Origin of the sequence: Nocardia sp. NPDC020380 (assembly GCF_044386975.1) — a bacterium.
GTDB lineage: Bacteria > Actinomycetota > Actinomycetes > Mycobacteriales > Mycobacteriaceae > Nocardia.
On sequence record NZ_JBIRVQ010000024.1, the window covers coordinates 1 to 57,671 of the forward strand.

Annotated in this window: 50 protein-coding genes and 3 pseudogenes (1 of these 53 running past the window's edge); 31 read left to right on the forward strand and 22 right to left on the reverse strand. The window is 66.3% G+C overall.

Annotation, left to right across the window (positions count from 1 at the left end; translation table 11 throughout):
- The 4 genes from ACH438_RS42385 to ACH438_RS42400 form a co-directional block, all read left to right on the forward strand.
- Nucleotides 1–962, forward strand: a 962-nt coding sequence (locus ACH438_RS42385) for a helix-turn-helix domain-containing protein (protein WP_397016216.1), incomplete at its 5' end; no start/stop codon positions are given.
- Nucleotides 959–1,153, forward strand: coding sequence for a DUF397 domain-containing protein (locus ACH438_RS42390; RefSeq protein ID WP_397016218.1), 195 nt, complete (start codon nucleotides 959–961; stop codon nucleotides 1,151–1,153). The genes ACH438_RS42385 and ACH438_RS42390, both read left to right, overlap by 4 nt.
- A 203-nt stretch (nucleotides 1,154–1,356) precedes the next feature.
- A complete protein-coding gene (locus tag ACH438_RS42395) occupies nucleotides 1,357–1,848 on the forward strand; it encodes a TIGR03086 family metal-binding protein (RefSeq protein WP_397016220.1) in 492 nt (163 codons plus the stop codon).
- 262 nt (nucleotides 1,849–2,110) lie between these two features.
- Nucleotides 2,111–2,629 carry an ATP-binding cassette domain-containing protein gene (locus ACH438_RS42400; protein WP_397016222.1) on the forward strand — a complete coding sequence of 173 codons (519 nt, stop codon included), beginning with the start codon at nucleotides 2,111–2,113 and terminating at the stop codon, nucleotides 2,627–2,629.
- Between the two features lie 49 nt (nucleotides 2,630–2,678).
- Here the strand turns inward: ACH438_RS42400 and ACH438_RS42405 are convergent, their stop codons facing one another.
- The 3 genes from ACH438_RS42405 to ACH438_RS42415 all read right to left on the reverse strand — a co-directional run bounded on the left by ACH438_RS42405 (nucleotide 2,679) and on the right by ACH438_RS42415 (nucleotide 5,078).
- On the reverse strand, nucleotides 2,679–3,191 hold the full coding sequence (locus ACH438_RS42405; protein WP_397016224.1) for a CD225/dispanin family protein: 513 nt from the start codon (nucleotides 3,189–3,191) through the stop codon (nucleotides 2,679–2,681).
- Nucleotides 3,192–3,392: 201 nt separating this feature from the next.
- Nucleotides 3,393–4,076, reverse strand: coding sequence for an HAD family hydrolase (locus ACH438_RS42410; protein WP_397016226.1), 684 nt, complete (start codon nucleotides 4,074–4,076; stop codon nucleotides 3,393–3,395).
- Between the two features lie 123 nt (nucleotides 4,077–4,199).
- Nucleotides 4,200–5,078, reverse strand: coding sequence for a YdcF family protein (locus ACH438_RS42415; protein WP_397016228.1), 879 nt, complete (start codon nucleotides 5,076–5,078; stop codon nucleotides 4,200–4,202).
- A gap of 332 nt (nucleotides 5,079–5,410) precedes the next feature.
- Between ACH438_RS42415 and ACH438_RS42420 the strand changes: the two genes are divergently transcribed.
- The 3 genes from ACH438_RS42420 (at nucleotide 5,411) to ACH438_RS42430 (ending at nucleotide 7,889) form a co-directional block, all read left to right on the forward strand.
- Nucleotides 5,411–6,772 carry a TIGR01777 family oxidoreductase gene (locus tag ACH438_RS42420; protein ID WP_397016230.1) on the forward strand — a complete coding sequence of 454 codons (1,362 nt, stop codon included), beginning with the start codon at nucleotides 5,411–5,413 and terminating at the stop codon, nucleotides 6,770–6,772.
- Nucleotides 6,773–6,806: 34 nt separating this feature from the next.
- Nucleotides 6,807–7,220 (forward strand): VOC family protein, encoded by a 414-nt coding sequence (locus ACH438_RS42425; RefSeq protein WP_397016232.1) that lies wholly within the window; start codon nucleotides 6,807–6,809, stop codon nucleotides 7,218–7,220.
- 177 nt (nucleotides 7,221–7,397) lie between these two features.
- The gene (locus tag ACH438_RS42430) at nucleotides 7,398–7,889 is read left to right on the forward strand and encodes a hypothetical protein (protein ID WP_397016234.1); all 492 of its coding nucleotides are present in this window, start codon (nucleotides 7,398–7,400) and stop codon (nucleotides 7,887–7,889) included.
- 146 nt (nucleotides 7,890–8,035) lie between these two features.
- On the opposite strand, the gene ACH438_RS42435 is transcribed toward ACH438_RS42430, so the two are convergent.
- A complete protein-coding gene (locus tag ACH438_RS42435; RefSeq protein WP_397016236.1) occupies nucleotides 8,036–8,788 on the reverse strand; it encodes a TetR/AcrR family transcriptional regulator in 753 nt (250 codons plus the stop codon).
- Between the two features lie 92 nt (nucleotides 8,789–8,880).
- On the opposite strand from ACH438_RS42435, the gene ACH438_RS42440 reads away from it, so the two are divergent.
- Nucleotides 8,881–9,465: a flavodoxin family protein gene (locus ACH438_RS42440; protein ID WP_397016238.1), complete on the forward strand. Its 585-nt coding sequence runs from the start codon at nucleotides 8,881–8,883 to the stop codon at nucleotides 9,463–9,465.
- Between the two features lie 273 nt (nucleotides 9,466–9,738).
- Here ACH438_RS42440 and ACH438_RS42445 read toward each other — a convergent pair whose 3' ends face one another.
- Entirely contained in the window at nucleotides 9,739–9,993 is a 255-nt protein-coding gene (locus ACH438_RS42445; RefSeq protein ID WP_397016240.1) for a hypothetical protein, read from the reverse strand.
- A gap of 858 nt (nucleotides 9,994–10,851) precedes the next feature.
- A complete protein-coding gene (locus tag ACH438_RS42450; RefSeq protein WP_397016429.1) occupies nucleotides 10,852–11,262 on the reverse strand; it encodes a sigma-70 family RNA polymerase sigma factor in 411 nt (136 codons plus the stop codon).
- Here ACH438_RS42450 and ACH438_RS42455 point away from each other — a divergent pair.
- The 4 genes and pseudogenes from ACH438_RS42455 to ACH438_RS42470 all read left to right on the forward strand — a co-directional run bounded on the left by ACH438_RS42455 (nucleotide 11,209) and on the right by ACH438_RS42470 (nucleotide 13,772).
- Nucleotides 11,209–11,355, forward strand: coding sequence for a hypothetical protein (locus ACH438_RS42455; RefSeq protein WP_397016439.1), 147 nt, complete (start codon nucleotides 11,209–11,211; stop codon nucleotides 11,353–11,355). The genes ACH438_RS42450 and ACH438_RS42455 overlap by 54 nt on opposite strands.
- 194 nt (nucleotides 11,356–11,549) lie before the next feature.
- Nucleotides 11,550–12,763: pseudogene (locus tag ACH438_RS42460) on the forward strand (acyl-CoA dehydrogenase family protein); the annotation flags it as partial.
- A 182-nt stretch (nucleotides 12,764–12,945) separates the two neighbouring features.
- A complete protein-coding gene (locus ACH438_RS42465) occupies nucleotides 12,946–13,509 on the forward strand; it encodes an ANTAR domain-containing protein (protein ID WP_397016242.1) in 564 nt (187 codons plus the stop codon).
- A gap of 89 nt (nucleotides 13,510–13,598) precedes the next feature.
- Complete coding sequence (locus tag ACH438_RS42470) at nucleotides 13,599–13,772, forward strand: CsbD family protein (protein WP_397016244.1); 174 nt, start codon at nucleotides 13,599–13,601, stop codon at nucleotides 13,770–13,772.
- Nucleotides 13,773–13,839: 67 nt separating this feature from the next.
- Here the strand turns inward: ACH438_RS42470 and ACH438_RS42475 are convergent, their stop codons facing one another.
- Nucleotides 13,840–14,070: a hypothetical protein gene (locus ACH438_RS42475; RefSeq protein ID WP_397016246.1), complete on the reverse strand. Its 231-nt coding sequence runs from the start codon at nucleotides 14,068–14,070 to the stop codon at nucleotides 13,840–13,842.
- 161 nt (nucleotides 14,071–14,231) lie between these two features.
- Here ACH438_RS42475 and ACH438_RS42480 point away from each other — a divergent pair, with 161 nt between their 5' ends.
- Complete coding sequence (locus tag ACH438_RS42480) at nucleotides 14,232–14,486, forward strand: CsbD family protein (protein WP_397016248.1); 255 nt, start codon at nucleotides 14,232–14,234, stop codon at nucleotides 14,484–14,486.
- 233 nt (nucleotides 14,487–14,719) lie between these two features.
- Here ACH438_RS42480 and ACH438_RS42485 read toward each other — a convergent pair.
- The 3 genes and pseudogenes from ACH438_RS42485 to ACH438_RS42495 form a co-directional block, all read right to left on the reverse strand.
- Nucleotides 14,720–15,267, reverse strand: a pseudogene (locus ACH438_RS42485) (TerD family protein).
- Between the two features lie 34 nt (nucleotides 15,268–15,301).
- Complete coding sequence (locus ACH438_RS42490) at nucleotides 15,302–16,066, reverse strand: GAF and ANTAR domain-containing protein (RefSeq protein ID WP_397016250.1); 765 nt, start codon at nucleotides 16,064–16,066, stop codon at nucleotides 15,302–15,304.
- A complete protein-coding gene (locus tag ACH438_RS42495) occupies nucleotides 15,981–16,256 on the reverse strand; it encodes a hypothetical protein (protein WP_397016252.1) in 276 nt (91 codons plus the stop codon). Before ACH438_RS42495 ends, ACH438_RS42490 begins: the two co-directional genes overlap by 86 nt.
- A gap of 252 nt (nucleotides 16,257–16,508) precedes the next feature.
- Between ACH438_RS42495 and ACH438_RS42500 the strand changes: the two genes are divergently transcribed.
- The gene (locus tag ACH438_RS42500; RefSeq protein ID WP_397016254.1) at nucleotides 16,509–16,826 is read left to right on the forward strand and encodes a sigma factor; all 318 of its coding nucleotides are present in this window, start codon (nucleotides 16,509–16,511) and stop codon (nucleotides 16,824–16,826) included.
- 190 nt (nucleotides 16,827–17,016) lie between these two features.
- Here ACH438_RS42500 and ACH438_RS42505 read toward each other — a convergent pair whose 3' ends face one another.
- On the reverse strand, nucleotides 17,017–17,172 hold the full coding sequence (locus ACH438_RS42505) for a hypothetical protein (protein WP_397016256.1): 156 nt from the start codon (nucleotides 17,170–17,172) through the stop codon (nucleotides 17,017–17,019).
- Between the two features lie 80 nt (nucleotides 17,173–17,252).
- Entirely contained in the window at nucleotides 17,253–17,582 is a 330-nt protein-coding gene (locus tag ACH438_RS42510) for a plasmid stabilization protein (protein WP_397016258.1), read from the reverse strand.
- A 165-nt stretch (nucleotides 17,583–17,747) separates the two neighbouring features.
- Between ACH438_RS42510 and ACH438_RS42515 the strand changes: the two genes are divergently transcribed.
- Nucleotides 17,748–18,284 (forward strand): DUF6328 family protein, encoded by a 537-nt coding sequence (locus tag ACH438_RS42515; RefSeq protein WP_397016260.1) that lies wholly within the window; start codon nucleotides 17,748–17,750, stop codon nucleotides 18,282–18,284.
- Between the two features lie 229 nt (nucleotides 18,285–18,513).
- Here ACH438_RS42515 and ACH438_RS42520 read toward each other — a convergent pair.
- From ACH438_RS42520 to ACH438_RS42530, 3 genes and pseudogenes are all read right to left on the reverse strand, one after another.
- Nucleotides 18,514–19,103 (reverse strand): annotated as a pseudogene (locus tag ACH438_RS42520) (DUF4291 domain-containing protein).
- A 57-nt stretch (nucleotides 19,104–19,160) separates the two neighbouring features.
- Nucleotides 19,161–19,619 carry a hypothetical protein gene (locus tag ACH438_RS42525; RefSeq protein WP_397016262.1) on the reverse strand — a complete coding sequence of 153 codons (459 nt, stop codon included), beginning with the start codon at nucleotides 19,617–19,619 and terminating at the stop codon, nucleotides 19,161–19,163.
- 152 nt (nucleotides 19,620–19,771) lie between these two features.
- Nucleotides 19,772–20,038: a cold-shock protein gene (locus ACH438_RS42530; protein WP_397016264.1), complete on the reverse strand. Its 267-nt coding sequence runs from the start codon at nucleotides 20,036–20,038 to the stop codon at nucleotides 19,772–19,774.
- 173 nt (nucleotides 20,039–20,211) lie between these two features.
- On the opposite strand from ACH438_RS42530, the gene ACH438_RS42535 reads away from it, so the two are divergent.
- Nucleotides 20,212–22,008: a thiamine pyrophosphate-requiring protein gene (locus tag ACH438_RS42535; RefSeq protein ID WP_397016266.1), complete on the forward strand. Its 1,797-nt coding sequence runs from the start codon at nucleotides 20,212–20,214 to the stop codon at nucleotides 22,006–22,008.
- Nucleotides 22,009–22,033: 25 nt separating this feature from the next.
- Here ACH438_RS42535 and ACH438_RS42540 read toward each other — a convergent pair whose 3' ends face one another.
- Nucleotides 22,034–22,540 carry a flavin reductase family protein gene (locus tag ACH438_RS42540; protein ID WP_397016268.1) on the reverse strand — a complete coding sequence of 169 codons (507 nt, stop codon included), beginning with the start codon at nucleotides 22,538–22,540 and terminating at the stop codon, nucleotides 22,034–22,036.
- 160 nt (nucleotides 22,541–22,700) lie between these two features.
- Here ACH438_RS42540 and ACH438_RS42545 point away from each other — a divergent pair, with 160 nt between their 5' ends.
- Nucleotides 22,701–23,027, forward strand: a complete 327-nt coding sequence (locus tag ACH438_RS42545) for a hypothetical protein (protein ID WP_397016270.1) — start codon at nucleotides 22,701–22,703, stop codon at nucleotides 23,025–23,027.
- A 14-nt stretch (nucleotides 23,028–23,041) separates the two neighbouring features.
- On the opposite strand, the gene ACH438_RS42550 is transcribed toward ACH438_RS42545, so the two are convergent.
- A complete protein-coding gene (locus tag ACH438_RS42550) occupies nucleotides 23,042–23,443 on the reverse strand; it encodes a hypothetical protein (protein ID WP_397016272.1) in 402 nt (133 codons plus the stop codon).
- A 155-nt stretch (nucleotides 23,444–23,598) separates the two neighbouring features.
- On the opposite strand from ACH438_RS42550, the gene ACH438_RS42555 reads away from it, so the two are divergent.
- The 4 genes from ACH438_RS42555 (at nucleotide 23,599) to ACH438_RS42570 (ending at nucleotide 25,479) form a co-directional block, all read left to right on the forward strand.
- Nucleotides 23,599–24,162, forward strand: coding sequence for a type 1 glutamine amidotransferase domain-containing protein (locus tag ACH438_RS42555; RefSeq protein WP_397016274.1), 564 nt, complete (start codon nucleotides 23,599–23,601; stop codon nucleotides 24,160–24,162).
- Between the two features lie 77 nt (nucleotides 24,163–24,239).
- The gene (locus ACH438_RS42560) at nucleotides 24,240–24,410 is read left to right on the forward strand and encodes a hypothetical protein (RefSeq protein WP_397016276.1); all 171 of its coding nucleotides are present in this window, start codon (nucleotides 24,240–24,242) and stop codon (nucleotides 24,408–24,410) included.
- Between the two features lie 287 nt (nucleotides 24,411–24,697).
- Nucleotides 24,698–24,907 (forward strand): hypothetical protein, encoded by a 210-nt coding sequence (locus ACH438_RS42565; RefSeq protein ID WP_397016278.1) that lies wholly within the window; start codon nucleotides 24,698–24,700, stop codon nucleotides 24,905–24,907.
- A 77-nt stretch (nucleotides 24,908–24,984) separates the two neighbouring features.
- Nucleotides 24,985–25,479 (forward strand): hypothetical protein, encoded by a 495-nt coding sequence (locus ACH438_RS42570; protein ID WP_397016280.1) that lies wholly within the window; start codon nucleotides 24,985–24,987, stop codon nucleotides 25,477–25,479.
- 42 nt (nucleotides 25,480–25,521) lie between these two features.
- Here the strand turns inward: ACH438_RS42570 and ACH438_RS42575 are convergent, their stop codons facing one another.
- On the reverse strand, nucleotides 25,522–25,887 hold the full coding sequence (locus tag ACH438_RS42575; RefSeq protein WP_397016282.1) for an E3 binding domain-containing protein: 366 nt from the start codon (nucleotides 25,885–25,887) through the stop codon (nucleotides 25,522–25,524).
- 28 nt (nucleotides 25,888–25,915) lie between these two features.
- Nucleotides 25,916–26,245, reverse strand: coding sequence for a protein kinase (locus tag ACH438_RS42580; RefSeq protein WP_397016284.1), 330 nt, complete (start codon nucleotides 26,243–26,245; stop codon nucleotides 25,916–25,918).
- Nucleotides 26,246–26,572: 327 nt separating this feature from the next.
- Between ACH438_RS42580 and ACH438_RS42585 the strand changes: the two genes are divergently transcribed.
- From ACH438_RS42585 to ACH438_RS42625, 9 genes are read left to right on the forward strand one after another with little or no spacing between them, the layout of a single operon-like run.
- Nucleotides 26,573–26,854 carry an acyl carrier protein gene (locus ACH438_RS42585; RefSeq protein WP_397016286.1) on the forward strand — a complete coding sequence of 94 codons (282 nt, stop codon included), beginning with the start codon at nucleotides 26,573–26,575 and terminating at the stop codon, nucleotides 26,852–26,854.
- Nucleotides 26,848–27,945, forward strand: coding sequence for an acyl-CoA dehydrogenase family protein (locus ACH438_RS42590; protein ID WP_397016288.1), 1,098 nt, complete (start codon nucleotides 26,848–26,850; stop codon nucleotides 27,943–27,945). The genes ACH438_RS42585 and ACH438_RS42590 overlap by 7 nt, the downstream gene beginning before the upstream one ends.
- Nucleotides 27,942–28,922: a 3-oxoacyl-ACP synthase gene (locus ACH438_RS42595; protein WP_397016290.1), complete on the forward strand. Its 981-nt coding sequence runs from the start codon at nucleotides 27,942–27,944 to the stop codon at nucleotides 28,920–28,922. Before ACH438_RS42590 ends, ACH438_RS42595 begins: the two co-directional genes overlap by 4 nt.
- Nucleotides 28,922–29,947: an HAD-IIIC family phosphatase gene (locus tag ACH438_RS42600; protein ID WP_397016292.1), complete on the forward strand. Its 1,026-nt coding sequence runs from the start codon at nucleotides 28,922–28,924 to the stop codon at nucleotides 29,945–29,947. The genes ACH438_RS42595 and ACH438_RS42600 overlap by 1 nt, the downstream gene beginning before the upstream one ends.
- Nucleotides 29,944–31,791, forward strand: coding sequence for an amino acid adenylation domain-containing protein (locus ACH438_RS42605; RefSeq protein ID WP_397016294.1), 1,848 nt, complete (start codon nucleotides 29,944–29,946; stop codon nucleotides 31,789–31,791). Before ACH438_RS42600 ends, ACH438_RS42605 begins: the two co-directional genes overlap by 4 nt.
- A gap of 8 nt (nucleotides 31,792–31,799) precedes the next feature.
- The gene (locus ACH438_RS42610; protein WP_397016296.1) at nucleotides 31,800–36,185 is read left to right on the forward strand and encodes a condensation domain-containing protein; all 4,386 of its coding nucleotides are present in this window, start codon (nucleotides 31,800–31,802) and stop codon (nucleotides 36,183–36,185) included.
- On the forward strand, nucleotides 36,182–37,027 hold the full coding sequence (locus ACH438_RS42615) for a 3-hydroxyacyl-CoA dehydrogenase family protein (RefSeq protein ID WP_397016298.1): 846 nt from the start codon (nucleotides 36,182–36,184) through the stop codon (nucleotides 37,025–37,027). The genes ACH438_RS42610 and ACH438_RS42615 overlap by 4 nt, the downstream gene beginning before the upstream one ends.
- On the forward strand, nucleotides 37,014–47,444 hold the full coding sequence (locus ACH438_RS42620) for an amino acid adenylation domain-containing protein (RefSeq protein ID WP_397016300.1): 10,431 nt from the start codon (nucleotides 37,014–37,016) through the stop codon (nucleotides 47,442–47,444). The genes ACH438_RS42615 and ACH438_RS42620 overlap by 14 nt, the downstream gene beginning before the upstream one ends.
- A complete protein-coding gene (locus ACH438_RS42625; protein WP_397016302.1) occupies nucleotides 47,441–54,952 on the forward strand; it encodes an amino acid adenylation domain-containing protein in 7,512 nt (2,503 codons plus the stop codon). Before ACH438_RS42620 ends, ACH438_RS42625 begins: the two co-directional genes overlap by 4 nt.
- On the opposite strand, the gene ACH438_RS42630 is transcribed toward ACH438_RS42625, so the two are convergent.
- Nucleotides 54,936–55,976 (reverse strand): epoxide hydrolase family protein, encoded by a 1,041-nt coding sequence (locus tag ACH438_RS42630; protein WP_397016304.1) that lies wholly within the window; start codon nucleotides 55,974–55,976, stop codon nucleotides 54,936–54,938. The genes ACH438_RS42625 and ACH438_RS42630 overlap by 17 nt on opposite strands.
- 37 nt (nucleotides 55,977–56,013) lie before the next feature.
- On the opposite strand from ACH438_RS42630, the gene ACH438_RS42635 reads away from it, so the two are divergent.
- Nucleotides 56,014–56,574 carry a TetR/AcrR family transcriptional regulator gene (locus ACH438_RS42635; RefSeq protein WP_397016306.1) on the forward strand — a complete coding sequence of 187 codons (561 nt, stop codon included), beginning with the start codon at nucleotides 56,014–56,016 and terminating at the stop codon, nucleotides 56,572–56,574.
- A 115-nt stretch (nucleotides 56,575–56,689) separates the two neighbouring features.
- Here the strand turns inward: ACH438_RS42635 and ACH438_RS42640 are convergent, their stop codons facing one another.
- Both ACH438_RS42640 and ACH438_RS42645 read right to left on the reverse strand, forming a co-directional pair.
- Entirely contained in the window at nucleotides 56,690–56,971 is a 282-nt protein-coding gene (locus tag ACH438_RS42640; RefSeq protein ID WP_397016308.1) for a hypothetical protein, read from the reverse strand.
- A gap of 46 nt (nucleotides 56,972–57,017) precedes the next feature.
- On the reverse strand, nucleotides 57,018–57,671 hold the 3' portion of the coding sequence (locus ACH438_RS42645; RefSeq protein WP_397016431.1) for an adenosine deaminase. Its footprint extends 387 nt past the window's final position; only the last 654 of its 1,041 coding nucleotides appear in the window; the start codon falls outside the window, past its right edge; its stop codon occupies nucleotides 57,018–57,020.

The following is a 57,671-nucleotide window of genomic DNA, read 5'->3' on the forward strand; positions in this document are numbered from 1 at the left end:
CACAGCCTTGGCCTTGGTCGCTTCGTCGTACTTCGCTGGCATCTCGTGCCCATCCTCTCAAGAAAGAGGGTGTGCACAAAACCCGGGGCGGTTCAAGCTCGGGTTCCACAGTTCCTCGTCGCATGCTGGGACGTCAGCTGCGGCTGTTGCGTGAGAAGGCCGGCGTCACCGTCGCGCAGGCTTGCCGGACCATCGAAGTATCACCACAGACGATGTGGCGACTGGAAGGCGGCCAAGGGGTCAAGCTCAAGGACATCTACGTCAAAGCACTGTGTGAGCTGTATCGAAGCGATGATGACGAGATAGCTGCGCTGATGGGCCTGGTCCAGGAGACCAAGCGAACCGGCTGGTGGCATGCCTACGGTGATGCTGTACCGACCTACTTCGATTTGTACCTGGGGCTCGAGGAAGCGGCCCAGAGACTGACCACCTACCATCTGACCTTGTTGCCGGGCATGCTCCAGACCGCGGCGTATCGGCGCGCGGTCATCTGGGGCGCGTACCCCGGAATGCCCACGGTTGACGTCGAACGCCGCATCGAGATCGCCGCCCAGCGCCAGAAACGGTTGCAGGAACCGCGGGACCGCTTCGGTATGAACATGTTTCTCGGTGAGGCGGCATTGCGCTATGGGGTCGGCGGGCCGGCGGTGATCGCCGAACAGCTGCGCCACATCATCGCCGTATCGCGGTTGCCAACCGCAACGGTGCGTGTGGTTCCGTTCGGTACAGAGGCCGTATTGCCCCTGATCACAGGCTCATTCACGCTTCTCGAGTTCGCGCCGCACGCAAACTTCACCGAGCCACCTGTGCTGTACGTCGAGGGCTACACGGGGGCTCTCTACTTGGACAAGCCCGGTGAGATCGACCAATACAGACTGGCGCTCAAGGCTATTCGAGCCGCAGCATTGAACGAGCACGAAACCAGGGAACTGGTGCTGAATATTGCTAAGGAGTTCGAGTGAACACTGACTTGTCCGAGGCGGTCTGGTTCAAGAGCAGCCGCAGTGGGCCCAATCAGGATTGCGTCGAGGTGGCACACCTCGACGGAGGCAACGTCGCGGTGCGTGATTCCAAGAATCCGACTGGCGATGCACTGGTCTTCACGCCAAGAGACTGGGATGTGTTCATCACCAGCGGAATCTGGAAGCACTGACGTATACCCGGTCCGTATTTGCGGTGTGAGGTCCGATATCCGCCGGTGCCGGACCTCGCTGACGGACAGGCTGTGTTGTGTGAGTGAGGTTTTCGACGGGATCATCGACCGGTTCGTGCTGGCGAGCGGCCAGTTCGAGCAGCGACTGCGGATGGCTCGACCCGGTCAATGGGATTGGGCGACGCCTTCGCACCGAGTGGAATGTGCGACAGCTGGTCAACCACATGGTTCGGGGGAACTTCAACTATCTGCTGCTGCTCGCGGGTGGCAGCCGTGATGAATTCCTGCGCCTGCGGGATGTCGATGCGATGGGCGACGATCCGACCCTCGCCTACACCGAGTCCGTGCAGGGCTGCCGTGTCGCGTTCGGCGCGCCCGGAGTCCTGCATCAGGATTTCGACTACCCCATGGGTCAGGTTCTCGGACAACAAGCTCTCGCGGTACGCACCACCGATACCGTGATTCACACCTGGGATCTGGCTCGGGCCTTGGGTGTTGACGAGGAGCTCGATACCGACCTCATCGCCTGGATCGACGACAATCTCTATGAGATCTACGACGGGCTGGACGAAATGCCTACATCCGTGGATACAACCCACCGGTTCTTTGCCCCACCCAGCAATGTGAACACCGCCGCCGGGACGCGGCAGGATCGGCTGCTACGGCAGATGGGCAGAAACCCCGACCGCCGTTGAGATGGTGAAAGTGGATCAAACAGGCCTGCTTTGACTGCCGACGTGCTGTTCAGCCTGCGCGTCCGTGAGTGAGTCGTTGCCGCAATGTCATTCGTGGCGGCTACCTGGGCTGACGCTGGGCGGTCAGGTTTCTGTCACTCGACAGAAACGGGCGGCAATCCAGAAGTTACCGGCGGCAGCGCAAGTGATACGTGTGCGTCATCGGAAAGCGTGACGGAGCCCGAAAAACTATCGGTTGACAGGTTGATCGGTAGGAGCGTTCATGGGCACTGCATTACTGGATACGACGGTGACCGACGTGGCTGCCGTGCACGACCTGCGGGTTACCTTCCGGCGCGACGGTCGCGAGCTGTACGCACTGCGCGGGGTTTCGCTCGCGGTGCGGCGGGGTGAGATTCTCGGGCTGGTTGGTGAATCCGGTTCGGGGAAGAGTGTTCTCGGGTTCTCGCTGCTGGGTCTGCTGCCGGCCAGCGCGCGGGTGGACGGGACGGTGACCGTTGCCGGGACCGATATGGCGCGCGGGGCCGAGCGGGATCGGGCGCGGGCGCGGCGGCTGGATCTCGGTGCGGTGTTCCAGGATCCGATGACGTCGCTGAATCCGACGATGCGGATCGGGCGGGTCTGGGTCAGAGGGCGGCGACGCGCGGATCAGCGGCTGCTTGGTCGCGGCAAGGTCGGCGCGCAGCTGCGCAGACGACTGGAATCCGGCGAACTCGAACTCCCCGACGGTTCCCTGCCAATCGGATCGTTCGGTCAGGAGGCCCGCCAGGCAGCCACCTGACCAGTGACGCCGGGTCCCTGCCGCCCCGCCGGCAGGGACACGGATTCCGTCAGTGCGTCGGAGTCGGAGCGGGAGTGGTGGTCGGGGCGGGGACCGTGGTGGTCGGGCTGCCGCCGTTGCCCATCATCGGGTGATGGCCTTGGCCCATACCGCGATTGCCGCCGCCGTGGCCGTAGCCGCCGCCGTGGTGGCCACCGTTGTTCCAGCCGCCATGGTGGCCGTGATGGCCATGATGCACGAGCAGGAACATCATCAGGATGTAGGCGATCACGAAGAGCGCGAACAGGATTCCGCCGATGATCAGCGACAGGATGCCGAGATAGCGGGCACGGTGGGACGCGTACCGGGCACCTTCGGTGTCACCCTCGCTCCACAACGGGAAGACGTTGAGAGAGTGGGTGAATGCCGAGAACGAGAGCGGCCAGAAGAACAACAGCGAGGTCACCGCCCAGCCGATATTGTTTGCTGGGCGAACCGCCTGGGTGGCGGGCACCGGCTCGACCGGGACGGTGTGGGGTTCTTCGGGAATGGAGGCCGTGGCCTCCGGGTCGGGGGTGGTCATGGGCGGGGTCCTTTTCGAATTACCTGGTCCGCGAGGTTTCGCGACCTGTGATGAGGTCGATTACGCGCTCGGTGCCTGGTAATTCACGGTGAGCCGCCGGTGAGCTTGCTACAGGATGAGTCCGAATCCGCGGACCCGGCCCGCGACCGGCCCGCTAACCTCGGCGCCAATCCTCGAGTAGTCGGGCGATGGTCGAGGGGATCAGGCCGGAATCGATGCCAGGAGTTCGCTCAGGTGGAGAAGATCCGGAACGACGGTATCGGCGCCGGCCGCGCGGAGGTCGGCGGCGGTGTAGTTGCCGGTGCTGACGGCTATCGAGTGGACGTTGTTTTTCGAGGCTGCGGCGATATCGAGTGGGGTGTCGCCGATGACGACTACACATCGGTCCTCGAACTTGACGCCGAAACGCGTTTCGGCGCGGTCGCGTGCCAAAGCGACCAGGTCCGCGCGCTCGATGTGGTTGTCGCCGAAGGCCCCGATCGACAGGTCGAGGTGTCGGTCGAGGCCGAGCTCGCTCAGCTTGATGCGGCCGATGCCCTCGAGGTTGCCCGTCACCACCGACTGCAGGACATCGCCACGAGAGTTCAGAGCATCCAGGGCATCGGTGGCGCCGGGAAGCGGATGACCGCCGCCACTGCGGAACGTGCTGCGCTGTTGCTCGGCAATCTCGACTGCGCGTGTCTGTACGTCGATTCCACGATGCGAGAGTTCGGGGTCGGTGTGCCGGATGAGGTCGGCGATGATGGCCTTGTCGGTGCGCCCGGCGACCGGAACGGCACTGGTAGGTGGCACGTGCAGCAACTGCTCGAATGCAGAGCGGATCGCAAATTGACCGAATTCCGCAGCGGAGAGCAGTGTTTGATCGAGATCCCAGAGAACCAGCACACGATAATCCGTGCCGGCGGAGGCCGAGTTTGCAGTGCCCATCGGTAGCGAGACCCTTTCCGCGGCTGGTGGTCTGTCGATCTTCTCAGCCGCCGGGCTCGAGCGCTCGCCTCGGACCCGGCTTTATCTCGGCGGCAGTGCGGCGTTGGCAATGACGGCGGTCAAAGCGGCCACCGTGATCGTCACCGCGGCCAGATGGGCGCGCCGGTAATGAGTGGCCAGCACGGCGAAGAACTCGCGCAGGAATGCCGCGGGGATGAAGTATCCGGCAGTGCGAGCGCCGACGACCTGGGCGTCGATTCCCAACCGACGGGTGAGTGCGGCTGCGCGCAGGACGTGGAAATTGCTGGTGACAACGGTGATTCGGACCTTATTGGCCGGGATGCCGCGCAGTGCGAGTTCGCGTATGCAGTTTTCGAGGTTTTCTGCGGTGTTGTGTGAATGGCGTTCTCGGACGACGACGTTCATGGGAAGACCTCTGGCGGCCAGGTAGCGGGCCATGGCGTCGGCTTCGGAGGTCGCCTCGTCGTCGCCCTGACCGCCGCAGGTGACGATCACGGGAAGAGCTCCTGCTGCTTCGGCCACGCGGTAGGCGCGGATGCCTCTGTCGAGGCGCGCACCGAGCAGGGGAGTGACCGACCTGCGATTGGGGCCGCAGCCGAGTATCACAATCGCGTCGGCTTCAGCGCGATCAGGGAGGTTGGTGTAGAGCAGCGCGTATCCAGCGAATGCGATCAGATGCACCACCAGGTAGCCGCCGAGCACACAGCACACGGCAATCAGCTGGGTAGTCCATGTCGGCACTCGAGGGTTTGCGGCGACCACGGTGAGTCCGGCGGCCAACACCACCAGTCCCGCCCCGACCACCAGGGGAGTGCATGTCGTCGGCGAGCGGCCTTCATGGCGGATGACCGCGAACCCGTTGGCCACCAACGCCATGCCCGCGACACCGGCACCGAATGCGGCGACGGCAATCCACTCCGACCGTGACGGCACACCCATGTCAGGTCCTGCGAGGAAGAGACCGGCACCGGTCCCGAGCATGCCACGGCCACTAGCAGGATGAGCCCTGTCGACAACCGTCGTGGTTCGTGCGCTACGGGAAATCCCGCGACGATCATCAGAAGTGAACCGGTCGACAGCAACACTGCAGTCTCCACGTGTCCGCCCGCCCTTCGCAGTCAGTAGAACCGACAGCATGAGCATTTGTGCACAGTCGATTCCCCGTCCGTACCGAACCAAACGGCCTTTCATCTGCCTGGGCGACAATCGGGCAAGCGCACACCGAGGCACATTCGCTTCGAGGAGACCGTGCAGCGACTACCGTGGGGTCGGTGGGCATCGAATGCTCGACCATCGTCGCGGCTCCCCGAGCCGAAGTGTTCGACTGGTTCGGCAGGCCGGGCGCGTTCACGCGACTGGCACCCCCGTGGCAGCCGGCCGCCATCGAGTCCGAGGCAGCATCCCTCGCCGACGGCCGAGCCGTGTTGCGATTGCCGGGTGGCTTGCGGTGGGTGGCACAGCACAGTGCCGCGGATTTCGACCCACCACGGCGATTCGTCGATCGGATCGCTATCGACGGGTACCGGTCGATGCCGTTGGGGCGGGTATTGCCGTGGCAGCACATCCACGAATTCGAGGTCGTCGACGACGGGCACACCCGCCTCGTGGACCGGGTCGATACCCCGATTCCCGCTGCTCTGCTGCGGCCTATGTTCGACTATCGCTACCGCCAGATCTCCGATGACCTGGCGGCCCATCGCAGGGCTGCCGCACAGGGATTCGAGAAATCTACGATCGCGCTCACCGGTGCCTCCGGCCTGGTGGGGTCGGCGCTGTCTGCGTTCCTGATCACCGGCGGTCACCGCGTCATCAGCCTGGTCCGCCGCCCGCCGATCAATGCCGATGAGCGGCAGTGGGATCCGGAGTCGCCGTCAGCGGATCTGCTGCAGGGTGCCGATGCCGTAATTCATCTGGCGGGTGCGTCCATCGCCGGTCGATTCACTGCCACGCACAAGCGCGCCATCGCAGACAGCCGTATAGAGCCGACTCGCAGGCTCGCCGAGCTGGCCGGAGCAACCGGCGTCCCTACCTTCGTGAGCGCCTCGGCGATCGGTTACTACGGCGCCGACCGCGGCGATGAGCTGCTCGACGAAACCGCCTCACGCGGGACAGGATTCCTCGCCGACGTGGTCGCGGACTGGGAAGCCGCCGCCCTTGCCGCCGAAACCACAGGCACCCGGGTCGTTCGCGTCCGCACCGGCATCGTGCAATCACCGCGCGGCGGCACACTGCGCCTGCTGCGCCCATTGTTCACGGCCGGGCTGGGCGGGCCCCTCGGCGACGGTCGCCAATGGCTGTCCTGGATAGGCATCGACGACCTGATCGACATCTACCACCGCGCATTATGGGACTCCGACCTGTCGGGTGCCATCAATGCCGTTGCACCACAGCCAGTTCGAAACATCGACTACACCCACGCCCTGGCACGAGCAGTGCATCGGCCGGCGATCCTGCCGATCCCGCGATTCGGCCCCGCCCTGTTGCTCGGCCGAGAAGGAGTCGACCAGCTCACCGCGGCCAGCCAACGCGTCCTACCCGATCGCCTGACCGCCGCCGGACACCACTTCCGTAGCCAGGACATCGAATCCACCCTCGGCCACCTCCTGGGCCGCAGCACCAGCGAAGCCGGGTGAGGGCCGAACGCGCACAGGTATCGGAGGGATTGTCATGGATATCGCGTTCATCGGCAGTGTCGCGGTAATCAGTCCGGACGCGTCGGCGAGCAAGGGCTTGTACGTCGATGCGCTCGGACTGCCGCTCAACGGCGAACCGGACGGCTATCGCCACAGCGAAGATATCGAGGGCAGCAAGAGCTTCGGCATCTGGCCACTGGACCAGGCTGCGCAGTCATGTTTCGGCACTACCGAATGGCCGGCGGACAGGCCGGTCCCGCAGGCGAGCATCGAATTCGAGGTCGCGAACGCCGAGGGAGTGCAGGACGCCGCGGATGAATTGGTGCAAAAGGGATTTACCATCCTGCACGGTGCCCGAATGGAGCCATGGGGACAGACGGTGGCTCGCCTGCAATCACCCGAAGGGCTGATCATCGGCCTTTCCTACGCACCCGCCCTACAGCCGTAGCGATTGAATCGCGCCGCCGATCGTGCACGTTACGCGATTGCGGGCCCCCAGAATTCGCAGCTGTTGGTCGGGACGGGTTACTTCTAGAGTGCTATGCGGCATAATCCTCGAACGGAGTGCGATGAAATCGCCTCTGCGACAGTAATTTCCGCAAGCACTTTGAAGAAGGAGCACGATTTGAAGCGTCAAAGCCTTACCCGTCTGGGCTCGTGCGCCGCCGGCATCGCGGTGCTGGCCGCGACTTCGGTGTCGATGGCCGCGACGGCCGCCGCCGACGACTGGATCCAGGTCTCGGGCACCGTGCAGTGCGTCAACCAGACGTACACGCTCACCGTGCCGGCCCTGAGGATCCAGACGGGCATCTCGTCCTACTACTTCCTGGACGGCCCGAACCTGAACAGCGCCACCATGATCGGCAGCGAGCAGCCCATCTCGCACGGCCAGGACGCCACGGCCTCGTGGACTCCCACCTACAGTGGCGCCCACACGCTGTGGTGGCGCGGCATTCAGCCCGGCGGCGGGGGCGTCATCGGCCCGCAGACGGTCAATGTGGTCGACCAGGCACCCGCGGGTCAGAGCTGCAGTCCGACCACGGGCGGCGGCACCGGGACGGGCAGCGCTGATTCCCTGCCGATCATCGGCCCGCTGCTGAGCCAGCTGGGTCTCTGACATCCACGGCGCCATGCGCTCCACCGCCTGGTGGAGCGCGCTTGAAAGTCAAGTCGAAATAGGTTGCCGCGGCGGCGAATCCGACTACGTCCACGCAGGCCCGGCCTGTGCAGCGCTTGCCGCGGCAATCGGGACGCCGGTTGCCGCTACCGGGGGGATCGGTGGGTCCGGTCGAGCCGGGTGAGCCATTCACGCAGCAGACCGGCTTCGAAGATGCTGAAGCCCGCGTCGGTTACGGGGTCGATATTGCCGGCGGGGGTGATGATTCCGAGCAGTGATTGCGCACGGTCGGCGATGGGGGAGTGGTCGCCGGTGCGGGGTGTGGCCTGCTCGGTGAGGGCGTCGAGCACGATGTCACGTAGCGGCCGGATCAACTGGGCGTCGCGCGCCTGTTCGGGCTGGGCCAGCAGGTGCAGAACCGCGCCGGTCGTGGACGCCTCGATGGCTGTCATGGCCGCCTCGACGGGTACCCGAAGCAGCCCTTGTTCATTGGCGCGATCAAGCATGCCGCGCAGGATGGCGCGGTTTTCCATAACGGCCGCGGGGTGGCGGTCCGGTCGCAGATTCGCGTACATCAGCGTGTAGATGGCGGGGTTGGCCAGCCCGAATTCGACGTGTGTCTCCCATCCGCGGCGCAGATCCTCGACCGGGTCCTGGCTGGGCACGAACGCGCGCTTCTCGGCGAGGTAGCTCTCGAAACCGAAACTGGCCACCGCGTCGAGCAATGCGTCCTTGTCGCCGAACAACCGATACAGCGTCGGTGTCTGCACTCCGGCCGCGGTCGCGACCGCCCGAGTGGACAGCCCGGCCGGCCCGACTTCGGCGAGCAGGTTCACCGCTGCGCTCAGGACGCGCTCGCGTTGATCATCCGAGCCGCCGCGTCGATCATCTGATGGCATGTATCGATGATAGCGGAAACTTGTTGACGTTGACAATGACACTGTCACCGTCATAGCGTTATCAACGTCAACAACGAAGAGAAGGATCCAACATGCCATCCGTTCACATCGCCATCGCCTACTACTCCGGCTACGGGCACACCCTCGAGCTCGCCAAAGCCGTCCGCGACGGCATCGAGTCGGTGCCCGGCGCCCGCGCCGACATGGTCGACGTAGCCGACATGACCGACGTCAAATGGGAGACCCTCGATGCCAGTGACGCGATCATCTTCGGGACACCGACCTACATGGGATCGGCCTCCGGGGCGTTCCACGCCTTCGCCGAAGCAACCTCCAAGCGCTGGATGACCCAGCAATGGCTCGACAAACTCGCCTCCGGGTTCACCAACTCCGGCTCGATGAGCGGCGACAAACTACACACGCTGCAATACCTGGCCCTGCTGGCCGCCCAACACGGCATGCACTGGGTCAGCCTGGGCCTGCTGCCGGGTTGGAACACCACCACCAGCAGCGAACACGACGACAACCGGCTGGGCTTCTACCTCGGCGCAGGCGCTCAAACCTGGAACGACCAAGGCCCGGACGCCGTCCACGCCGCCGACATGACCACCGCCCGCCACCTCGGTGCCCGGGTTGCAACCCAGGCATTGCGTTACCAACATCCAGTCGCGTCGTAAAGCCGTGCCCGCACTTGCCAAGACGGCCGGAGTCGCTGCTGCACACGGGATCTGGAGTGTCTCCGACTCGCGCGTTCTGATTCCTCTGATTCACCACGAGGACACCGCCGGAGACCTCCGATCTTCTTAAGTTCGAGCGGCGACGACAGCCACACGCTGGTCTCGGTTGTTGTTACCCCACAACACGTCCGGTTGTTTGGGACGCGACGCCCATTTTCGACACCGCGCCGGGCATAACGCCCGGCGCGGGTGTAGCCCAACCTCGGAGTCGAATCAGTCGTCGAAATCCGGGCGCATATCATCATCGGCCCCGGAATCGCCGGTCACGACGAGCGTGGCGGTGCCAGTCTCGCCGGGATCGTCGTAGGTCACGACACTTCCCTGCCCCACAGCTTCGAGTTCCTTGGCTGCGGATTTGACTAGAACAGCGGGCCCTTGTGTGTACAGATACCCTTCCGCGTTGGTCCCGGTTGTCAAACCCAGGCCCTCGAGGATGAGCTGGGACTGCAGGTTGGAATCCGTTGACACAATTGCCTCCTGAAGCTGAATCGTGACTGGTCGCCCGGGTGGGGCGTGTCTCGGGACCAGAGCCGACCTCCGGCGGGGTGACTGCGCAGTGTGCCCGCAGCACCAGCCCCTGCTTGCGATTTTACCGTCGATCTCGAAGGGGCCGCGGCGACTTACTCTCCAATTCCGTTGACCGGCTTGCACTCTCAACCCCGGCCGAACGTCGACAATCAGGTCGTACTCGCCAAGCGTCCAGCTGGCGATGCACCCAGCGCAGGGCGGCACGTGGGCTTGGTCGAACAGCCTGGCCGCTGCCGAAAGAATGGTTCGGCCGCAGCGCTCGCCGCCTTACCTGAGGGCTCCTCAACGCCCATGGACTGCCCGGGGAGTCACCACGGCCGAACCCGAACAATCAAGCCGGACGGTCCGCCACCATGCCTCCCGCGAGACCTTCGAGGCCATGCTCGGTGGGGATGTCCGGACCGGTCGAATCTCTACTGTTCAGAGATAAGTTAGGGCTCGGTGTCAGCCGTTTCCTCACCGGCCTCACACGGAACCTGGTGGATTCGCCGTATTCCAGCCCACCATTCTCGACGTCCACGGCGATTCCGACCCCGACTACAGCGGCCTGCTACGGGCATTCCAGACCGGCGTCGGCTCCCATCCGACGGCCGCTCCCGTCTGGAATGCCCACCGGCGTAACGAATCTGGATAGCAGCCGTAGACGGGGTGCCCCTACAAGAGGGCTGGGACGGGGTCGGCGAGGTCGAGGACGGTGTCGTGTCGGGTGACAGCAGCTTCCGCGATCCTGCAGTAATCCGCAGGCGCCCGGTATAGCTCACCAGGAAGTCTTGTGCGCAACCAATGATCGGGCACCCATCACACGACGGCTGTTACGCCTTGTGCCCTGCAGGCAGCGCGAAATGCCCGTAATGCATAGTGCAGACGGGATTTGACCGTGCCGCGTGGGATGGCGAGTTTGTCGGCGATGACTGTGGTGTTCGCGCCCGCGTAGTAGGCGTACCAGATTACGAGTCGGTGCTCGTGGCTGAGCGTGGAGAGTGCGCGTTCGACGACCACGGTATCGGCCAGGCCCGCACAGGGATCGGGTGTGGCATGGTCGGGCACGCCGTCATCGTCGGTGAGGAATTCGTGTCGCCTCCGGGCGCAACGCAGTTCGTCATAGGCCAGGTTCCGTGCCACGGCGAACAGCCAGGGACGCAGGGTCGGGGCCGGTTGATCGAGGAGCTGCGGATGTTGCCACAGCCTGAGCAGGACTTCTTGGGCGATGTCGTCGGCGCGGCAGAAGTCGCCGACGAGCCGAGCAGCGAAGCGGGACAATATGAGCCTCTACAGCCGGTCGACCTCATCGAGGCGATCTGATCGGTGGCGATATTCGAAGTGGTCGACGCTTGCTGGATCGATCACGCGGCTACTCCCCGTCAAGCAGTTTGCTTGAGGCGATACCCCCGAACGGCTCACCGAACCGACCGGTCAGAGCCGGGCAGTCACATCGCCGATGACCTGCCGGGCAAGTACGCCCGTGTGCAGCGACGGTGAGTGGGTATCGCCCGGTAGTGACCTTCGATCTGACACCGACGGCGGCCCAGCACGACTTGGCGCGACGGGCGCACGAATTCGCGCGGGACTGTATTCGGCCGGTGGCGGCGCACTACGACCGGGCGCAGGAGTTTCCGTGGCCGGTGCTGGAAGAGGCTGCGGTGCGGGGGTTCTACAGTCCGCTGTTCTACCGTGACCTCATCGGTGATCCGACTGGTTTGTCGTTGCCGATGTTCATGGAGGAACTTTTCTGGGGCTGCGCGGGCATCGGGTTGGCGATCGTGATGCCCGCGCCTGCCCTGTCCGCGATCGGCAAGGCCGCCACGCCCGAGCAGATGCTGCGGTGGGCGCCTGAATGCTTCGGCACACCTGGGGATTTGAAGCTGGCGGCGTTGGCGATCTCGGAACCGCAGGGTGGGAGTGACGTGCGCAATCTGCAGACGCGGGCGGTGCGCGACGGGGACGAGTGGGTGATCGACGGGCACAAGATGTGGATCGGCAACGGGGGTATCGCCGATGTGCACGTGGTGAATGCGGTGGTGGATGAGGAGCTCGGGCATCGGGGCAGGCGTTGTTCGTCGTGCCTGGTGGTACTCCGGGATTGAAGTTGGTGCGCAAGCTGGACAAGCTGGGATGCCGGGCCTCGCATACCGCGGAGCTGATGTTCACGGATGTGCGTGTGCCGCTGGACAATCTGCTCGGGGGAGTCGAGAAGCTCGAACGCTCACTGGCTGCGAAGCGCAGTGCAACGCGCGGCGACGGGCAGGGCTCGGTAACCCTGGGGACCTTTGATCAGACGCGCCCGATGGTCGCCGCACAGGCGCTCGGGATCGCCAGGGCCGCCATGGAATACATGACCGCCTACGCGACACAGCGCGAGGCCTTCGGGGCACCGATCATCGACAATCAAGGAATCGCCTTCCCGATCGCGGATCTAGCGGTGCGGCTCGACGCGGCGCGGCTACTGACCTGGCGGGCGTCGTGGATGGCCGCCAACGGTGTGCCATTCGAGCGAGGCGAGGGATCGATGGCGAAGCTGGCGGCCAGTGAGGTCGCGGTGGATGCGACCGAGCGCGCGATCCAGACCCTGGGCGGCTGGGGTTACATCACCGATCATCCGGTAGAGAAGTGGTATCGAGATGCCAAGCTGTACACCATCTTCGAAGGCACCAGCGAAATCCAGCGCCTGGTCATCTCGCACGCGCTGGGCGCTGTCGCAGGCCACGTACCTGGCGCTATCATCGGGTCAGCCGAATCGAAACCGTTGCCTGCCAGCGTGTTCGGTTCGTCCTTATCCACCCCAGTCCCCGGTGGAACCGACTGATACCCATCATTTGGAAGGAGCATCGTCGCGATGCGCACACCGGACATCATCATTCGCCCTGTGAACCTCAGGCCCTGAGCATCGAGCCCATGGCCATGTCACAGCATCCATCACCCAATTGCCGTCCCGACCGTATCCCGCTGTCGGCCATCCAAGTTCGATGGTCGGACACCGCGGGTGCCTTCGTCGCCTGGTCCGATCGCTGTCCGGGCCTGACCCACGCCGACCCGTGGTCCTCGCTGGCTGCATTGGACGGGCTCATCGAGCGCGGCGCGGAACACACGGTCATGGTCGTGGCCGACCGCATCTACGATGACGACGGCGAGCCGGTCGGCACCGCGGGCTTCTATATCGACCTGTCGAGCACCCTCGCCGAGGCCGAGCGGGATCTGGTCAGCCAGCGGCTGCCGGAGATGGTCGAAGCCAGGGCCGTGATCGAACAGGCCAAAGGCGTACTCATGCGCATGTACCGCATCAATGCCGAACAAGCATTCAAGGTGCTGATCTGGCGATCCCAGGAAACGAACACCAAACTGCGCGCACTGGCCACTCAACTTCTCATCGACCTCGTGGACGTGCCACCGACGCCGGCCGCGACCATCGCCGCGTTCGACCACATCCTGCTCACCGCACACGAGCGCATACCGCACTGACAGAACGTGTTTGGAACCGGCGGATCCGGCTATGGCGGGAACGGCGCGGTGGATAAAGACGGCGCGTCACCTGTTGAAAGGAATCCCTTATGAGCGCCACCGACAAGGCGAAGAACAAGTTCGACGACGTTGCCGGGCAGGCCAAGGAAAAGGCCGGCCAGGTGACCGGCGACAAGAGCAAGGAACACGAGGGCAAGCTCGATCAGGCCAAGGCGAACATCAAGGACGCCGGCGAGAAGGTCAAGGACGCCTTCCGCGACTGAGTACCTTGCCATTTCGTGTCAGGGCCGGGAGCACCCATGCTGGGGGCTCCCGGCCCGCTCGTATGGATCACGCGACGCTATCGGTGGCCCGTACGTTCTCCACGGACTCGACGAACGAGAAGGCTGCGACTCGGGCGGCGGCATCCTCGGTGATGCCGATCACCACTGCTCCCGGATAAGTGCCGTAGACGACCATTCCGCCCAGCTCCCTGAGCTGTGCATAGAACGCCTGGGCTGCCTTCTCGTCGTCGGGACACAGGGCAGAGAACCGAACCCGATAAACACCTTCGTCATCCATGACGCCTCCTCGCTGATTCGGACAGTCTTGCGAGCTCGGTTTGCCCGTTTTCCGGCGATGTACACGTGGGTGGAGGCAAGGCTCACAGTCCGATTGAACAAGATCCTTGCGGGCATATCGAAAACGTCCCAGTGACATCGTGAATTCGGAGGTTGGGCATCGTGTCTGAGCACAAGAGTGGTCCCCGCGAAGGTCTGGAAGGCGTCGTCGAGGGCATCAAGGGAAAGGCCAAGGAGGTCGCCGGAGTCATCGTCGGAGACGACGACCTGCAAGGCGAAGGGCGGGCTCAGCAGGACAAGGCGGACGCGCAGCGTGAAGCAGCGCTGAAGGAAGCGGCCGCTGAGAAGGAACGCGCGAAGGCTGCCGTCGACGAGCAGCTGCAGCGCGGCTATCAGCAGGAGCAGCAGGATCGCTAGCTGAATCTCTCTCCACGGCGAAATGGTGAAGGGGTTGCCGGACAATGAGGTCCGGCAACCCCTTCACCGTTTCGGAACGCCTCCCGCGGCCACAGCGTAGGGAGGCGTTCGGCAAACCAGGAGTGGGGCTCGCATCCACTGCCGCAGTAGACCGGCACCCGCACGCTCGCCGTTGAGTACGTGTCATTGTACCGAAGTCCGTGCGACACTTGATATTTTACTCCCGTAATGCGTTACGGAAGATACGGCGTCAAATACGGTACTGCCTCTGTGACATGAGTTGCCGGGATCCCGGCTCCGATGCCGAGGAATTCCCAGCACACAGGGGTCCGTGCCAGCCTTCCGACCACGAGTGCCGTATGCAGGCCTCCGCTCGAGGAGAAGCGGGCGATCTGAATGAGGGATCCGGCATCGGGGATACGGCAATAAGCCTTGTCGATGCCTTCGAAAGACATTGCGGTATAGCTTGTTACGACGATGATGACCGATGTCACCGCGGGGATATCCGGCTCAGAGCCGCGACGATCGCTTCATTGTCGCCACGACCCTCGCCGGTCAGGTTGTCGTCGGTATGGCGGATGGACCCATCCGCGGACGCCAGATGCTCGTGGTAGACGACATCGAACAGTCGATCGCGACCGAACAGGAACGCGGCGATCTGGATTCGAGCGCCAAGCGTTCGCTCTGTAGTGGTACCGACACCGGTATATCCTTCTGAATCGAGATGTCCAGCCTTCACCCGGTGCGTGCCTGCCGCAGCGTCGTCGAAACCATCTGCCACTCAGGGAATATGATGTTCGGGATACGGCCCTGGGCTACTGGTCCGAATCGCTGTAATGGATTTCGCTGAGAATGGTGTCCGGCCATATCGCTCCGCTGGTCAGTTGATAAGCGACTTCGGAGAGACGGGTGCTGCGCCGGCGTCCGTAGGAGCGCAGGGCTTGGAAGGCCTGGTCCATGTCGAGGTTGCCGGCCTGCGCGAGAATCCCTTTGGCTTGCTCGATGGTCACCCGGTTGATCAGTGCGTGCTGAAGTTGCTCGGTCAGCACCTCGCTGCGGCGGATGGCCCGTTCCTGCAGGATGCCGATCGTCGCGATATCGGCGAGCGCCCTCGCGGCTTGAATGTCTTGCTTGGACATTGCTTTCGGTTCCTGGCCGAACAGATTCAGTGCGCCGATGGTGTCCTTGCGCAGCCGCATGGGGATGGTGTGCACCGCAGTGAATCCTGCCTTCAGTGCACGGGGCACGAAGACCGGCCAGCGGGTTGCCGCGGTGGTGAGGTCGGCCACGTAGACCGACTCGCCGGTGTGCACGGTATCCCAGCACGGTCCCTCGCTGGTCTGGAGCTGGTAGAGCTCGATTATCTTCGCCTGTTCGGTCGAAGACGCCAGCACCTGAAGGCCGCCGCGCTGGTCGGACATGAGGATGCCGGCCGCCGAAGTCTCGAGCAGCAGCACGCACTGCGAGACGAGCGTGTGCAGGACATCGACGGTGTCATATGTCGGCGGCCTCGAAGCACGGCCCTTCGCCCAGGGTGAACTGCAGCGCCTCGATCCACGCGACGATTTCATCACTGGCATAAAGGGTTTCACGGCGCCCTGTGCCGATCATCAAGGAGATGGACGCGCCGTCGACCGGCAGCAGTTCCACACATGTGCGGCCCACCCGTGCGACTGCGTCCAGACGGTCATCGCTGTGGTGCAAGGCGAACCACAGGGCCTCCCGGGCCATACCGATCTTCTCGGCGTCGGGTGCACGAGCGACATTCATTGATTTACCGCGATTCTCACCGAGCGGGTGGGCGCGACCGAGATGCGACCGTTCGAGGCGGTCCGGCAGTCGACCGTCTCGCTTGCGCGATTACCCCGAAGGTTCAGCCTCAACCCCGCTCGCACGGTGTGCGGCATCTGCTAGCCTGGTCGGGAGATAACAATTCGCGATCAACATCGTGTATTTCACATAATCCGCTGTCCTTGACCCCGGCAGTCGAACCGCTTCAGCGCGTCGACGGAGGGCGTCATCGTGAGCACCGGGAGCACTCACACGCAGGGCCGCCATGATGACGTGCCTCGTTCAGCGCCTGCGGTCAAGAGCAGAAACACCTACGAAGACATCGATCCGCTGCTGGCCCGCCTGGCCGCCATGGACGCGAGCGATCCACGTCGAAAAGGCTTGCGCGAGGACGTGATCGGGCAATGTATGCCACTGGCGGAACATATCGCCCGCAAGTACGCCGGACGCGGCGAGGCGTATGAAGACCTGCTGCAGATCGCTTGCCTCGGGCTCCTGGCGGCGATCGACCGTTTCGACCCCGCATACGGGGCGACCTTCGAATTCTGACCAGAACCCTGAACACGTTGCGCGAGCAGGCGTTACGCGACTGAACGATCGGCCCCGTCGGAGTCCTTCTCCGGTCTCCGGCATCGACCAACGTGCCGCGGATGCCGTCGTCGAGACGACGGCATCCGCGGCACAGCGTTGCACGGAATCACGAAGACAGCTGTTGTGTCTGCGGATCCGGCAGGCCCGGTCAGAAGTAGTGGGCTCGCCCGCCGACCGGCCGCCCCACCGCACCGAGCACCGCGAGTATCGCGCCGACGACGAGCAGGATGATGCCGATGGTGGTCAGGATCGGAATACCGATCAGGATCCCCACGATGAGTAGGATGAGTCCGAGGACGATCATGAGAATTCCTTCGCTGGAGGGGCTTTGACGCTCACGCAATGCCCGGCCTGGCGACTGTCAAACCCGGAGACGGGGTCTCCTCAGTTCTTGCCGAGCGCTTCGGCCAGTTCGGATTTGGACATCCGGGAGCGGCCGCGGATGTTGCGCTGCCGGGCCTCGTTGTAGAGCTGATCGCGGGTCAGGCCCTTCGGGCCGGCCTTGCCGGAGCGCTGACCGCCGCGCTGCTGGGGTGACTTGCCCTCGAGGGAGGTGCGGCTGGCGGTCTTGGTCTGACCGGCACGGGCGCGGTTCTTGTTGACCGTGCGCGCGGCGATCTCCTCGGCCCGATCGGGTTCCTCGCCGCGGCCTTCGGCGGAGTCCTTGATGTGTTCGTACTGTCGTTCCTGCTTGGCGCTCCACTGCTTGGGCATTTCACACCTCGTATCTCGGGATCGATTCTCGGCGGATCGGTCGTGGTCACGCGCGAGTTGCTCGCAAATGCGCCCTACCCTGGCCCGGCACGCCCAAACGTGCACCGGTTGAAGGAAACGTTCCCGGGTAAACGGCGTAGATCAGGACCAGCAGAGGAGGTCACGATGCCCAGCGAGGGTAGCGCCGCCACACCGGTGTCGAACGGCAGGCACGAGACCGAAACCGAAGCGCTGGATCGCAATTGGGGCAGCCTCATGCAGGAACTGCGCGTAGTGCAGACCGGTGTGCAGCTGCTGACCGGTTTCCTGCTGACCCTGCCGTTCCAGAACCGGTTCGCAGGGCTGTCCACGCCGATGCGAGTGCTGTACCTGATCGATGTCGCCGGATCGGTGAGCGCCACGATCTGCCTGGTCGCGCCGGTGGCAGCGCACCGGATGCTGTTCCGCCAGCACCGGATACAGAGTGTGGTGACCGCCGCGCACCGCTACGCCATCGCCGGGCTGACGCTGCTGGGCGTATCGCTGACCGGTGTCGCGACACTCATCTTCGACACCGTTGCCGGCCCGGCGGGCGGCATCGCCGCGGGCGTGGTGTTCGCGTTGCTGTTCGCCGCGATGTGGGTCCTGCATCCGTGGCGCCACCGCTACGGCAGCCGTGTTCACGCCAGTCGCCGCGCGTTTGCGCCGGGTGAGGCCGGGTAGCTGCGAGACTTGACCGGGTTTCGTTCCGAGTGTGGCCTCGCAGTGGTGGATCGAGGCGCCTGCGGAGGTTCGATGAGTACTACCGACAGCGTGGAAGTCGCGCTGCGCTTCCCGGCACACACCGGGCAGCTGTTCCGTGACACCGGGTTACATTGCTGCGCTGCGGAGTTACCGTCAGCGGATCGATCGTCCTCCAGTCACGGTTTTTCGGGCTCATGTGCATCACAAGTCACAGAGCCCCAATGCTTTTCGCGAGTTGCTCGTCGAGCGGGTAGTGCTTCTCGGCGGGCATGAGGTCCTTGGCGCGGTCGGCGCGGCCCTCGCGCAGGTGCGCGGAGGCTTTGCGGACGAGCGGGGTGAGGTCGCGGATCTCTACTGTCCAGTCGTTGACGTAGCGCTCGATGATGTGTCGCGACAACCCGACCTGGATGCTGCGATGATCGAGCTTTCACCCTGGATCGAATACTCCGGATCCCATTGCACATGTACGACAGCATGTTTGAACAGCGCCCGCCACCGTGCCGCATCGCTGTAGACGCGACGCTCGGGACTGGTGAGGACGGCCTGAGCCAGGGCTTCTTCCCAGCCCACCCGAGTGATGCGGACTGCGAGAATGCGTTCCTGGCCGGGCTTGCGAGCCCAGTTACTGCGGTGCATGAGCCAGCGGAACGACGGCTTGATCCAAGTCATGCGGTTGAGTGAGAACGGCTCGACCAGCCGCTGTGCGGCCACGGCGGCAGTGGCGATGTCGTCGTTGAAGGCTTGGTAGACGACGATCGTGTCGCGGTCGAAGTCTCCGCGGATCTCGTAAGAATTCATAACCCGCGCAGACTACGACCGCGCGGGCCACGGACACCACCGTATTTCGTTGCGCTGCTAGCGGCTGATCGCCTCCGGGCGCGCAGCCCCGAGCGCCTGCCACCTCGGGTCCGGCAGCGGCGAAGGCGGATCATCCGGCGGCGGGGGAGGTATGGGCCCACCCGGTTCCGGGACCGGCGGGAGCGGCGGCATCGGGGCAGGCGGTCGGGGCGCAGGATCCGGTTCGGGCGGGGTCGGAGGCTCGAACGGGTCCGGTGGCTGCGCGGGCGGAACGGGCGGGACGGTGGCTGTGGCCGGGTGGAAATCCAGGTCGATATCGTCGGGGTTGAGGTCGAAATGCACCCGCAGGTCCTTCCTCGCCTCGGCGAGTCGGCTGATGCTCAGGCCGGCCACGATGGTTCCGGCGGCTTCGGCGGCGGTGGGTGGCCGCCGCCCGGCGTGCCGTTCTGTCATGCGGCAGAGCAATTCGACGGCGGCGAGAGCCGAAGCGGCCAGACGTGTTTCGGCAGAGTCCATATCAAGGCTCCTCGATGCGGAAGTGGCGAAGGTAGGCGGTGCGGAAGATCGTTGCGGCAGCGGGCGGCATCACATGAGCAGTGCCGCGATACCACCGGGCGCGCACGTTAAACCGCTGGTTGGGTATGGAATCTGTGGTGAGGGGAGGGTGGTCAGCGGGGACGCACGGTGGCAGCGCGTGCGCCGCGCTCATCGTGCTGGACGGTGAAGGTCACCGGCTGTCGTTCGGTGAGAGTGCGGTAGCCGGGTAGGTCGATCCCGGAATACTCGACGAACACCCGCCGCTGCGGCTGCTCGTCCAAGGAAATGAAACCGAACCCTTTGGCGGCATCGAACCACACCACGGTGCCACCCACCCGATTGCCGGGGGAGTCAGCGGGGGCGTCGGAGAGCATCTGTAGTGCTGGGCTCGCTGACATGAGGGTCTCCTTGGGGTGAAATGTCCTGATTGTGGCTGCCTTCCCTCGATGCGACCCGTGAAACACGCTCGGGGATAGGAACTTCCGGTCCACGAAGTGCGGGGTGATTGCCACCGGCGGCCTCGGGTATCCCGGCGCTGTCAGTGCCGGGCAGAACACGAACAGGAGTAACCATGACGCGACAAGTCGGTGATCATGTCGTGCAACGACTACGGGAATGGGGCGTGGAACAGGTCTTCGGATATCCGGGCGACGGGATCAACGGGCTCATCGCCGCCTTCGGCCGCGCCGAGGACATGCCCGCGTTCATTCAGGCCAGACATGAGGAAATGGCAGCCTTCCAAGCCACCGGATACGCGAAATTCAGTGGCAAGGTCGGTGTGTGTATGGCCACCTCCGGGCCCGGTGCCATCCACCTGCTCAACGGGCTCTACGACGCCAAACTCGACCACGTGCCGGTGGTGGCCATCGTCGGGCAGACCGCGCGCAGCGCTATGGGCGGCAGTTATCAGCAGGAAGTGGATCTGCAGAGCCTGTTCAAGGATGTCGCCTCGGACTATCTGGTCGAGGTGAACGTCTCGAGCCAGCTGCCCAACGCGCTGGACCGTGCCTTTCGCACCGCGGCCGCGCGGCGGGCGCCGACGGCGGTGATCATCCCCTCCGATCTGCAGGAGCAGAAATACGAGGAACCCAGCCACGATTTCAAGCAAATCCCCTTCAGCACCGCCGAATTGCCGGGCGCTCCTCAGATCAGGCCACCGCAGGACCAGATCGAACGCGCAGCAGAGATCCTCAACGCCGGATCGCGCGTCGCCATCCTGATCGGGCAGGGCGCGCGTGGCGCGGCCGAGGAGGTCAAGCGCATCGCGGAGCTGACCGGCGCAGGCGTGGCAAAGGCCTTGCTGGGCAAGGATGTACTCTCCGACGAGCTGCCGTACGTGACCGGTTCGATCGGACTGTTGGGTACCCGGCCCAGCTACGAGCTCATGCGCGACTGCGACACTCTGCTCATTGTCGGCTCGAACTTCCCTTACGCGCAGTTCATGCCCGGCTTCGGGCAGGCGCGTGCCATCCAGATCGACATCGACGGTGCCATGATCGGCATGCGCTATCCCACCGAGGTGAATCTCGTTGGCGACGCCAAAACCACGCTGACGGAACTGATTCCACTGCTGTACGAGAATCCGGACCGGGCCTGGTCACAGGAGATCGCGGAGAACGTGGTCCGCTGGTGGCAGATCGTGCAACGGCAATCGATGCTCGAGGCCAAACCGGTCAACCCCATGCGGGTGGTGTGGGAGTTGTCCCAGCGCATCCCCGACAACGCCATGGTGACTGCGGATTCGGGCTCGTCGACCAATTGGTACGCGCGCTGCCTGCGCATGCACGGCGATATCCGCGGCACGTTGTCGGGCACCCTCGCCACCATGGGACCCGGTGTGCCCTATGCCATCGGCGCCAAATTCGCCCATCCGGACCGCCCCGCCATCGCCCTGGTCGGCGACGGTGCGATGCAGATGAACGGCATGGCCGAACTGCTGACCATCGCCCGCTACCGCGACCGCTGGAGCGATCCGCGCTTGATCGTGTGCGTCTTCCACAACAACGACCTCAACCAGGTCACCTGGGAACTGCGCGCCATGGGCGGCGCGCCGAAATTCGAGCAATCCCAGGCACTTCCGGACATCTCCTACGCCGACATCGCACGCACCGCGGGCTTGGCGGCCCTCCAGGTGGACAGCGGGGACGACGTCGGTCCCGCGTGGGACGCGGCGCTGTCGGCGGATGGGCCCGTGGTACTGGATATTCGGACCGATCCCGAGGTGCCGCCCATCCCGCCGCACGCCACCTGGGAAGAGATGAAGGACGTCGCCGAAGCGATCCTGCGCGGCGATCCCGGCGGCTGGCATCTCGTGGCGCAGGGCGCGAAGACCAAGGCTCAGGAGATGTTCCCGGCCCGCGACCATTGAGCTGACCACCGGACCGGCGGCTGGATCAGGCCGGGTGGCCCGGGATGAGTTCGCCGACCTCGTGGAAGCGCAAGGGCTGATTTCCGGGGTCGGGTGGTTGGGCGGCAGTCGGTGCGAGCAGGAAACCGACGTGATCGCCGAAGCCGTCGCGCCGCAGGATCTCTCCGGTGAACCAGCCCGCGGCGCCGGCGAGGATCGGCAGCGAGTGCGGTCCCTCGTGCCATTCGCAATGCTCGAATTTGTCTATCTCCGAGCCGGTTTCGGCACCGAAGAGCTGCGCCAGTGCCAGCGATTCCGAGGAGATCAGATGGACTGCGAGATGCTGCGCGGAGGTGGCCACGCCGTAGGTGTAATTCGCAGTCGACAGGCAGGCCAGGAACCGCCGCGGCTCGATGCTGACCTGGGCGCCGAACCCGACCAGGCACCCCGCGCGGCGCCCGTCGGTAACGGTGGTGACGATCCACATCGCGTCATCGGCTCCCGCGATGACGCGATCGAACCCCTTGCTCACCCGGCGCGCATCACCCGGCATCGGCACCTCCCTGACCTGGTCGGAACCCAAACGATCATGGTTCGGATCAGCCTACTCAAACCGGGCGCCAGCCGAATCACCGGATTCAGCGATGCGGATGCGGGTAGTACCCGGACCGTCAGATCGACAAGCGCACCGCGTGCGCGGAAGGAGGCATCCCATGCCGGATGACCGACAGACGATGAACGGTTCGCTGCAAGCCCCGCGAGGAAACGCCGGACCACGATGGCGGCGCTACACGCGCAAGCACCAAGCCGAGGGGATCGAGGACACCGTCAATGTGCTGGGCGCGGGCCTGGTGGGCCTGGGTATCGCCGCACTCGCACTGACACTGGTCGCGGCCGGCTACGGATTCGGCGGCTGGGCGGTGATCGCCGCTGTCGCATGCGCTGTGCTGCTGCTCGCCGGTAGCACGGTGATCGTCACCGAATGGCGTCGCCGGCGCAGGGGATCGGGGCCGAGCTCGGAGATGCGACAAGGGCATTGAGGACATAGCTTGATTCAGCCGACGGGGCAGGTGCCCGTCGCGGCGTCATGAGTCCCGTCGATCGCTGCCCGGCGCTGTCCGCCGGTCAACTTCCGCCAGTCTCCGGTGGACGGGTAGTCGGCGATGGTGGCATCGACCGTCCGGTCGACGGCAGACTTGCCCGCGTCGTGGCCGATCCGCGTCAGCTGAGGCATGAGATTCGTGCAGAACATGTTGCGCAGTGTCGCTGGTGCGATCGCGGCCGGAGTAGTGTTCGCCAGCGAGTTCCACGGTGGGACGACGCTTTCGGAGGTGTCGGGCTGACCGGCTGCGGTGGAGGGCTGGGGTGGCAATCGAGTATCGCCCTGGGTGTAGTCGCAGGCCGGAACGGCCAGCATGACCAGGCAAGTGGAGGCAGTCAGAAGGCGTGAGCGCACATGTACTCCTTTCGCGAACTATCTCGGCGGTACCCAGAACTGGCGAATCGATCGATGTGCCTTCCCGGCGATGTCCTCGCGACCCGGCGATTGAACAGTCGAGGGACGGGTAGCGCCTCGATGATCACCGAATCCGGCGTAAGGAGAGATTTCCGATGTCGAACGAACTCGATGGGGTGCGCGTGCTGATCGTCACCTCGAACACCGGCGTGGAACATGATGAGCTGACCGTGCCCAGGGACCGGTTGCGCTCGCGCGGCGCACAGGTCACTCATGCGGCGCCGAAAAGAACCGCGGTGCAAACCTACCGGCACGATCTCGACCCGGCCGACGCCGTACAACCCGATATCGCCATCGACAGGGTCGAACCCGGCTTGTTCGACGTGCTGGTGATCCCCGGCGGCACGGTCAACGCCGACAAACTCCGAACCGACGCCGGCGCAAAGAAACTCGTCCAAGCGGTGGCCCAGGACGGCAGGCCGATCGCGGCCATCTGTCACGGTCCATGGCTGCTGGTCGACGCCGACCTGGTCGCGGGCAAGACCATGACGTCCTACTCCTCTCTGCGGACCGACCTGGTCAACGCGGGCGCGGACTGGGCCGATGAACCGGTCGTGCGCAGTGACCACGGCGGCTGGACGCTGATCACCTCACGCAACCCCGGGGACCTACCCGACTTCATCGCCGCCATCACCGCAGAATCGGGCACCCGAACCTAGGTACCGATGCGCTTGCGCGGTTGTGCCCGTTAGGGATTCGCGCATGCGGGTATGCGGGCCGCAGGAGGTAGATCGTCATGGCTATATTGCTGCTCGTTCTGTTGCTGGCGCTCGTGTTCGTTGGATTGGGCTTCCTGGTGAAAGTCCTGTGGTGGGTGGCGATCGTCGTCCTGGCGATCTGGCTACTCGGATTCGCCTTCCGCAGCGTCGACTCCGCAGGCACCCGCCGCCGCTGGTATCGCTGGTAGCCGGGCAACCGGCCGGACTTTGGTCGACTCGCTGACTCGCTCCGCCGCTCCGGGATGCGTTTGGACGCTTGCTGTTCGGACCGCTGCCCCGAGAGCGGCGGTCGCGCGTACTTTGGTACCCGTTTCGATCCGAAATGAAACAAGCGATCGAAATCAGCTCCTCTACAGGCGGTGCGGCGAGGTTGATTTCGCGAATTTTTCGGCTTCCACCAGTGCGGATATAGATATTTCGGATCCCGTCGGCGAATCACGGTTTGATAAATACCTGTTTGGGCAATTCTCTGTGCATGATCATAAACTCACGTAATCGGCCTACGAATACGACGAGGGCCGATCTCACCAGCACCGTCTTGGCCCTGACCGCATGCCTGGTGTTCTTCCTGGGACTTGCCGCACTGATCAAGTCGTTGCCCACCGCCTTGGCCGGCAGCGCAGGCCTGGCAGCCGCCTGGGTGATGACTCTCAAAATGCTCGCGGTACCACGCGATTACCACTGATACCTGCCGCTGACCTTGACGGCAGTGGGAAGCTTGGTGCGGTCTGCCTCGAGGTGATCCGGAAGCGAGCGGCGGCGATGTCCAGCGACGAAGTGCGGCAGGAGCTGCAGCGCAAACGTGCCGAACAGGTCGAGCAGGCGCGATGGGCGCAGGTGCTATGGCAGGCCCAGGCCGAGACCATCGACATTCTGATGCCCGTGCTGCTCGATGAGGTGGCCGCGCTTCCCTTGTACGAATTCGAGCGGCAGAAAAGCGTTTTGGCGGCCGGGCGGCTTCGCCCACGCCGATTCGTCCGCGATCACGGCGATTCCGGCTGGTGTATCGCGGTGCAGCCGAACCTGTATCTGTCGCTGATGGGCACCCTGTACTACGCCGCCGGCATGTTTCCGGTCACCTACCGACATGACCGTGGCGTGAAACGCGGACGAGGTTTCATCGTAGGTTCGCCGCTGGCGGACGTGGATACGCGGTTGGCACGCGAGGATGGGTCACCGTTGGATCCACCCGTGATCGCGTCCCTGGTCGAGCGTGCCCAGTTCTCACACGACCGCACCCTGGAAGACCTGATCTAGTTCCCTGTAGTCGAGTTGGGTGCTTCGAGCCCGGCCGTGAGTTCACTTTTCCGATGCGGTACGTACCCGCTCGATCAGGCCGACGATTGCGAATATTATTCCGGCAGCGCCGATTACGAGGTCGAGATAGTTCGTCGTTCCGTGATGTGTCCCGTAGTAAATTGCCAAGCCACCGCCGCCACCGAAGACGGTGACGAAGAAGACGAAGGCTTCGGTGGAGCTGCGGGTCGGGCTGGGCGACGGGGCGCTGTAGACATCCTGGACGAGGATCAATCCTTCTGGACCGGTGCCCTTGATTTTGGATAGGTCGACGTTGCGTGCCTTTGCGGCTTCGATTGCGCTCGGGGTTGCGGGCGGTGCCTGTTCGGATCTCTCTTCAGGCCGCGGTTCCTTGTCCCACTCCGGCATTGGTGGCGGCGAGGAAGGTGGTGGAGGCTCAGAGGGTTTCAGGGCGTCGACCGCAGCCGTGGCGAGTGCCTGGCAGGTGAGATAGCGCGAGTTCGGTTCTTTCGCCAGAGCAATCGTAGACAGTGACGATATTCGGATGCTGAAGACGGGCCACCAGGTCCGCCTCCAGTTCGAACCGCAGCCGCAGTTCTCCGTCGCGATCGGCGTTGACCTTTGCATTTGTCAACAGCTTCAACGCTACCGAGCGGTTCAGGTTGCGGTCGCGAGCGAGATAAACCTTGCCCATCCCTCCTTCACCCAGCGATCCCTCGATCCGATAGCCGGCATAAATCTGGCCGACGCTCAGCGTGCTCCCCACTCGGTGCGCCACTCACAGGTCCACATTGTGCAGTCGAGAATACGTGCGGCCGTGCCTCGTCGAGGGTAGCTCTCCAGCTCGGCTTGCGTGACGGGCTCTGGCACGGCACTCGCGCTGCCGTGGACAGGGCACTCGCGCCCACACCGACGACGTGGCGCGACTTCACTGCCAGTTGCCAAGGTGCGCGCGCCGAATTGGTCACCGCATTTCCGGCCGTCCGCCCGTGAAACCCGGGGCTTGTTCGGGGACAACCGCGATGGTGTCGTGGTCTACGCGGTTGGGCCGGTCGATGTGCCCGTCGTGAGGAGACGATGAGAGGGCATTTCGGTGGAGGATCTGGCGTGGGTCGGACAGCATCGGGCGGAGTTGACCGAGGAGTTGCTGGCTTACTTCGGGTCGATGGCCGAGAGCGAATTAGCGCCCGATGACGATATTTTCGCGCTTGGACTGGTGAATTCACTGCGGGCGCTGGAGATCGTCGTGCACGTGGAGAGCACCTACGGGATCTCGGTGGAGGTCGATGATCTCGAGCTCGACAACTTTCGCAGTGCCGCGCGTGCGGCGGCGTTCGTCGCCCGCAAACGGGGCGAGGGCAGCCACTCGTGCTAGCGGTGGATGACCTCGTGCAGGCCGCGGCCTGTGATGCGGCTCAGTGGGATCGCGACGGGCTGCCCGACGAGATGATCGAGCTCGCGGCGCGCAACGGTGTGCTGGCGGCGGACCGGCCCGCCTCCTTCGGAGGCGCAGCACTCGATGCACAAGAGCTCGGCCGATTGGCCGCGACGCTCGGACACGCATGCACCAGCCTGCGGTCACTGGTCACCGTGCACGGCATGGTGGCCGCCGCGGTGGATCGGTGGGGGACACCCGCACAACGTGAGGCTTGGCTGCCGCGGCTCACCGCCGGTGAGCTTATTGCCGCGCTGGCCGCGACCGAAGCCGGTGCGGGGACCGAATTGTCCACTGTTGCTACGATATTCGAACCCGACGGCTCGGACTTCCTGGTCTCCGGAACCAAGCTGTGGGTGACATTCGGTCAGCGTGCGGACGTCTACCTCGTGCTCGGTAGAGCGCCGGGAGGGCTGTCTGCGGCGCTGGTGGATCGAGACCTGCCCGGGGTTGATGTGGACGCTGCCGAGAGCGGGCTCGGGTTGCGCGGTGCGCGGCTGGCGACCGTCCGGTTCGATCGCGTGCGCATCCCCGCCACCCAGCTGATCGCACCTCCGGGATTCGGGCTGTCCCATGTCCTGGGCACCGCTTTGGATCATGGCCGCTACACCGTCGCGTGGGGTGGGGTCGGGCTGGCCCGCGCCTGCCTCGACGATGCCGCCGCGCATGCGGCCACCCGCGTCCAGGGCGGCGCTGCACTGGCCGAACATCAGCTGATCCGTGCCACACTCGGCCGTGGATGGGCGGAAGTCGAAGGCGCACAGGCACTCTGCGAGCGCGCGGCCGACGCGCGTATCGCGGGTTCACCGCAAGCGCTGATCCTCACCATCGCCGCCAAATACGCCGCCGCCACTGTCGCGGCCGCGGTGAGCGAACGCGCCGTGCAGGTGCTCGGCGCCGCGGGCTGTGCCCCCGACAGCCGGGTTGGACGGTTCTATCGCGACGCGAAAGTCATGCAAATCATCGAGGGAGCACAGGAGGTCGCCGAGGTGACCATGGGCGAGCACGTCCTACGGAGTGCACGATCATGAACGAACCCGTACTACTGGGCCCGGTCGCAACCTGGTTCCCCGACCCCATCGCCGAGGTCGCCACGCTCGCGGAGCTGACCGAACTGCCCGCCAACCGACGCGAACACGCGCTGGCCCTGGGCATCGACACCGTGCGCACCGCCGAGGGCATGACCGAGGTCGATCTCGCCGCCGAAGCCGCACGGGTGGCCCTGGAAGAGGCCGCGCTCGCCGCCGCCGACCTGGACGCACTGATCCTGGTCACCGGCCGCGCGCCGCAGTACCTGCTCGCCTCGGAAGCGACCCGGCTGCAACACCGGATCGGCGCGATCCGTGCCTTCACCACGGCGGCCGGGGACCTGGGCTGCGTATCCGTCTCCGCCGCACTGACTCTGGCCGCGGGCCTGGTCCGCGCGGATGCCCACTGCCGCAATGTTCTGGTGGTCACCGCCGCAAAGACCCCCACCCGCCATCGCTACCGCGCCCCCATGACATTGCTCGGCGACGGTGCGGCCGCACTGCTGGTCACCACCGACGGTCCCGCCCGCTGGGAGTTCGTCGACCAGATCGTGCGCAGCGAAGGCAAATACGCGGACCTGTTCCGCATCGACTACCGCGATATCGGCTCCGACGACTGGGTCGAGGAGTGCGCGAGCGAATCCACCTACTCCTTCCGCCTCGCCGTCGAGAGCAAGAAACGATTCGACGCCATCATCCCGGAACTGCTGCACCGCAACGGCATTCCAGACAGCGCTATCGGCCCGATCCTCATGCAGAACCTGTCGGCCGGCGCCTTCGCCTTCTGGGAGGAAGCCCTGGACCGCCCCGTCGACAAGGCCTGCCGCAGCAATCTCGCGGCCTACGGGCACCTGGGCTCGATGGACATGCTGCTCAATCTGGAGGCTGCCGCCCCCACCCGCGCGACCGGTGAGTACGCGCTGTTGTTGAACAGCAGCCCGGTCGCCGCGTGGAGCGCCGCCCTCTTGCGGAGGCTGTGATGGCAACGACGGTGAAATGCCTGGTCTGGGACCTCGACGACACGGTGTGGCCCGGTGTCGTGCTGGAGTCCGACGGCGGGGCACCGAAACCGGAAGTGCTGCACACACTCCGGACACTGGATGAACGCGGCATCCTGCATGCCGTCGCGAGTCGTGGTGAACCTGCCGCTGCCACAGCACATTTGCGTACCCATGGGATCGAGGACTTGTTCTCGGCGGTCGAGATCGGGTGGGGCCCCAAATCGGAGGCCATCCGCCGCATCGCCGAAACCCTCAATATCGGCCGCGACACGATCGCCTTCGTCGACAACGACCCGGTCGAACTGGCCGAGGTGGCCGCCGCCTGCCCGGAGGTCCACTGCTATTCCGCCGACCGGATCGCCGAGCTCCCGGGCCTTGCCGAATTCACCCCGGCCACAGCCACGCCCGAGGCACGACAGCGTCGACTGCTCTATCTCGCCGAGCGCGAACGAAAAGCCTCCGAGGCCGAATTCAGCGGCTCGAATGCGGACTTCCTGGCCTCACTCGAGCTGGTCATGACGGTCAGCGCGGCGAGCGAGGCGGATCTGGTGCGCGCCCACGAGCTGACCGAACGCACCCACCAGCTCAACACCACCGGCAGAACCTTCGACATGGACGAGCTGCGGGCACTGTGCGCCTCCGCGCGTCACGAGGTGCTCGTGGCCGCCTTGAGCGACCGCTTCGGTGACTACGGCACGATCGGACTGGCGGTGACCGAACAGCGCGGCACCGATTCGGTGTTGCTCCTGCTGCTGATGTCCTGTCGTGTCATGTCGCGCGGGGTCGGTACCACTCTCATCGCCGAGGTGGTGCGCCGCGCGCAGGCGGCGGGATTGCGTGCGGCGGCGGAATTCGTTGCCACACCGGTGAATCGGGTCATGCTCGTTACGCTGCGCTTCGCCGGGTTCGACGTGGCCGAGAAAGACGGCGACCGGATCCTGCTCACCTGCACCGAACCCGCCGAAAGCATCAGCGGCACAGGCCATGTCGAGGTCGTTCGATGAGCACCGATCTGCTCGACGGCCTACTGGCCCAGATCGACCGGGTACCCGATCGCCTCGCGATCGTGGTCGGGCAACGCTCGCTCACCTACCGCGAACTCGACACCGCAACAACGACTCTCGCGCGCCGCCTGGTCGCGTCCGGGGTTCGGCCGGGACAGACCGTCGTCGTCTACCAGCAGCAGAACCTCGACACCGTGATCGGCATGATCGCGGCATTGCGGGCCGCCGCGGCGTGGTGTGTCATCGAACCCGGCCACGGCGGGGAGTCCTCGCTCGGCGCGGTACTGGCGGCGCTGGATTGTGCTGCGGTGCTCATCGACGGCCGCGATCCACTCACTCCGGGCCATGCGGCCGCGGCACTGGCGGATGTGACTAACGGCCCGGTCGTGATCGACGTTGCGGTGCAGGTGGATTTGCCGCGGATCTCGCTGCCCGGCCCGCCGCCATCGCATGCGCCTGCCTACGCCATCACCACCTCCGGGTCCACCGGTGTCCCGAAAGCGGTCGTCGTCTCGCGGGCGAATCTCGCCACCCAGATCGCTTCCCGGAACAACGCGCACTACGACGGCACGCTGGTCACCTTTTCGGCCCTGCGGCTGATCTGGGACGGAGCTCTGCTGGGTGTGGTCTGGCCGCTCGCGGTCGGCGGCACCGGTGTGTTCCCCGATGCCCGGATGATGCGCGATATCGACGCCGTCGCCGAACTGGCTCGCAGCCGGGAAGTTTCGCATTTCATCGCGACACCGTCGTTCTATCGACTCGCGCTGCCGCGCCTGGCCGAACTGAGCCCGAGCCTGCGCACGGTGATCCTGATGGGGGAGGCCGTCGCACCGCACCTGGTGGACGAGCACCACGAAGTACTGCCCGCCGTGGCACTCCACAACGAATACGGCCCCACCGAGGCGACCATCACCTGCATCGGCCCCTACGTCACGGACGTGGCGCGGCAGGTCATCCCGATGGGAAAGCCGGCCGCGGGCACCACGGCTCATCTCCTCGACGAGCGGCTGCATCCGGTGCGTCGCGGCACTCGCGGTGAGTTGTACCTGGGCGGCGGGCAGATCGCCGACGGCTACGCCGCCCGTCCCGGATTGACCGCGACCCGATTCGTGGCCGACCCCTTCGCCTCCGAACCCGGTGCGCGCATGTACCGCACCGGCGACCTCGCCCTCACCGATGCCAACGGCGACATCGAATTCCATGGCCGGGCCGACCATCAGGTCAAGGTCCGCGGCGTGCGCATCGAACGCGGTGCGGTGGAGGCGGTACTGGAAGACCATCCCGCCGTGCGCGAAGCAGTCGTGCTGCCCGTCATCGATACCGACGAAACGGTGTACCTGGCCGCCTTCTGGGTGCCGCTGCACACCGCGGCAGCCACTCCCGCGCCGAGCGCGCTGGCCGGATTCTGTGCCGAACGCCTTGTCCCCGAGGCGGTTCCGGCACGGTTCGTGAGCGTCGACGCCCTGCCCATCACTCCGGGCAGCAGCAAGCTCGACGAGGCGGCATTGCGCGCCCTGCTGACCGATTCGGCTGTGCGCCAAGCGGTGTCGCGAGAGGGCTGGACCGAGACCGAGCGTGCCCTCGGCGAGATCTGGTCGGAGGTGCTGCTGCACGACGAATTCGATCGCGTCGACCGCTTCCTCGACGTAGGTGGCAATTCGCACCGCGTGGTCGCCCTGCATATGCGCCTGGAAGCGCGCTGGCCCGGCGCCATCGCGGTGGGCTTGCTGTTCGATCTGGACACCGTGGCGGCGCAGGCGGCCGCACTGGCCGCGGCAGCGGGTGATCGCGAGGCAGCCCCGCCCGCCGCATCGGCGGACATTCCCCTGGCATTCGAGGTGTGAAGGACATCGTGACCGCATCAGCACTACGCGAGGACGATATCGCCGTAATCGGCATCGGCGCGCGCTTCCCCGACGCGGCGAACCTGGACGAGTTCCGCGAGAACCTCGCCGCCGGAAGGGATTCCATCGGCCCCATGCCGGAGTCGCGCGCCGCTGCGACCGCCCTGGACCGTCGCGTGCGATACCTGCCCATGGGGCATCTCGCCGATATCCACACCTTCGACTACGCGTTCTTCGGCCTGTCCAAACGCGAAGCGGCCGTGATGGATCCGCAGCAACGGATCGCCCTGGAGTTGGCGTACCGCGCCATCGAGGACGCCGGCTACGCGCCTGCCACGCTGCGCGAGGCCACGACCGCGATCGTGCTCAGCTCGCCGTTGCCCAGTTATCACGCCATGGCTGTGGATCCCGGGCCGCTCTCGATGCTGGGCAACCTGCCTTTCGGGGTCCCCGCCCGCATCGCACACTTGCTCGGCTTCGACGGCCCCTGCTACGCCGTCGACAGCGGCTGCAATGCCTCCCTCATCGCTGTGCACCACGCTTGCCGTGAATTGCGCAGCGGGGATGCCGATTACGCGCTGGCGGGCGGAGTCAGCGTCCGTGCCCACGGTGCACCGGTCTGGGCCGTGCAGACCATGACCGAGATCGCCTCACCCGGCAGTCAGGTCCGTGCTTTCGACGCCGATGCCGACGGCACTGTTCCCGGCGAAGGCGGGGCGGTGCTGGTGCTGACCACGCTCGCGCGTGCTCGCGCCGAGCGTGCTGCCATTTACGCGGTCATTCGCGGTAGTGCCGTCCTGCACAACGGGCATTCCTCGGCGACGATCAGCACCCCGAGCGCCACCGCGCAGGCCCGAGTCATCGCGCAGGCGTGGCGCAAGGCCGGGGCAGATCCGCGCGCTGCGGGATACCTCGAAGCGCATGGTTCGGCCACCCGGCTCGGCGATGCCATCGAACTCGAAGGCCTGCGCAGCGCGTTCGCGGAACGCGCCACCACCCTGCCGATCGGATCGGTGAAGACCAATATCGGCCACCTCGATCACGTGGCCGGTGTGGCGGGCCTGGTGAAAGCCGTGCTGTCGGTGGCCGGCGGACAACTCTTCCCGTCCCTGCACTTCCACCGTCCTACTGGCGATCTCGACCTGGCGGCGGCCAACCTCGAGGTGATTACACAACCGCGACCCTGGCACAGCGATGGGCCGCGCCTGGCGGGCGTCAGCTCCTACAGCCTGGGCGGGGCCAACGCCCACTGCGTCGTGCAGCAGGCGCCCGATGCCGTATCGCAGCCGCAAGTAGCACTCGGCGAGCAGAATCAAGACCGGATGCCGCGGCTGATCGGGATTTCGGCGCGCACGCCGACCGCCCTCGCGGAGCTGTCCGATGCGCTGGCGGCGCGATTGCGGGACGATGCGATCGATCTCGCGGATGTGGCGTTCACGCTCGGCCAGGGACGTACGCACTTCGGCCACCGCATCGCCGTATCTGCCAGCGACACCGCAGAATTGGCCGATCTGTTCGAAAGGCGCGGCGCTGCCCTCGCTTCGGACGCCGTCGTGCCGGCCGCGCCGCGCGTGGCGCTGCTGCTCTCGCCGGGTGCGCTGCCGGGCGGGCACGACGGCACCGAACTGCCGCACCAGCTGCCCGCGAAAGGCATAACGGCGCAAGTGCTCGCGGCACAGCTGGCCGTGCACGATCGGCTGCACAGCGCCGGGATTCGGTTCGCGGCCGTGCTCAGCGGGGGAGCGTCGAAGTTCGCGGCACGCTATCTGCTCGGGTCGCGCGAGCCCGTCGACCCGGGCGAATTGGCCGCCGCCGCGCAGACACCGACGGTGGACCGCGCGCGTCTGCTCGCGGCAGCAGAAACCCTCCTGCGCGACGGCCCGGTCGTCTTCGTCGATCCCAGCCGCGACGGCCTGCTCGGGCGCTACCTCGCCGAGGATCTCGTGGGGCACGCAGATGCGGAAATCCTTTTCGACTCAGCCGATTCCGCAGGCGAGCTCGGAATCCTGGGGCGGCTCTACGAGCGGGGACTGGACCTCGACTGGGCGAGTGTGCAGGACGGGCGCGGTTGCAGGGTGCGGTTGCCCGGGCACCCGCTGCACGGCACCCGGTGCTGGGTCGAACTGCCCGATGCCGCGCAGCATGCCCAGATCGCGGCCGAGCCCGTCGAAGCCGTCGCTGCAACTGAGCAAGACACGGTGGTCGTCCCATCGGATGCGACGGAGTGGTTGCGCGCAGTCCTGCGCGAACTTTTGCACGCGGAGACCGAAATCGGACTGGATGACGACTATTTCGACGTCGGCGGCAATTCGATCATCGCGGTGCAGCTGGTCGAGCGGGTTCAGGAGGCCTTCGGATTCCGGCCCAAGCTGCTCGATGTGTACGAGCGGCCCAAGGTGGGAGAGTTCGCCGAACTGCTGCGAGAGCGGGCACATCCCGCACCCGAGATGGGTGCGGCAGCGCGCGCCCTGCCGGCCATCACCCGTACCGACGAGCTGGTCATGTCGCCCGGGCAGGAACGGATGTGGTTCCACCATCAACTGGTCCCGGACACCACGCTCTACAACTATCCGGTGGTCAGCGTGCTGCGCGGGCCGATCGACGTCGACGCGGTCAAAGGCACGTTCGAGGATTTCGCCGAGCGGCACGAACCGCTGCGCTACAACCTCATCGAAGCCGACGGTCTACCCGCGGTGCGGGTGCGGCCCACGCTCGGGGACTTCTTCCGAGTCGTCGATGTCTCCGCAGCGGCCGATCCGGTCGCCATCGCCCGCGAGCTGATCCGCACGGCCGCGGTGCGACCGTTCGATCTGGCCCACGACTCTATGGTGCGAGTACAAGTGGTGACCCTCGCTGCGGATATGCATGTGCTGCAAGTGGTCTGCCATCACTGCGTCACCGACGGCCAGACACCCGGGATTCTGGCGCGCGAGATTCCCCTGCTCTACGCCGCCCGCCAGGACGGGCGCACCGCCGAGTTGGAACCGCTGCCTATCCGCTATCGCGACTACGCGCGCTGGCATCGCGACCTGCTGGAGTCGGGCGCGCTCGATCACGAGCTCGACTACTGGATCCACATGCTGCGCGACGCGCCGAAACTCCGGCTGCCCACCGACTTCCCGCGCCCCGCGCGGAAGATCTTCACCGGTGAGCTCGAGCCGTTCACGGTGCCCGGACCCCTGCTCGCCGCGGCCCGCACGATCGCGAAGCGGCAGTCGGTATCGCTGTTCGTGGTGCTGCTGTCGGCTTTCTATCTCCTGCTCGCCCGGCGCAGCGGTCAGCGCGATCTCGTCATCGGCACACCGACCACCGGGCGCACCCGTCGCGAGCTCGAGGGGCTCGTCGGTTACTTCAACAGCACCATCGCGCTGCGCGCCAACCTCTCCGGTCCCGCGACGCTGGCCGATCTGCTCGAGCGGGTCCGGGGCATCGTGCTGGGCGCGTTGGAGAATCAGGAGATCCCCTTCGAGCGGGTGGTCAATGCCCTCGACGATCAGCGCGATCTGTCGCGCACCCCGCTCTTCGATGTGCTCTATGTCCACCAGGACCTCACCGCCAGCGGATCGGTCAATCCCCTCGGCGGCGGGACGGCCGAGTTCTTCGACGCGGAGCACTCCATCCACAATGCCTTCGGCGGATTACCGCCCGGCACAGCGAAATTCGACCTCAGCCTGATCACCTACGACCGCAGCGACGACCACGACATGCTGGCCTGCTTCGAGTACAGCACCGAACTGTTCACCCAGCGCACCGTCGCCGGGTTCGCTGCCGCCTACCTCGAGATCCTCACCGAGGTCGTGGCATCGACTCCGGATCGGTCGATCGAAGAACTGGTGGTCACCGCGCCGTCGCGGGTCGACAATGCCGCGGCGGAAGTGGCTGTGACACTGGATATCCCGACCGACCGTCCGCGCGTAGCCGGCCCGAGCCGATACGTACCGGCGACAGTACGCACGAGTCTGGATGTCCTGCCGGGCGATGCCGACCTGGTTGCCGCGTGGACGGCGCTGCTGAGCTGGTACTCCGGCTCCGACTCGGTAGCGATCGGCATGGCGACCGGTACTGCCCGAATCGACCTCGCCGACGAACCAACCGGGACCGAACTAGTCGAACGCGCGACCGCCGCTCTGTCCACGCCGGCGAGCACCGCTGGCGCGAGCGCCATCTGGTTCGGCGAAAACCCGCCGGACACTGCGGAACTGGCCCTCGGCCGAGAGCCGGGTGAACGCCCGGTCCTGAAACTGGCCTACGCCAGTGAACTTTTCGACGAATCGAACGCGCAGCAGATGCTGGCGGATCTGACGCAGCTGCTGCGCGGCCTGCGCGAGACGCCGAATGAGTCCGTACCGGATATCGCGGTGCGCTGCATCGCCGAATCGGAGGTAACCCGATGACCGGAATTGTGGCGGTGATCGGCGCGGGCACCATGGGCGCGGGTATCGCGCAATCTCTCGCACAGGCCGGACGCGATGTCATCGTGGTCGAACCTGATCCGGCCGCCACCGAGCGGGCGCGTCGCGGCCTGAACGAAGCGATGCGCCTGGCGCTGCTGCTGGGCCGCGGGGATCGGAGCACAGCGCTCGAAGCCGCTCGGCGGGTGCGCTGGACCGACCGCATCGACGAGCTCGACGAGGTCGAGTTCGTCATCGAATGCGCGGTCGAGCGTATCGAATTGAAAGAGCAGCTCTTCGCCGAGTTGGACCGTGCCTGCCCGCCTGATGCCGTGCTTGCCTCGGCCACCTCTGCCATCCCGATCGCGCGCCTGGCCGCGGCAACCGCGCGCCCGGATCGTGTGCTCGGGTTGCACTTCATGAATCCGGCGCCCTTGACCGACACGGTGGAAGTCGTTCGCGGGGACAAGACTTCGGACGAGACCATGGCACGCGCCATCGAGCTGCTCACCGCGCTCGGCAAGGAAGCCCTCATCGTCGCCGACCGTGCCGGGTTCGTCATCAACCGCCTGCTCATGGTGAGCATCGCGCAGGCCGCCGCGACCGTCGATGACGGCACCGACGCGGCGACGGTGGACGCGCTGTTCGAACGCTGCCTCGGCCACCGCATGGGCCCGCTGCGCACCGCCGACCTGATCGGCCTGGACAACGTCGCCGACACCATCGAGGTGCTGCGGCGCGAGACCGGCGAGGACCACTACCGCATTCCGTCCGCCCTCGCGACGCTCGTCGCCGCCGGGCATTTCGGCCGCAAGACCGGACAAGGATTCCATGACTATCGTTGAGACCACCGCGACGGCCGCACCGCAGGCCCCGAGCGATGCGCAACGCGCTGCCCTCGCGGCTGGTGATCGCTACGTCGACCTCTACATCGAACTGGCCGGGTCGGTCGATGCTGACGCTCTGCGTGACGCGGTCGACACCGTCATGACGGAAAGTCCGTTGCTGCGCAGCGTGTTTCGTGCCGAGGTCGGTGTGATCCAGGTGTTCGAGAACCCGACCGCGCCCACCCTCGTACACAGCGTCGACGGCACCGATGCGGGCGAATTCATCGCCGAGTGGATCAGCGAAGAACGTGCGCGTCCGATGGATATCGCGTACGGGCCGCTGTATCGGCAAACCCTGTTCCGGTTCCCGGATGGCCGACTCGGCTGGTACCAGCGCTACCACCGGCTGGTCAACGATCAGCCGGGAGTGCTCGCGGTGCTCGCCCGAGTGCGTGACCTGCTCGACGGCACCAACGAGGCCCCCGGCCCGAATCCACCCTTCGGTGTGAGGGCGGATCTGCTGGAAAACGAACACCGATACCGTGAATCCGGCGCATGGTCGGTCGACCGGGACTACTGGGAGCAGACCCTTGCCGATGCCGCCCGGCCCGAACCTCTCGCCCCCGGTATTGCACGGGCCTCGGACGGCACTGCGGACGAGGCGATCTGGGCAGCGGTAGGGGCGTCGGCGGAGCTCACCAGGATCGCGCGGGCATCCGGTGGCGGTGCGCCCGCCGTGGTGCTGGCCGCCTTGGCCGTTTACGGGTCTCGTCTGGCGCTGTCGGGGGAGTGCGTGCTCGCCCTCGATGCCGGGGAAACTACTGTGCCGCTGCGGATTCCGGTGACGGCGCAGGACAGTTTCCAATCGATCGCCCAACGTACGGGGCGAGAGCTGCGCAAAGCACGGCGCCACCGGTTCATTCCCGATATCGACGAGCCGTGGCCGGATTCTCCGCTGCACGGGCGGTGGCCGCTCGCGGTACGCATGCTCGGCGGTGCCGCGATCGACACTCTCGGCAGCGCCTCGATCACCGAGTGTTTCGGGGACGGCAGCGAATTCACCGTCTGCGTCGATGATCGAGCGACCGGTGGTTGGCGGATCGCTCTGGTCGGAACGCAGCGGTCGCATCGGGACCGACTGGTTCGGCTGCTCGACGAGCTGGCCCGCACGCCGCAGACGCCCATCGCCCGTATCGATATCGCCGCACCCGACGAGATCGACCGTCTCCTCGGTACACCTCCAGACGGCACGGTCGTAGCGGCCACGACCCTCGCGGCCCTCTTCGCCGAGCAAGCAACTCGCTCACCGCAGGCGATCGCGATCGTCGCATCCGAATCCCGCAGGACTTATGCGGATCTGCACAGCGAATCGAATCGTCTGGCACGCAAGCTGATCACCCTCGGCGTCGGGCCCGAACAGGTGGTGGCGCTCGCTCTCGGGCAATCAGTCGAGCAGATCCTCGCGGTGCACGCGGTGCTGGCCACCGGCGCGGCGTACCTGCCAGTGGATCCGGAACATCCGCGTGCGCGACACGTCCAAGTGCTCGATCTCGCACAGCCGGCGTGTGTACTCACCACGCGGCGTGACGGATTCGACGCTCCCGATGGCATTCGGGTGCTCTACCTCGACGAGCTCGATCTGGCTGGCGAGTCGGATGCCACGCTCACCGATGCCGATCGCCTCGCGCCGCTGCGCCCGGAAAACCTGGCCTACGTGCTGTTCACCTCCGGCTCCACCGGCCGGCCGAAGGGTGTGGGTGTCACCCACGCGGCCGCGTGCACACATATCGCGTGGATGCAGCACCTGCACCGCCTCGACGACACCGACGCCGTCGTGCGCAAGACCGCCCTGACCTTCGACGTATCAGCGTGGGAAGTGTTGTGGCCGTTCACCGTCGGAGCTCGGCTCGTGATCGACGCGGCGCAGCCGCACGGCGATCCGAACGAGCTGGCGCGAGTGATCATCGACCACGACGTCACCACGGTGCAGTTCACGCCGTCCACGCTCGCGGCGTACCGGCAGGCGGTGGCGGCGCCGATGCCGTCGAGTGTGCGTCGGATACTGCTCGTGGGTGAGGCGATGACACCGGCACTGGCCGCGGTGCTGCCGGCCGTGGCGCCGAGCGCCCGCTGTGACAATCTCTACGGGCCTACCGAGGCGACGCTCGCGGTCACCCGGCATGTGATCAGCGCGAAGGATATTGCCGCAGTGCCTATCGGTGCGCCCGCGTGGGGCGTCCAGGTCTACGTGTTGGACGCGTTTCTGCGGCCGGTGCCTGCGGGCGTGCCGGGTGAGCTCTATCTCGGGGGTGTGCTGCTGGCGCGTGGCTATGTGCGCCGGGCGGGGCAGACCGCGTCCCAATTCGTCGCCGATCCGTTCGGCGCCTTCGGGCAGCGGCTGTATCGCACCGGTGACATCGTGCGGTCCACCGGTCACGGCGAGCTCGAGTACCTGGGCCGCAGTGACTTCCAGGTGAAGCTGCGCGGCGTGCGCATCGAGCTCGGCGAGATCGAATCCGTCCTCGCCGCACAGGAATCCGTGGCGCAGGCGGTGGCCATCGTGCACGGTGGCGACCACGGCAGCACGGGCGGTGGTCGCCTGATCGCCTATGTCACCCCGGCCGCCGGGCACCGTATCGATCCGGCGGCACTGGAGCAGTCGTTGCGCGCGATACTGCCTAGACACCTCCTGCCCGCTGTGATCGTGGGGTTGGCCGCCCTGCCGGTGAATCGCGCCGGCAAGTTGGATCGCAAGGCGCTGCCCGTTCCCGATGAGACGGTGGCCTTCCGGGCTCCGCGCACCGACACCGAAACCGCGCTTGCCGCCGCCTATGCCGAGGTCCTCGGCCGCGACCGCATCGGCGTGGACGAATCGTTCTTCGCGCTCGGCGGGGACAGCATCATGTCGATCCTGCTGGTGTCGCGGGCACGTTCGCGCGGCATTGCGGTGACCGCGCAACAGGTCTATGAGCACCGCACCGTCGCACGCTTGGCCGCTCTTGCCGAAACCGCAGGCGGAGCCGAGATTGCGCCGCTGGCCGAGCTGGCGGGTGGCGGGGTCGGCGAACTGCCGCTCACGCCGATCCTGCGGTTCCTCGTCGAGCGCGGCGGCAGCTTCGAGCGTTTCTGCCAATCCATGACACTGGACCTGCCGGCCGGGATCGAGCGCAGCGCACTGGTTTCCACCCTCGCCGCGGTCATCGACCACCACGACATGCTGCGCTCACGGCTCTACCGAGACGACCGCGGCGACTGGCATGTGCAGGTCACACCACCGGGCAGCATCGACGTGGACTCGCTCATCCACCGCATGGAGTACGACGCCGAACTGACCGGCGATGAACTCCGGGACCTGGCCACGGCCGAACTGAACGCGGCGATCGACGGGATCGACCCGTCGGCCGGTGTGGTTCTGCGGTTCGTCTGGCTGACACCGGATTCGGGCACCGGCCCCGGAATGCTGCTCATCGCCGCGCATCACCTCGCCGTCGACGGTGTCTCCTGGCGGATCCTGCTGCCCGACTTCATCACCGCCTGGGCAGCGGTCGCGGCGGGCAAGACGCCACGGCTGCCCGCGGTCGGCACCTCCATGCGCCGCTGGGCACACGCCCTCGCCGACACCGCGCACACCGACGCGGTTACCGCCGAACTGCCGGTCTGGGGCGAGATTCTCGATGGGCCGACGCCATCGTTCGGTACACGGCCCTTCGACCCACGCCGTGACATGGCCGCCGACATCACGCGCGTCTCCGTCGAACTCGACGAAGGCGATACCGCTGCCATCCTCACCGCCATTCCCGAGCGCTACCGGGCCGGCGTCGCGGACGCGCTGCTGACGGCGCTCGCGCTGGCGGTGGCGCGCTGGCGGTCGCGGCGTGGTGAGAGCGAGCGGTCGGTGCTGCTGCGACTGGAAGGCCATGGCCGCGAGCAAGATGCGGTGCCCGGGACCGAACTCTCGCGCACGGTCGGCTGGTTCACCTCCGTCTTCCCGGCGCGACTGGACCTGACCGGGGTCGATCTCGACGACGCTTTCGACGGCGGTCCGGCCATGGGACTTGCTCTCAAGGCAGTGAAGGAACAGCTGCGCACAGCGCCACAGCACGGCTTCGGCTTTGGGCTGCTCCGATACCTGAACGCGCACACCGCCGCCGCCTTGCCGCCGGGCGAGCCGGGGGAGATCTCGTTCAACTACTTCGGGCACATCACCGGCATCGACATTCCGGAGGAACTCGCCGGAATCGGATTCCTGCCCTCCACCGAATTCGCCGTCCTGCCCATTCGTCCCGGCGCTCGCCAGAGCGCGCTGGGTGCGGTGGAAGTGGATTCCATCATCGTCGGCCAGCGCTTGGTGACCGGATTCGGTTATGTGCGTGGCTTATTCGGTGAGGCCGCGGGCGAGGAACTGGTCGGGCTGTGGCGTGCGGCCCTCGACGGTGTCTCGCGGCACGCACGCAATCCTCACACCGGCGGCGGGCACACCCCGTCGGACTTCCCGCTCGCGCGCCTCACTCAGGGCGATATCGACCTCTGGGAACGGCGCTACCCGACGCTGAGCGAGATCTGGGCGACCACGCCGCTGCAGTCCGGCATGATGTTCCACGCGTTGTTCGACCCCGACGCGGTCGATGTCTACACGCTGCAGTTGGTACTGGATCTGGAGGGCGGGGTCGACGCGTCGCGGCTGCGCTCGGCCGCAGCGGCCGTACTGGCGCGACATGCCAACCTGCGCAACGCCTTCGAGCGGGATTACGCCGGATCCCCGGTCCAGATCGTCACCGCCGAGGTAGCGCTGCCCTGGCGCGAGATCGAGCTGTCGACGGCCGACGGTGCCGACGAGCAGCTGCTCGAGGTCGAACGCACCACGCCGTTCGATCTCACCGCGCCGCCGCTGTTGCGGTTCCTGCTGCTGCACCTCGATGACGGGCGGGCCCGATTCGCCGTGACCTGCCACCACCTGCTTCTCGACGGGTGGTCCATCCCGCTGCTGCTGCGCGAGATCATGGCCGGCTACGCCGGTTACGCGATCGAAGACCCACCACCCTACCGGCGCTTCGTGGAATGGCTTGCCCGCCAGGACAACGCGAGCTCCCGCCGGGCATGGGCTGACGCACTTGCCGGGCTCACCGCGCCGGCGCTGCTCGCGGACACCCCCGCTGCACACGCACCCGGCGGCCTGCCCCGCGAGCAAGCCTTCGACCTGAACCCGGCCCAAACCCAGGCACTGACCCGGCTGGCAGCCGAGTCCGAGGTGACGATCAATACCGTCGTGCAGGCGGCCTGGGCAATCCTGCTGGCACGCACGACCGATCGTGACGACGTCGTTTTCGGCACTACGGTCTCCGGGCGGCCCGCCGAGCTCGCGGGCGTGGAGAACATCGTCGGGTTGTTCATCAATACGATCCCGGTCCGCATTCGACTGGCCGCGGGCGAATCCGTGGGTGCGCTGCTGCGCCGCGTACAGCGTGAGCAGTTCGCGCTGACGGCGCATCACCATCTGGGCCTGTCCGATATCAGTGCGCAGAGCGGTGTCGGTGCTCGCAACCTGTTCGACACGTTGCTGGTCGTCGAGTCCTACCCCGTCGACGAGGCGAAACTACGGGCGGATGCCCTCGCCTACGCGGGACTGGCAATCGGTAGGTTCCAGTCCAGGGAAGCGACGCACTACCCGCTGACGCTGACCATCCGGCAGACCGATCGCCTGCACCTGCTGGCCGGGTGGTGGCCTGAGCTGCTCGACACCGAGACCGTCTCACGACTGGGCGAGGGGCTGACCCGCGTACTGGTGGCGCTCGCGGCGAATCCGAATGCCGCTGTGGCGGAGATCGATCCGCTCGACGCGGCGGAATCGAGCCGGGTACTGCGGGACTGGCAACGTCCGGCCGTACCGGTGCCAGATGTCACGCTCGTGGACCTGTTCCGCGCTCAGGCCGCGGCACACGGAACTGTGGATGCGGTGCGATTCGGTGACCGGTCGCTGACCTACCGCGCGCTCGACCAGGCATCCGATGATCTGGCCCGTGCGCTCGCGGCGCGCGGCGTCGGAGTGGAATCGCTCGTCGCCGTTGGTGTTTCGCGTTCGATCGAGTTGATCGTGGCGCTGCTGGGAGTGCTCAAGGCAGGTGCGGGCTATGTTCCGCTCGACGTCGGCAACCCGCCGCAGCGCCTCGAATTCATCCTGGATGAGACGAACCCGATCTGCGTGGTGACCACCGAGGCCGATCGTGCCGCGTTGCGTGCAAGCCACCGGCCCTACCTGGTGCTGGACAGCGTCGACCACAGCGCTGCCGCCGAATTCACGCCGATTGTGCCGGGTCCGGACAATATCGCCTACGTGCTGTACACGTCCGGTTCCACGGGACGTCCCAAGGGCGTGAGCGTGACGCATCGCAATGTCGTGGCCATGCTCGCCGCGACGCGGGGATTGCTCGATACCGATCACACCGATGTCTGGACCATGTTCCATTCGCCCGCCTTCGACTTCTCGGTGTGGGAGATGTGGGGTGCGTTCGCCAGCGGCGGCAGGCTCGTCGTCGTGGATGCCGAGGTGACCCGTGCGCCCGACGAGTTCGCCGAACTCCTGGCGCACGAAGCCATTACGGTACTGAGCCAGACGCCCTCGGCCTTTGGCGCCTTGCTCGACACCGGCCTGCGTCCTGCTGCCGTGCCCGCGCTGCGGCACATCGTGCTCGGCGGCGAAGCGTTGGATCCGCGGAACCTGCACGCTTGGTACGACACGGATCGGGCCGGACAGACCCGGATCTCGAATCTCTATGGCATCACCGAGGCGACTGTGCACGTCACCCACTTCGCGGTGGATCGTCCGCACGCCGAATCGGCACGGGTCAGTGTCATCGGTCGCGGCCTGCCAGGAACGACTGTGCGCGTGCTGGATTCGCGACTGCGGGTGACACCGCCGGGCGTACGTGGCGAGGTCTACCTCGCGAGTGCCCAGCTCGCCCGTGGGTATCACGCCCGCCCGGGGACGACTGCGCAGCGCTATGTGGCCGATCCGTTCGGCGCGCCCGGTGCGCGGCTGTATCGCACCGGTGATCTGGCGCGCTGGAACGATGACGGGCAGCTCGAATATCTCGGCCGTGGCGATCAGCAGGTGAAGATCCGCGGCTACCGCATCGAACCGGGAGAGATCGAGGCCGCGCTGCGCGAGCACGAATCAGTGACGCGAGCGGTCGTGGTGGCCAAGACCGGGGATTCCGGAACGGCCCGCCTGGTCGCCTACGTGGTGGCCGAGCCCGCGACCGCACTCACGGTCGAGACCTTGGAAACCCATCTCGCACACCGTGTTCCCGCTTACATGCAACCGGCCGCCATCGTGCTGGTCGAGACGCTGCCGCTGACCGGCAACGGCAAGCTGGACGTGGCCGCGCTACCCGACCCCGTCGTGGCGGCGCGTTCGGCTCGGGCACCGCGTACGCGCGCCGAGCAAGTGGTGGCCGAGCTCTTCACCGAGGTACTCGGAGTCGAGCAACCCGGTGCGGAGGACTCGTTCTTCGCGCTCGGCGGGGACAGCATCATCTCCATCCAGCTCGCGGCGCGGGCGCGAGCGCGCGGGCTGCACTTCACACCACGAGAGGTGTTCGCGCGCCGGACAGTGGCCGGCATCGCCGCTGTCGCCAGGACACCGGAGGACGACGCGCCTGCCCTGCTCCCGGAATTGCCAGGCGGTGGGATCGGTGAGATGCCGCTGACGCCTGTGGTGCGGTGGCTGACCGAGCGGGGCGGCGGATTCCGCCGGGTCAACCAGACTCTCACCGTCGAACTGCCCGCCGGGACCGGGCGCGACACCGTGATCCTGGCCGTCTCGGCATTGATCGACCGGCACGACATGTTGCGCAGCAGGCTGTTCCGCGACGATTTCGGAGAATGGCGATTCGAGACCCTGCCCACCGAGGCGGTGAATGCTTCGGAGCTGGTGCACAGCAGCACCTTCGACGATGACGCGGATGCCGACACCCTGCGCGAGCTTGTCGCCGTGGAACTGGATGCCGCGCTGGATCGCCTCGATCCGGCTGCCGGTGTGATGGTGCGGTTCGTTCGGCTCGACGCCGAGCAGGGGAGTGTGCCGGGCAGATTGATCATTGCCGTTCACCATCTCGCCGTGGACGGCGTCTCCTGGCGCATCCTGCTTCCCGATCTGTTCGCTGCCCTCGCGAGTGCTGCGAACGGCGGCGTGCCGCAACTGGATCCGATCGGTACGTCCATGCGCCGCTGGGCGCACGCTCTGGTCGAGGCTGCGCACGCACCGGATCGGGTCGGCGAGCTCGAGTTCTGGCGGGGAGTGTGTGCGACACCGGATCCCGCGCTGGGCTCCCGGCCGCTGGACCCCGCCATCGATACCGCAGCCCGGCTCGCGACGGTCGAAGTCGCCGTGGACGAATCGATCACCAAGGCACTCGTGCGCACCGTTCCCGCCCGCTTCCACGCCGGTGTCGATGAGATCCTGATCGCTGCGCTGGCCCTCGCACTCACGGTCTGGCGGGCCCGGCGAGACACCGACGCTGCGGTTTCCCTGTTGCGGCTCGAAGGCCACGGCCGCGAGGAACACCTCGCACCTGGCGCGGACCTTTCGCGCACCGTCGGATGGTTCACCACGCTGTACCCGGCTCGGGTCGATATCGGCGGGATCGACACCCAGGCAGCCCTGTCCGGAACCACCGCGACCGGCGCTCTGATCAAGACGATCAAGGAACAGCTGCGCACAATCCCCGATCACGGCATCGGCTACGGATTGCTGCGCTACCTCAATCCCGAAACAGCCGAACAGCTCCCGGCAGCAACGCCCGGACAAGTCGCGTTCAACTACCTGGGCCGCGTCGACCACCTCGACGCGCAGGCGCTCGCGACACCGGACACAGCCCCGGATCCGGACCTGCCCGCGGCCGCCGCCATCGACGTGAACGCGATCGTGCACGACTCCCGCCTGCGCGCCGGATTCACCTATCCCACCAGCCTTCTCGGCGAGGCGGCGGTCTCGGAGCTTGCACGCCTGTGGGTGAGCGCGCTCGAAGCCATCACCACCCACGCCCGGAGCGAACACGCGGGCGGGCACACGCCCTCCGACTTCGCGCTGGTGCGGGTGAGCCACGAGGACATCACCGGCTGGGAGCGGGAATACGGCCGGCTCACCGACGTGTGGCCGCTCGCCCCCTTGCAGTCGGGGCTGTTCTTCCACGCGGCCGCGGTTCGACCGGGCGCCGCCGCTGTCGCCGATGTCTACAACGTCCAGACGGTGGTGCAGCCCGGCGGTGAGATCGACCGCGAGCGATTGCGCCGGGCCGGGCAGCGCCTCCTGCAGCGTCATGCGAACCTGCGCGCGGCCTTCGTGTTCGATGGCTTGGGCCTGCCTCTGCAGGTGGTGCCCGAATCGGTCGAACTACCTTGGCGGGAAGTGGATCTGGCTACAGCGAGTGATCTCGCCGAGCTGGCCGCGCAGGAGCGTGCACACCGATTCGATCCGGCCCGTCCGCCACTGCTGCGCTTCACACTCGCGAAGGTCGCGCAGGCCGAGCCGGTGCTGATCGTGACCTATCACCACATTCTGTTCGACGGCTGGTCGGTGCCGCTGGTGCTGCGCGATCTGCTGGCCCTCTACGCCGACACCGCGCCGCTGCCCGCGGCTGAGGGATCCTTCCGCGACTACCTCGCCTGGAATCACGACCGGGACGTGGGCGCGAGCACCCGGGCTTGGCGGCGGGCACTGGACGGCATAACTGCCCCGACCCTGGTCACGCCGGTCAGCCGTACTCGCGAAAGCGCGGTCACGACTGAGGATTACCGCTGGACCCTCGATGCAGAGACCACCGGTGCCCTCGGCACGACCGCGGCCGAACTCGGCGTCACCCTCAACACGGTGGTTCAGGTGGTCTGGGCAATCCTGCTCGGACGCAGGCTCGGACGCGGTGACGTGGTCTTCGGTGCGACCGTCTCCGGCCGCCCGGCCGCACTGCCCGGCGTGGAATCCATTGTCGGACTCTGCATCAACACCGTGCCGGTGCGCGTGCGCTTCGGCCCGCGCATGCCCGTGGCCGACCTGCTGCGCGCCGTACAGGCCGAACAGGCCGAAATGATCGAACACCATCAACTCGGACTGACCGAGATCCACACCGCCGCCGGCCTGCGCGATCTGCTCTTCGATACCGTGCTGGCCTTCGAGTCCTATCCGATGGACACCGAGCGACTCACCGCCGCTGTCGCCGCGCTCGACGGCTTGAGCGGCCCGCGTCTGGAACTCACCGACGCCACGCACTATCCACTGTCGGTCACCGTCGATCCGGGCCGGGAACTCAGCGTCCGAATCGGTTATCTGCGAACTGTTTTCGACGAGCCAGAGGTGGCCGAGATCGCCGCCGCCATGCGGGAACTGCTGACCACCATCGCCCGCCGGCCCCACACCACCATCGAGGAGCTACCAGCATGACCCGGCGCCTACCGCTGACGCGCGCGCAGCAACACGTCTGGGTCGCACAGCAACTCGACGACACCGGGCAGCGCCTGATCGTCGGCGGCTACGTGCAGATACACGGCAGGCTCGACGAGGAGACGTTCGAGCGGGCATTGCGGCTCGTCACCGCCGGGGCGGAATCACTGCGCGTGCGCTTCGACACCGAGACCGACGGATCGATCGTGCAGGTGGTGGAAGACGTAGCCGACTGGCCGTTACACCGCCACAGCTTCCGCGCCACCGCAGACTCCTACGCGGAGGCGCTGGGATTCATGGACGCGGAGCTGCAGCGACCGTTCGACCTGGCGCGGGCGCCGCTGTTCGAACATCACCTGCTCGATGCCGGGGATGCGGGCATGTTGTGGTTCATCCGCTCCCATCATCTGGTGATCGACGGCGCGTCCGCGGCCGCCTTCATCCGGCGCGTCGCCGAGACCTACACCGCGCTGCTCGACGGGCATCCGGTCAGCGCATCGGTTTTCGACCGGGTGAGCGATCACGTCGCCGCGGACGAGAGGTTCCGCAACTCCGCGCGGTTCGCGGGCGACCGCGAATTCTGGGCGCAGCGCCTCGCGATCGGCGGGCCCTACACGCCACCGCAATTCGCCGCGGCGCCGGCGGTCACGGATGGCAACCGGTTCCTGCGGCAGGCCGGTGTGCTCGCCGAGGCCGACTGGAAGGCCTTGCGTGCGCGGGCAGAGGCGACCGGGACCGCGTGGCCGGTCTGGACACTGGCGGCGATTGCCCTATTGCTGCACGCGGATTCGGGGACGCGCACGGTCACCCTCGGATTGGCCGTACCGGCCAAACGCTCCCGGCACGCACTGGGCATGACAGCGAACGTCCTGCCTCTACGGATTACCGTCGACCCGGCCGCGACCATCGCCGACCTTCTGGCCGCCGTGCGTGCCGAATCTCTGATCATCCTGCGCCACCAGCACTTCCTCTACGGTGAGATGCTCGCCGACTTGGGCGGGAACGGGCTCGAAGACGGCGTTCTCGGACCTACCGTCAATGTGCTGCCCATGCAGAAGGATCTGCACTTCGGATCCGTATCCGCCTCGCTGCGGCATCTGGCAGCCGGACGCTCCGACAACCTGAATATCAGCATCTACGACAACGGCGATCCGGCGTTGTCGGTGGTGCTGGAATCGACCGTGCTGCGCTACTCCGAGCGCGACCTCACCGCACACCATCAGCGGCTCACCGAAACCATCACCGCCCTGACCGCGGCCCCGCAGGACCTCCCGCTCGCCGTGCTGCGACCCACACCGAATCCGGCCGGACCGGTGGCCACTGACGAGGTGGCTGAGACGCTCGTCGATCGATTCGACCGTATGGTGGCCGCCCGCGGCGGGGCGACCGCCGTGGTGCACGGCGACGAGCAGCTCACTTATGCCGAACTCGACGCCCGGGCACGCGGACTGGCGCGGATCATTGCCGGATACGGTGTCGGGCCGGGGGAGTTCGTCGGTCTGGCACTGTCACGGTCCACGGACCTCATCGTCGCCATCATCGCGGTGCTGCGCGCGGGCGCGGCCTATGTTCCCCTCGATCCGAGCTATCCGCGGTGGCGGCTGTCGGCGATCCTCGACGATGCCGCACCAGCGCTGGTCCTCACCGGCGGAGGAGTCGTACTCCCGCAAGGGATCTCGGACGCGCCTGTGCTGCGCATCGGGGATCCACCGCAGGTCGTTCCGCGGGAGCCCGCTGTTCTGTGCTCGCCGCACCTGCCCGCCTACGTGATCCACACCTCGGGAACGACCGGCCGCCCCAAGGGCGTGGTCGTCACGCACGCCAATGTGGTCCGCCTGCTCACCGCGACCGGGCCGTGGTTCGAGTTCGGGCCCGATGATGTCTGGACCCTGTTCCACTCCACCGCATTCGACTTCTCGGTATGGGAGATCTGGGGAGCGCTTGGCCACGGCGGCAAGCTGGTCATCGTCGACGCCGAGACGGCACGCTCACCGCACGAATTCCTTGAACTGATGGCGGCGCAACGAGTTACGGTGCTCAACCAGACACCGTCGGCGTTCGGTCTGCTGGTCGACGCCGACGCAGACCGGCCCGCCGACAGCGACCGGCTCGCACTGCGTTACGTACTGTTCGGCGGCGAGCCGGTGGAACCGTGGCGGCTCACCGAATGGTGGGCGCGCCATGATGCGTGGGCGCCGCGCCTGATCAATATGTACGGGATTACCGAGACGACGGTGTTCACCACCGGCACCTCGTTGCCGGGCGGCATCGTATCGGCGGGCGAAATCGGGACGGTCATACCGGATCTGGCTGTGTACATCCTCGACGCTGCACTGCGGCCCGCCGCGCTCGGTGTGCCGGGGGAGATCTATGTCGCCGGTCCCGGCGTCGCCATGGGATACCTGCGCCAGCCCGGCCGCACCGCGGCGCGCTTCGTCGCTGATCCTTTCGGCCGGCCCGGCACCGTCATGTATCGCAGCGGCGATGTCGCGCGCCGGACGTCGAGCGAGACGCTTGAATTCCTCGGGCGGGCCGACCGGCAGGTGAAGATCCGTGGTTTCCGGATCGACCCGGGCGAGATCGAAGCCGCCCTGTGCGCGCTCCCGGCCGTGCGGGCGGCGGCGGCACTGACAGTCGAACGTCGACCAGGTGACCGGCGACTGGCCGCCTATGTCGCCGCTCCTGGTGCGGACGTCGGCGCGGTACGGACCATGCTTGCGGAACGGCTTCCCGCACATGCCGTTCCGTCGTACATCGTGGCGGTCGACGCCCTCCCGAGCACGCCCAACGGCAAGATCGACGAACGCGCCCTGCGCGCGCTCACTCTCGAGGGCGCGACACCTGTGTGCGGCGCGTCGCCGCAAGGCGCAGCCGAGGCTCGGCTGCACCAGGTATTCGCGGAAGTGCTCGGGCACCACGGGTTCGGAGTCGACGACGGCTTCTTCGCCATCGGTGGGGACAGCATCCTCGCCATCCAGCTGTCCGACCGCGCTCGCGCCGCCGGGCTGGCCATCACACCGCGGGATGTGTTCGTAAAGCAGAGCATTCGTGCGCTGGCCCGCACGGTCGACACACCCGCGCCGGCCGCTCGGGCCACGGTGAGTCCGCTTGTCGTGCGTGATGGCCGCACCTTCCTGCCTGCGACGCCGCTGCAGTCCGGGCTGGTGTTCCACTCGCTGTACCAGGGCGCGGACGGCGAGGACCCCTATCTCGTACAGGTCGTGCTGACCGTCGACGGCCCGATCGACGCCGAACGGCTCCGCGCTGCCCTGCACGCGGTACTCAACCGGCATCCACACCTGCTGGGCCGGTTCGTCGTGGACGGCGACGCACCGGAATACGAGATTCTCCAGGACATCGAACTACCGTGGCGTGTAGTGGATCTCGACGATCCGACCCTCGAAGAGCGGGACGCCGCGGTGACGCGGGTACGGGCCGCAGACGCTCATATCGAGCCGCTGGCAGGGCCGCTGCTCACGGTCACCCTCGTGCACGTTGGGACCTTCTCGGCCGCCTTGGTGGTGACGCACCACCACGCGCTGCTCGACGGCTGGTCGCTGGGCATTCTGCTGCGTGAACTGCTGCTGGGCTACCGTGGCCTCGAACTGCCCGCCGCGACACCGTTCACCGCCTTCCTGGAGTGGTCCGCGGCACAGGACCGTGAGGCCGCGCGCCGGGCCTGGGCGCAGGACCTCGCCGGTGCCGAACCGTGCAAGGTCGCACGCGCCGACCGGCAGCCGTGGCGGCGACCCGACGAACACCTCTACACCCTGCCCTCCACCACTGTCACCGCACTGCGCGAACGGGCCGGCGCGTACGGCCTCACCCTCAACTCGATGATCCAGGCGCTGTGGGCGCTGGTGATGTCGAACCTGACCGGAAGCGACGACATCGTCTTCGGTATCACCGTCTCCGGCCGGGACGGCGGCGATCTGGAGGGAGCGGTCGGGCTGCTCATGAACACTGTGCCGCTGCGAGTGCGGGTGCGTGCCTCGGAGACGCCGATCGAACTCGCGGTCCGGATGCAGCGTGAGCGCGTGGCGCTGATGGAGCATGACCATCTTGGGCTGCCCGACATCCTGGCGGCCGCGAACGTGATCGACCTGTTCGACACCTCGCTCGTCTACGAGAACTTCCCCGTCGACACCGCACTGCTCGACGATCCGGACGCAGGGCTGCGGGTGACGTCGGTGAATGTGCTCGGCGGCACGCATTTCCCGCTGACCGTCATCGTCGAGCCCGCCGCAGACGCGCTGACCTTCCGAATCGGGGTGCGGCTGGACCAGATCGATGCCATAGCCGATGCCGACGAGCTGTGGACGCGCATCCTCGCCGCCGCGGCGGCACTCACCGCACCCCGGCAGGCCACCGTCGGGCAGCTCGACCTGCTGCCACCCGCACGCCGCGCCGAATTACTCGGCGCCGGAGGCGGTGCGACAGCCGACATCGAAAACGGCGGGCTCGCAGAGTGTTTCGAGATTATCGCACAGGCGCACGCCGACGATGTCGCGCTCTGGTACGACGGTGTAGAGCTCACGTACGCCGCGTTGAACGCCCGCGCTAATCAGGTCGCCCGCTGGTTACGCACCCGTGGTGCGGGACCGGGCGTGACGATCGGCGTCGCCGTCCCGCGCTCTGTCGATCTCGTGGTCGTCTTTCTCGCCGTGGCCAAGCTGGGCGCGATCAGCCTGCCGCTGAGCGACCGCTACCCGCTCGCGCACGTGCAGCGGTTGCTGGCATTCACCGGCACCGAGCTGGTGCTCAATGAACTCGACAGCACGACAACGGAGTTCGATGACAGCGACCTCGGCGTCGCCGTGCTGCCCGATGCCGTGGCCACGCTCATGTTCACCTCCGGATCGACCGGAGCTGCCAAGGGTGTCGAGGTCACCCATCGCAATATCGTGGCGCGTGCGCGCGACCGGATCGCGCGCGACGACGGGCATGAGCGGATGCTGATGCATCTGCCCTACACCTGGGACATGGTGGTGTGGGAGTTGTGGCTACCGCTGCTCAACGGCCGCACCGCGGTGCTCGCGCGACCCGGAGTCCTCGATGTGCACGACTACGCGGCAGTGCTGCGCGCGGGCCGGGTCACCTCGATCATGCTGCCGCCGGGCCTGTTTCAGCTATTGGCGGAGCAGATTCCGGATCAGCTCGCCGATCTGCGGATAATTGCGTGTGCCGGGGACGTGCTGCCGCCGCAGGCCGCCGCCGCGGTGCGTCGTGGTGTGCATCCGCCCGTGGTGCGCAATCTGTATGGGCCGGTCGAAGCGACGAGCTTCGTGCTGCACTTCGCGATCGCGGACGCCATGTCTGCGGACCGCCCTGTCCCGATCGGAGGCCCGGCCGACAATACCCGTGTCGCGGTACTGGACTCGGCGTTGCGACTTCTACCCGGCGGGGTCACCGGCGAGATCTATCTGTCCGGTGCAGGACTCGCCAACGGCTATCATCGGGATCCGGTCCGCACCGCGGAGCGCTTCGTCGCAGACCCCTACGGCCCCGCCGGTGCGCGCATGTACCGCACCGGTGATCTCGGGCGCTGGGATGAGGGCCTGTTGCATTTCTTCGGCCGGGCCGATCGGCAGTTGAAGGTCAACGGATTTCGCGTCGAACCGGGCGAGGTCGAAGCCGCCATCCGACGCGAGCCCGGGATCACCGCGGCGATCGTCACCGCGCGACGGTCGGCGAGCGGACAGTCGCTCATCGCGCATGTGGTCGGGGACGACACCGTCGACACCACGGTGCTGCGGACCCGGCTGGCCGCGACCCTGCCCACCTACTTGGTGCCCTCGGCCTTCGTGGTCATCGACGAACTGCCTCTGACCTTCATCGGCAAGCTCGACGTGGGCGCGCTGCCCATGCCCGTCGCCGCTGACAGCGTTCCGGCGTGCACCTCGCGGCAGCAGGTCATCGCGACCGCGTTCGCGCAGGCGCTGGATGTGGCGGAAGTCGGTGTCACCGACGACTTCTTCGCACTCGGCGGCAACTCACTATCCGCGATCCGAGTTGTGGCGGGTCTGCGGTCTGCACTCGGGGTCGCGGTATCGCTGCGCGATCTGTTCGAATCGCCGACTGTCGCCACCCTCGATCAAACTCTCGATCGGCGCGAGTCCGGGGATGTACCGCACAGCCCCGAGAGGCTTCAGCCCAGCATTGCAGTTGCGCGTCGCACGGACCCGATCCCGCTCGCGCCCGCACAACAGCGGCTGTGGACCGTGAACTATCTCAGCGGCAACCGCCCCGACTATCTGATCGCCACCGGACTCGCGCTGCACGGACCACTCGACCTGCCAGCGGTCGAAGCCGCCGTGAGCGATCTCATCGAACGGCACGAAATCCTGCGAACAATCCTGCCGTACGCCGGGGACGGGCCCATCCAGCGCATCCTGCCGATCGAATCCGCGCGACCGGACTTCCGCGTCGTGGAAGTAGCTGATAGCGAAAGCGCCGACAAGGCAATCGAAGCCGAGCTGCTACTCGGCTTTGACCTCACCACCGAACCACCTCTGCGCATCCGTCTCTACCGCGCGAGCCCCGAGCAGCACATACTGCTCGGCGTACTCCACCATGCTGCCGGCGATGGCGAATCCCTGGCTGTGCTCCAGCAGGATCTACTCACCGCCTACCGTGCGCGTGCCATCGGGCACAGTCCTCAGTGGACAGCTCCGGCAACACAATTCGCGGACTACACGCTGTGGCTGAGACAATCGCTGGACTCCGATGATGGCGTGTTGACCCGGCAGGCGCGCTACTGGCGTGCCGTCCTCGACGGACTGCCACCACATCCGGTGCTACCCACCGATCGTCCGCGCGCCGAACGCCGCGAGAACCTCGCCGCAGCTGTCCCCATCCACATCGACGCCGCCACTCACCGCGACCTCGCCCGCACCGCCCGCACCCATCGCGCCAGCACCTACATGCTGGTCCACACCGCCCTCGCCCTCGCCCTGCACGCCCGCGGCGCGGGTCCCGATCTCCCCATCGGCGTCGCCCTCAGCGCCCGCGACACCGACGGCCTGCAAAACCTGGTCGGCTGCGTAGTCGACACCGCGATCATTCGCGTCGACCTCTCCACCAACCCATCCCATGACGACCTCGTCCAACAGGTCCGCGAACGCGTTCTGTCGGCCTACGACAACAAGGAATTCCCCTTCGACAACCTCGTGGAACTCCTCAACCCACCCCGCTCCCGAACCCACCACCCCCTCTTCCAGATCATGGTCACCTACCTCCGCGACACCGAAATCCCCACCACCGGCACCGAACTGACCATCCGCCACCACCCGGTCCCGGTCCGCCGAACCCCCTGGGAACTGCTGCTCAACCTGCGTGAGGAGTACACCCCCGACGGTGACCCCGCCGGCATTCGCGGCGAAATGGTCTACGCCGCAGAATTGTTCGACTACACCACCGTCGAATCGATCGTCACCGCCATGAGTACTGCGCTGGAAAGCCTGTCGCAGGTGGAACGTCCGCAAGCTCCGGTCAGCCGCCCAGCTTGACCGCACGGCGTATGTCCTCGGCGTAGGCCTCGGGCTGTTCCCAGGCTGCGAAGTGGCCGCCGGCTTGATGATTCACATATTCGCAAATGTTCAAGAAGGCTTCCGCGTAGCTTCGCGGCTCCGGTTTGATGTCACGCGGGAACACCGACAGCACGGTCGGCGTGTCGATCCGGTCGGGGAGGGTGACCGGTTCGACATAGGTGGCGAAAGAGGTGCCGATCGTGCCGCTGACCCAGTACGCATTGACCCAGGTGAGCAGCTCGTCCACAGTGAAAGCCGACTCGTCGGACCAGGACTCCAGCTTTTCGACGATCCACGCCGCGAGGCCGGCGGGGGAGTCGCCGAGGGCGACAGCGAGCGTATTCGGCCGCGTCGACTGCTCCGCGATGTACCCGCCTTCGGTCCGGAACCACTGTGCTGACCGGTCGAGGTAGGCCACCGCGTCGGGCGCGAGTTTCGACCGGTCCACCGTAAGCGCATGCAGCGGAGCAACGTTCGTGAGGTGCAAGGCCGCCACCCGATCCGGATGTTCGGCCGCAAGGATTTCCGCGACGGTGCCACCCACATCGCCACCGGATAGCGTGTACCGCGAGTAACCGAGCTGATCGAGGGCGGCTGCGACGATCCCGGCGATCCGGTTGACCGACATACCGGGCATGGTGAGCGGGGCCGCGAACGGGAAGCCCGGTAGCGCGGGAACCACTACGTGCAGGTCCGCGAGTAAAGGCAGGACGCGCTCGAACCGCAGCACCGAGTCTGGCCAGCCATGTAGCAGCACGACAACCGGGGCTCCGGGATCGGCGGACCGCTGGTGGATCACCCGCAGGTCGACATCGCCTGTTTGTACTGTCTCCCAAGGGAACTCGTCGATGCGGCGCTCGTGCACGCCCCAGTCGTACCCGTCGGCCCAGCGTTCGAGTAGTTCGTCGAGGTGAGTGCCGCCAATGCCGCGCGTCCTGTCTTCACTCCATGGGGTCGTGACACGCCGCGTCCGCCGGAGTCGTTCCTGTAGCTCGTCGCTCATGTGTATCAGCGTACACATCATGTGTATGCTCGTACACATGACTTTGCGTGACGCAGCCGCCACCAGACAACGAATCCTGGAACACGCGCAACGCCAGTTCGCCCAGCACGGATACACCGCGATCACGGTCAAAGGCATAGCCGACGCAGCCGGGGTATCGCCCAACCTCATCACCCGCTATTTCGGCGGCAAGGACGGCCTTTTCCTGGCAGCAACCCAGGTGGAGATCGCGGTCTCGAACTCCTTCGACGGGTACCGTTCCACGCTCGGTTCACGCCTGGCGGCGAACATCGTCGCACGCTGGTTCGGTGAACCAGGGGAGGATCCACTGCTTCTGCTGCAACGCGCGTCCGGCGAACGCCCGGAGGCAGCGGAGGCACTGGCGGCCTTCCTCGACACGAACTCACTGGAGCCGCTGCGCCAGTACCTGCGCGACAGCGGCCTCGACGATGCGGAAGCTCGCAGCCGCGCCGCCGCGATCGACGCATTCGTGCTCGGCGTCTCGACCCGCCGCCGGATCCTGCGTTCCGAACTCGGCAACCCCGCTGATCTCCAGGTCTGGCTCAGCGCCACCATCCAACGCCTCGCCGACGGATGAGGCACGACAGCAAGAAGCTCGAATTCCGAACGGATGGAGCTCAGTATTGCCGGACCGGTGTGACCGGAATACACCACCGAGGCGCGCACCGAACCGGCAACACTCGCCTCGGCAGTCAGTTGTCGGCCCCGATCGTGGGCTCGATGGCGTCGGCCAGGTGCTGAATGTCCCAGCAGGAATCAGTCGGTGTGGGCGTCAAGGCGTTTCGGCGTATCTCGACCGTGCCTGTCTTCGTCGCGAGGTAGGTCGAGCAGGAACTGCCCCGGCCGATGGTGAATCCCTCCCGTCCGCCGACGCGCGTGGGGGTGATCCACGGGTTGGCGCCGGTAGGTGACCAATAGTGTCGTGCGTCGGCGAGGCTGGAATTGGTCGAATAGATCTGCAGATCGAACTTCACCGGACTCGTAGCCGCACTGCTGAATTCGCACCCGAACGCGAAAACCCTACGGCGGCGTCTGGAATGTCCGGAGGCTGGGTGCTGGGTGGGCGGTGGCGTAGGCATCGACAGCGTCGATCCAGTGGCGGGTGCGGTCCGGGGGTAGGAATGAGGACCGGAAACTGTTGCGCGCCAAGACGACCAGATCGTTCTTCGACAATCCCATGTCGGTGTGGCAGCGCCAGAGGTTCTCGTTGATGTAGCCGCCGAAGTAGGACGGGTCGTCGGAATTGACGCTCACCTGCAGCCCGGCGGCCAGCATGTCCGGCAGGGGGTGCTCGACCAGTGACGGCACCACTGCCAGTTTGAGATTCGACAGCGGGCAGACGGTCAATGGCACCTGCCGGGCGACCAGGTCGGCGACCAGTTGCGGGTCTTCCAGGCACGCCACGCCGTGATCGATCCGATCGACCTCGAGCAGCTCCACCGCGTCACGGACGTAGGAGGCGGGGCCTTCCTCGCCCGCGTGTGCGGTGCGATGCAGGCCGAGGCGACCGCATTCGGCGAAGAATCGGGCGAATTTGCCTGGCGGGTTGCCGACCTCGGCGCCTCCAATTCCGAAACCGAGAATGCGGTCCGTCCACGGCGATACCGCTTTCAGCAGTGCGAACGCGTCCGCTTCACTGCGGTGGCGTTGCGCGGAGACCACGAGGCCGGCGGT

Excerpts from the sequence above, each read along its gene's own strand:
- ACH438_RS42400 (WP_397016222.1), top strand. The coding sequence starts at position 2,111 with ATGGGCACTGCATTACTGGATACGACGGTGACCGACGTGGCTGCCGTG.
- ACH438_RS42405 (WP_397016224.1), bottom strand. The coding sequence starts at position 3,191 with ATGACCACCCCCGACCCGGAGGCCACGGCCTCCATTCCCGAAGAACCC.
- ACH438_RS42415 (WP_397016228.1), bottom strand. The coding sequence starts at position 5,078 with ATGGGTGTGCCGTCACGGTCGGAGTGGATTGCCGTCGCCGCATTCGGT.
- ACH438_RS42425 (WP_397016232.1), top strand. The coding sequence starts at position 6,807 with ATGGATATCGCGTTCATCGGCAGTGTCGCGGTAATCAGTCCGGACGCG.
- ACH438_RS42435 (WP_397016236.1), bottom strand. The coding sequence starts at position 8,788 with ATGCCATCAGATGATCGACGCGGCGGCTCGGATGATCAACGCGAGCGC.
- ACH438_RS42440 (WP_397016238.1), top strand. The coding sequence starts at position 8,881 with ATGCCATCCGTTCACATCGCCATCGCCTACTACTCCGGCTACGGGCAC.
- ACH438_RS42465 (WP_397016242.1), top strand. The coding sequence starts at position 12,946 with ATGGCCATGTCACAGCATCCATCACCCAATTGCCGTCCCGACCGTATC.
- ACH438_RS42470 (WP_397016244.1), top strand. The coding sequence starts at position 13,599 with ATGAGCGCCACCGACAAGGCGAAGAACAAGTTCGACGACGTTGCCGGG.
- ACH438_RS42475 (WP_397016246.1), bottom strand. The coding sequence starts at position 14,070 with ATGGATGACGAAGGTGTTTATCGGGTTCGGTTCTCTGCCCTGTGTCCC.
- ACH438_RS42490 (WP_397016250.1), bottom strand. The coding sequence starts at position 16,066 with ATGCCAGTGATGAAATCGTCGCGTGGATCGAGGCGCTGCAGTTCACCC.
- ACH438_RS42495 (WP_397016252.1), bottom strand. The coding sequence starts at position 16,256 with ATGAATGTCGCTCGTGCACCCGACGCCGAGAAGATCGGTATGGCCCGG.
- ACH438_RS42505 (WP_397016256.1), bottom strand. The coding sequence starts at position 17,172 with ATGATCGTCCTCGGACTCATCCTACTCATCGTGGGGATCCTGATCGGT.
- ACH438_RS42510 (WP_397016258.1), bottom strand. The coding sequence starts at position 17,582 with ATGCCCAAGCAGTGGAGCGCCAAGCAGGAACGACAGTACGAACACATC.
- ACH438_RS42515 (WP_397016260.1), top strand. The coding sequence starts at position 17,748 with ATGCCCAGCGAGGGTAGCGCCGCCACACCGGTGTCGAACGGCAGGCAC.
- ACH438_RS42525 (WP_397016262.1), bottom strand. The coding sequence starts at position 19,619 with ATGGACTCTGCCGAAACACGTCTGGCCGCTTCGGCTCTCGCCGCCGTC.
- ACH438_RS42530 (WP_397016264.1), bottom strand. The coding sequence starts at position 20,038 with ATGTCAGCGAGCCCAGCACTACAGATGCTCTCCGACGCCCCCGCTGAC.
- ACH438_RS42535 (WP_397016266.1), top strand. The coding sequence starts at position 20,212 with ATGACGCGACAAGTCGGTGATCATGTCGTGCAACGACTACGGGAATGG.
- ACH438_RS42540 (WP_397016268.1), bottom strand. The coding sequence starts at position 22,540 with ATGCCGGGTGATGCGCGCCGGGTGAGCAAGGGGTTCGATCGCGTCATC.
- ACH438_RS42545 (WP_397016270.1), top strand. The coding sequence starts at position 22,701 with ATGCCGGATGACCGACAGACGATGAACGGTTCGCTGCAAGCCCCGCGA.
- ACH438_RS42555 (WP_397016274.1), top strand. The coding sequence starts at position 23,599 with ATGTCGAACGAACTCGATGGGGTGCGCGTGCTGATCGTCACCTCGAAC.
- ACH438_RS42560 (WP_397016276.1), top strand. The coding sequence starts at position 24,240 with ATGGCTATATTGCTGCTCGTTCTGTTGCTGGCGCTCGTGTTCGTTGGA.
- ACH438_RS42565 (WP_397016278.1), top strand. The coding sequence starts at position 24,698 with ATGATCATAAACTCACGTAATCGGCCTACGAATACGACGAGGGCCGAT.
- ACH438_RS42570 (WP_397016280.1), top strand. The coding sequence starts at position 24,985 with ATGTCCAGCGACGAAGTGCGGCAGGAGCTGCAGCGCAAACGTGCCGAA.
- ACH438_RS42575 (WP_397016282.1), bottom strand. The coding sequence starts at position 25,887 with ATGCCGGAGTGGGACAAGGAACCGCGGCCTGAAGAGAGATCCGAACAG.
- ACH438_RS42595 (WP_397016290.1), top strand. The coding sequence starts at position 27,942 with ATGAACGAACCCGTACTACTGGGCCCGGTCGCAACCTGGTTCCCCGAC.
- ACH438_RS42600 (WP_397016292.1), top strand. The coding sequence starts at position 28,922 with ATGGCAACGACGGTGAAATGCCTGGTCTGGGACCTCGACGACACGGTG.
- ACH438_RS42605 (WP_397016294.1), top strand. The coding sequence starts at position 29,944 with ATGAGCACCGATCTGCTCGACGGCCTACTGGCCCAGATCGACCGGGTA.
- ACH438_RS42615 (WP_397016298.1), top strand. The coding sequence starts at position 36,182 with ATGACCGGAATTGTGGCGGTGATCGGCGCGGGCACCATGGGCGCGGGT.
- ACH438_RS42620 (WP_397016300.1), top strand. The coding sequence starts at position 37,014 with ATGACTATCGTTGAGACCACCGCGACGGCCGCACCGCAGGCCCCGAGC.
- ACH438_RS42625 (WP_397016302.1), top strand. The coding sequence starts at position 47,441 with ATGACCCGGCGCCTACCGCTGACGCGCGCGCAGCAACACGTCTGGGTC.
- ACH438_RS42630 (WP_397016304.1), bottom strand. The coding sequence starts at position 55,976 with ATGAGCGACGAGCTACAGGAACGACTCCGGCGGACGCGGCGTGTCACG.
- ACH438_RS42635 (WP_397016306.1), top strand. The coding sequence starts at position 56,014 with ATGACTTTGCGTGACGCAGCCGCCACCAGACAACGAATCCTGGAACAC.